General features: G+C 62.0%; 55 protein-coding genes and 2 pseudogenes (2 of these 57 cut by a window edge). 21 read left to right on the top strand and 36 right to left on the bottom strand.

The window, feature by feature from the left end:
- A protein-coding gene (locus tag ACFSOZ_RS01545) for a DUF4910 domain-containing protein (RefSeq protein WP_379092725.1) crosses the window boundary here: on the top strand, nucleotides 1–1112 show its 3' portion. Its footprint begins 208 nt before the window's first position; only the last 1112 of its 1320 coding nucleotides appear in the window; its start codon lies beyond the left edge, outside the window; it ends in the stop codon at nucleotides 1110–1112.
- Here the strand turns inward: ACFSOZ_RS01545 and rfbC are convergent.
- Nucleotides 1107–1658, bottom strand: coding sequence for a dTDP-4-dehydrorhamnose 3,5-epimerase (gene rfbC / locus ACFSOZ_RS01540; protein ID WP_379092722.1), 552 nt, complete (start codon nucleotides 1656–1658; stop codon nucleotides 1107–1109). The two genes, ACFSOZ_RS01545 and rfbC, sit on opposite strands and share 6 nt — an antisense overlap.
- A gap of 343 nt (nucleotides 1659–2001) precedes the next feature.
- Between rfbC and ACFSOZ_RS01535 the strand changes: the two genes are divergently transcribed.
- The 4 genes from ACFSOZ_RS01535 (at nucleotide 2002) to ACFSOZ_RS01520 (ending at nucleotide 5219) form a co-directional block, all read left to right on the top strand.
- The gene (locus ACFSOZ_RS01535; protein ID WP_379092719.1) at nucleotides 2002–3297 is read left to right on the top strand and encodes a methyltransferase domain-containing protein; all 1296 of its coding nucleotides are present in this window, start codon (nucleotides 2002–2004) and stop codon (nucleotides 3295–3297) included.
- On the top strand, nucleotides 3294–4109 hold the full coding sequence (locus tag ACFSOZ_RS01530) for a sugar phosphate nucleotidyltransferase (RefSeq protein ID WP_379092716.1): 816 nt from the start codon (nucleotides 3294–3296) through the stop codon (nucleotides 4107–4109). The genes ACFSOZ_RS01535 and ACFSOZ_RS01530 overlap by 4 nt, the downstream gene beginning before the upstream one ends.
- Nucleotides 4106–4759, top strand: coding sequence for a PIG-L deacetylase family protein (locus ACFSOZ_RS01525; RefSeq protein ID WP_379092713.1), 654 nt, complete (start codon nucleotides 4106–4108; stop codon nucleotides 4757–4759). The genes ACFSOZ_RS01530 and ACFSOZ_RS01525 overlap by 4 nt, the downstream gene beginning before the upstream one ends.
- Before the next feature lie 181 nt (nucleotides 4760–4940).
- Entirely contained in the window at nucleotides 4941–5219 is a 279-nt protein-coding gene (locus ACFSOZ_RS01520) for a hypothetical protein (RefSeq protein WP_379092710.1), read from the top strand.
- A 215-nt stretch (nucleotides 5220–5434) separates the two neighbouring features.
- Here the strand turns inward: ACFSOZ_RS01520 and ACFSOZ_RS01515 are convergent, their stop codons facing one another.
- From ACFSOZ_RS01515 to ACFSOZ_RS01500, 4 genes are all read right to left on the bottom strand, one after another.
- Nucleotides 5435–6856, bottom strand: coding sequence for a glutamate-1-semialdehyde 2,1-aminomutase (locus ACFSOZ_RS01515; protein WP_379092708.1), 1422 nt, complete (start codon nucleotides 6854–6856; stop codon nucleotides 5435–5437).
- Nucleotides 6857–7242: 386 nt separating this feature from the next.
- Nucleotides 7243–8001 (bottom strand): LuxR C-terminal-related transcriptional regulator, encoded by a 759-nt coding sequence (locus tag ACFSOZ_RS01510; protein ID WP_379093814.1) that lies wholly within the window; start codon nucleotides 7999–8001, stop codon nucleotides 7243–7245.
- 404 nt (nucleotides 8002–8405) lie between these two features.
- Nucleotides 8406–9110 carry a Crp/Fnr family transcriptional regulator gene (locus tag ACFSOZ_RS01505; protein WP_379092705.1) on the bottom strand — a complete coding sequence of 235 codons (705 nt, stop codon included), beginning with the start codon at nucleotides 9108–9110 and terminating at the stop codon, nucleotides 8406–8408.
- Between the two features lie 480 nt (nucleotides 9111–9590).
- Nucleotides 9591–9815, bottom strand: a complete 225-nt coding sequence (locus ACFSOZ_RS01500; protein ID WP_379092702.1) for a hypothetical protein — start codon at nucleotides 9813–9815, stop codon at nucleotides 9591–9593.
- A gap of 439 nt (nucleotides 9816–10254) precedes the next feature.
- On the opposite strand from ACFSOZ_RS01500, the gene ACFSOZ_RS01495 reads away from it, so the two are divergent.
- Nucleotides 10255–11682 carry a hypothetical protein gene (locus ACFSOZ_RS01495; protein ID WP_379092699.1) on the top strand — a complete coding sequence of 476 codons (1428 nt, stop codon included), beginning with the start codon at nucleotides 10255–10257 and terminating at the stop codon, nucleotides 11680–11682.
- A 398-nt stretch (nucleotides 11683–12080) separates the two neighbouring features.
- Here ACFSOZ_RS01495 and ccoS read toward each other — a convergent pair whose 3' ends face one another.
- From ccoS to ACFSOZ_RS01430, 13 genes are all read right to left on the bottom strand, one after another.
- The gene (gene ccoS / locus ACFSOZ_RS01490) at nucleotides 12081–12227 is read right to left on the bottom strand and encodes a cbb3-type cytochrome oxidase assembly protein CcoS (protein WP_379092696.1); all 147 of its coding nucleotides are present in this window, start codon (nucleotides 12225–12227) and stop codon (nucleotides 12081–12083) included.
- Entirely contained in the window at nucleotides 12224–14518 is a 2295-nt protein-coding gene (locus tag ACFSOZ_RS01485) for a cation-translocating P-type ATPase (RefSeq protein WP_379092693.1), read from the bottom strand. The genes ccoS and ACFSOZ_RS01485 overlap by 4 nt, the downstream gene beginning before the upstream one ends.
- Before the next feature lie 5 nt (nucleotides 14519–14523).
- The gene (locus tag ACFSOZ_RS01480) at nucleotides 14524–15330 is read right to left on the bottom strand and encodes a DUF2189 domain-containing protein (protein WP_379092690.1); all 807 of its coding nucleotides are present in this window, start codon (nucleotides 15328–15330) and stop codon (nucleotides 14524–14526) included.
- 46 nt (nucleotides 15331–15376) lie between these two features.
- Nucleotides 15377–15589, bottom strand: a complete 213-nt coding sequence (locus tag ACFSOZ_RS01475; RefSeq protein WP_379092686.1) for a hypothetical protein — start codon at nucleotides 15587–15589, stop codon at nucleotides 15377–15379.
- Nucleotides 15586–16467, bottom strand: a complete 882-nt coding sequence (gene ccoP, locus ACFSOZ_RS01470; RefSeq protein ID WP_379092683.1) for a cytochrome-c oxidase, cbb3-type subunit III — start codon at nucleotides 16465–16467, stop codon at nucleotides 15586–15588. The genes ACFSOZ_RS01475 and ccoP overlap by 4 nt, the downstream gene beginning before the upstream one ends.
- Nucleotides 16458–16628 carry a cbb3-type cytochrome c oxidase subunit 3 gene (locus ACFSOZ_RS01465; protein WP_379092680.1) on the bottom strand — a complete coding sequence of 57 codons (171 nt, stop codon included), beginning with the start codon at nucleotides 16626–16628 and terminating at the stop codon, nucleotides 16458–16460. Before ACFSOZ_RS01465 ends, ccoP begins: the two co-directional genes overlap by 10 nt.
- The gene (gene ccoO / locus ACFSOZ_RS01460; protein ID WP_379092676.1) at nucleotides 16625–17365 is read right to left on the bottom strand and encodes a cytochrome-c oxidase, cbb3-type subunit II; all 741 of its coding nucleotides are present in this window, start codon (nucleotides 17363–17365) and stop codon (nucleotides 16625–16627) included. The genes ACFSOZ_RS01465 and ccoO overlap by 4 nt, the downstream gene beginning before the upstream one ends.
- A gap of 5 nt (nucleotides 17366–17370) precedes the next feature.
- On the bottom strand, nucleotides 17371–19026 hold the full coding sequence (gene ccoN, locus ACFSOZ_RS01455; protein WP_379092672.1) for a cytochrome-c oxidase, cbb3-type subunit I: 1656 nt from the start codon (nucleotides 19024–19026) through the stop codon (nucleotides 17371–17373).
- Between the two features lie 164 nt (nucleotides 19027–19190).
- Nucleotides 19191–19655: a group III truncated hemoglobin gene (locus ACFSOZ_RS01450; RefSeq protein WP_379092669.1), complete on the bottom strand. Its 465-nt coding sequence runs from the start codon at nucleotides 19653–19655 to the stop codon at nucleotides 19191–19193.
- Nucleotides 19656–19717: 62 nt separating this feature from the next.
- Nucleotides 19718–20581: an SUMF1/EgtB/PvdO family nonheme iron enzyme gene (locus ACFSOZ_RS01445; protein WP_379092666.1), complete on the bottom strand. Its 864-nt coding sequence runs from the start codon at nucleotides 20579–20581 to the stop codon at nucleotides 19718–19720.
- 79 nt (nucleotides 20582–20660) lie between these two features.
- A complete protein-coding gene (gene nirK, locus ACFSOZ_RS01440) occupies nucleotides 20661–21764 on the bottom strand; it encodes a copper-containing nitrite reductase (RefSeq protein WP_379092663.1) in 1104 nt (367 codons plus the stop codon).
- A 242-nt stretch (nucleotides 21765–22006) separates the two neighbouring features.
- Nucleotides 22007–22429 (bottom strand): pseudoazurin, encoded by a 423-nt coding sequence (locus ACFSOZ_RS01435; protein WP_379092661.1) that lies wholly within the window; start codon nucleotides 22427–22429, stop codon nucleotides 22007–22009.
- A 246-nt stretch (nucleotides 22430–22675) separates the two neighbouring features.
- Nucleotides 22676–23500 (bottom strand): IS5 family transposase, encoded by an 825-nt coding sequence (locus ACFSOZ_RS01430; RefSeq protein ID WP_379092658.1) that lies wholly within the window; start codon nucleotides 23498–23500, stop codon nucleotides 22676–22678.
- Between the two features lie 148 nt (nucleotides 23501–23648).
- On the opposite strand from ACFSOZ_RS01430, the gene ACFSOZ_RS01425 reads away from it, so the two are divergent.
- The 4 genes from ACFSOZ_RS01425 (at nucleotide 23649) to ACFSOZ_RS01410 (ending at nucleotide 27043) form a co-directional block, all read left to right on the top strand.
- Nucleotides 23649–25169: a PAS domain S-box protein gene (locus ACFSOZ_RS01425; RefSeq protein WP_379092655.1), complete on the top strand. Its 1521-nt coding sequence runs from the start codon at nucleotides 23649–23651 to the stop codon at nucleotides 25167–25169.
- The gene (gene fixJ / locus ACFSOZ_RS01420) at nucleotides 25156–25776 is read left to right on the top strand and encodes a response regulator FixJ (protein ID WP_379092652.1); all 621 of its coding nucleotides are present in this window, start codon (nucleotides 25156–25158) and stop codon (nucleotides 25774–25776) included. The genes ACFSOZ_RS01425 and fixJ overlap by 14 nt, the downstream gene beginning before the upstream one ends.
- Nucleotides 25777–25896: 120 nt before the next feature.
- Complete coding sequence (locus tag ACFSOZ_RS01415; RefSeq protein ID WP_379092649.1) at nucleotides 25897–26256, top strand: response regulator transcription factor; 360 nt, start codon at nucleotides 25897–25899, stop codon at nucleotides 26254–26256.
- A 139-nt stretch (nucleotides 26257–26395) separates the two neighbouring features.
- Nucleotides 26396–27043, top strand: a complete 648-nt coding sequence (locus ACFSOZ_RS01410; protein WP_379092646.1) for a helix-turn-helix domain-containing protein — start codon at nucleotides 26396–26398, stop codon at nucleotides 27041–27043.
- Nucleotides 27044–27094: 51 nt separating this feature from the next.
- Here the strand turns inward: ACFSOZ_RS01410 and ACFSOZ_RS01405 are convergent, their stop codons facing one another.
- The 6 genes and pseudogenes from ACFSOZ_RS01405 to ACFSOZ_RS01380 form a co-directional block, all read right to left on the bottom strand.
- Nucleotides 27095–28345, bottom strand: a complete 1251-nt coding sequence (locus tag ACFSOZ_RS01405) for an MgtC/SapB family protein (protein WP_379092642.1) — start codon at nucleotides 28343–28345, stop codon at nucleotides 27095–27097.
- A gap of 14 nt (nucleotides 28346–28359) precedes the next feature.
- Nucleotides 28360–28692: a YbbN family protein gene (locus ACFSOZ_RS01400; protein ID WP_379092639.1), complete on the bottom strand. Its 333-nt coding sequence runs from the start codon at nucleotides 28690–28692 to the stop codon at nucleotides 28360–28362.
- 129 nt (nucleotides 28693–28821) lie between these two features.
- Nucleotides 28822–29268, bottom strand: coding sequence for a pyridoxamine 5'-phosphate oxidase family protein (locus ACFSOZ_RS01395; RefSeq protein WP_379092636.1), 447 nt, complete (start codon nucleotides 29266–29268; stop codon nucleotides 28822–28824).
- A gap of 92 nt (nucleotides 29269–29360) precedes the next feature.
- Nucleotides 29361–29615, bottom strand: a complete 255-nt coding sequence (locus tag ACFSOZ_RS01390) for a biotin/lipoyl-containing protein (protein ID WP_379092634.1) — start codon at nucleotides 29613–29615, stop codon at nucleotides 29361–29363.
- 239 nt (nucleotides 29616–29854) lie between these two features.
- Entirely contained in the window at nucleotides 29855–30286 is a 432-nt protein-coding gene (locus tag ACFSOZ_RS01385) for a potassium channel family protein (RefSeq protein ID WP_379092631.1), read from the bottom strand.
- Nucleotides 30287–30546: 260 nt separating this feature from the next.
- Nucleotides 30547–31457, bottom strand: a pseudogene (locus ACFSOZ_RS01380) (zinc-dependent alcohol dehydrogenase).
- 413 nt (nucleotides 31458–31870) lie between these two features.
- Between ACFSOZ_RS01380 and ACFSOZ_RS01375 the strand changes: the two are divergent.
- Nucleotides 31871–32911: a LacI family DNA-binding transcriptional regulator gene (locus ACFSOZ_RS01375; protein ID WP_379092628.1), complete on the top strand. Its 1041-nt coding sequence runs from the start codon at nucleotides 31871–31873 to the stop codon at nucleotides 32909–32911.
- A gap of 36 nt (nucleotides 32912–32947) precedes the next feature.
- Nucleotides 32948–33367 carry a GlcG/HbpS family heme-binding protein gene (locus ACFSOZ_RS01370; RefSeq protein ID WP_379093811.1) on the top strand — a complete coding sequence of 140 codons (420 nt, stop codon included), beginning with the start codon at nucleotides 32948–32950 and terminating at the stop codon, nucleotides 33365–33367.
- Here ACFSOZ_RS01370 and ACFSOZ_RS01365 read toward each other — a convergent pair.
- Both ACFSOZ_RS01365 and ACFSOZ_RS01360 read right to left on the bottom strand, forming a co-directional pair.
- A complete protein-coding gene (locus ACFSOZ_RS01365) occupies nucleotides 33364–34356 on the bottom strand; it encodes an L-idonate 5-dehydrogenase (protein ID WP_379092625.1) in 993 nt (330 codons plus the stop codon). The two genes, ACFSOZ_RS01370 and ACFSOZ_RS01365, sit on opposite strands and share 4 nt — an antisense overlap.
- A 15-nt stretch (nucleotides 34357–34371) precedes the next feature.
- Complete coding sequence (locus tag ACFSOZ_RS01360) at nucleotides 34372–35292, bottom strand: 2-hydroxyacid dehydrogenase (protein ID WP_379093808.1); 921 nt, start codon at nucleotides 35290–35292, stop codon at nucleotides 34372–34374.
- Nucleotides 35293–35464: 172 nt separating this feature from the next.
- Between ACFSOZ_RS01360 and ACFSOZ_RS01355 the strand changes: the two genes are divergently transcribed.
- The 8 genes from ACFSOZ_RS01355 to ACFSOZ_RS01320 all read left to right on the top strand — a co-directional run bounded on the left by ACFSOZ_RS01355 (nucleotide 35465) and on the right by ACFSOZ_RS01320 (nucleotide 42842).
- Nucleotides 35465–36202, top strand: coding sequence for an SDR family oxidoreductase (locus ACFSOZ_RS01355; protein ID WP_379093805.1), 738 nt, complete (start codon nucleotides 35465–35467; stop codon nucleotides 36200–36202).
- Nucleotides 36171–36746, top strand: coding sequence for a gluconokinase (locus ACFSOZ_RS01350; RefSeq protein ID WP_379092622.1), 576 nt, complete (start codon nucleotides 36171–36173; stop codon nucleotides 36744–36746). The genes ACFSOZ_RS01355 and ACFSOZ_RS01350 overlap by 32 nt, the downstream gene beginning before the upstream one ends.
- A 1-nt stretch (nucleotide 36747) precedes the next feature.
- Nucleotides 36748–37632, top strand: coding sequence for an NAD(P)-dependent oxidoreductase (locus tag ACFSOZ_RS01345; protein WP_379092619.1), 885 nt, complete (start codon nucleotides 36748–36750; stop codon nucleotides 37630–37632).
- Between the two features lie 80 nt (nucleotides 37633–37712).
- Nucleotides 37713–39209: a sugar ABC transporter ATP-binding protein gene (locus ACFSOZ_RS01340; protein WP_379092616.1), complete on the top strand. Its 1497-nt coding sequence runs from the start codon at nucleotides 37713–37715 to the stop codon at nucleotides 39207–39209.
- Nucleotides 39210–39227: 18 nt separating this feature from the next.
- Entirely contained in the window at nucleotides 39228–40283 is a 1056-nt protein-coding gene (locus ACFSOZ_RS01335) for an ABC transporter permease (RefSeq protein ID WP_379092613.1), read from the top strand.
- Nucleotides 40284–40311: 28 nt separating this feature from the next.
- The gene (locus ACFSOZ_RS01330) at nucleotides 40312–41247 is read left to right on the top strand and encodes an SMP-30/gluconolactonase/LRE family protein (protein WP_379092610.1); all 936 of its coding nucleotides are present in this window, start codon (nucleotides 40312–40314) and stop codon (nucleotides 41245–41247) included.
- A gap of 67 nt (nucleotides 41248–41314) precedes the next feature.
- Entirely contained in the window at nucleotides 41315–42430 is a 1116-nt protein-coding gene (locus tag ACFSOZ_RS01325) for an ABC transporter substrate-binding protein (RefSeq protein ID WP_379092607.1), read from the top strand.
- Between the two features lie 79 nt (nucleotides 42431–42509).
- Entirely contained in the window at nucleotides 42510–42842 is a 333-nt protein-coding gene (locus ACFSOZ_RS01320; RefSeq protein ID WP_379092604.1) for a hypothetical protein, read from the top strand.
- A gap of 104 nt (nucleotides 42843–42946) precedes the next feature.
- Here ACFSOZ_RS01320 and ACFSOZ_RS01315 read toward each other — a convergent pair whose 3' ends face one another.
- Together ACFSOZ_RS01315 and oiaX are read right to left on the bottom strand one after the other, a co-directional pair.
- Nucleotides 42947–44281, bottom strand: a complete 1335-nt coding sequence (locus tag ACFSOZ_RS01315) for a four-carbon acid sugar kinase family protein (protein ID WP_379092601.1) — start codon at nucleotides 44279–44281, stop codon at nucleotides 42947–42949.
- A gap of 4 nt (nucleotides 44282–44285) precedes the next feature.
- Nucleotides 44286–45536: a 3-oxo-isoapionate-4-phosphate decarboxylase OiaX gene (gene oiaX / locus ACFSOZ_RS01310; protein ID WP_379092598.1), complete on the bottom strand. Its 1251-nt coding sequence runs from the start codon at nucleotides 45534–45536 to the stop codon at nucleotides 44286–44288.
- 185 nt (nucleotides 45537–45721) lie between these two features.
- Here oiaX and ACFSOZ_RS01305 point away from each other — a divergent pair, with 185 nt between their 5' ends.
- A complete protein-coding gene (locus ACFSOZ_RS01305; RefSeq protein WP_023808899.1) occupies nucleotides 45722–46435 on the top strand; it encodes a transcriptional regulator NanR in 714 nt (237 codons plus the stop codon).
- Between the two features lie 4 nt (nucleotides 46436–46439).
- Here ACFSOZ_RS01305 and apnL read toward each other — a convergent pair.
- The 8 genes and pseudogenes from apnL to ACFSOZ_RS01265 form a co-directional block, all read right to left on the bottom strand.
- A pseudogene (gene apnL, locus ACFSOZ_RS01300) lies at nucleotides 46440–48277 on the bottom strand (D-apionate lactonase).
- Nucleotides 48274–49308, bottom strand: coding sequence for a Gfo/Idh/MocA family protein (locus tag ACFSOZ_RS01295; protein ID WP_379092595.1), 1035 nt, complete (start codon nucleotides 49306–49308; stop codon nucleotides 48274–48276). Before ACFSOZ_RS01295 ends, apnL begins: the two are co-directional and overlap by 4 nt.
- A gap of 2 nt (nucleotides 49309–49310) precedes the next feature.
- A complete protein-coding gene (locus ACFSOZ_RS01290; RefSeq protein ID WP_379092592.1) occupies nucleotides 49311–50375 on the bottom strand; it encodes an ABC transporter permease in 1065 nt (354 codons plus the stop codon).
- Nucleotides 50368–51924, bottom strand: a complete 1557-nt coding sequence (locus ACFSOZ_RS01285; protein WP_379092589.1) for a sugar ABC transporter ATP-binding protein — start codon at nucleotides 51922–51924, stop codon at nucleotides 50368–50370. Before ACFSOZ_RS01285 ends, ACFSOZ_RS01290 begins: the two co-directional genes overlap by 8 nt.
- Entirely contained in the window at nucleotides 51921–52565 is a 645-nt protein-coding gene (locus ACFSOZ_RS01280; protein ID WP_379092586.1) for a DUF2291 family protein, read from the bottom strand. The genes ACFSOZ_RS01285 and ACFSOZ_RS01280 overlap by 4 nt, the downstream gene beginning before the upstream one ends.
- A 96-nt stretch (nucleotides 52566–52661) precedes the next feature.
- Nucleotides 52662–53603 (bottom strand): D-ribose ABC transporter substrate-binding protein, encoded by a 942-nt coding sequence (locus ACFSOZ_RS01275; RefSeq protein ID WP_379092582.1) that lies wholly within the window; start codon nucleotides 53601–53603, stop codon nucleotides 52662–52664.
- Nucleotides 53604–53939: 336 nt separating this feature from the next.
- Complete coding sequence (locus ACFSOZ_RS01270) at nucleotides 53940–54767, bottom strand: phosphogluconate dehydrogenase C-terminal domain-containing protein (RefSeq protein WP_379092578.1); 828 nt, start codon at nucleotides 54765–54767, stop codon at nucleotides 53940–53942.
- A 111-nt stretch (nucleotides 54768–54878) separates the two neighbouring features.
- A protein-coding gene (locus tag ACFSOZ_RS01265; protein ID WP_379092575.1) for an ABC transporter permease crosses the window boundary here: on the bottom strand, nucleotides 54879–55517 show its 3' portion. It continues 387 nt past the right edge of the window; 639 of the gene's 1026 nt are visible here — the last part of the coding sequence; the start codon falls outside the window, past its right edge; its stop codon occupies nucleotides 54879–54881.

Below are 55517 nucleotides of genomic sequence, written 5' to 3'. Positions count from 1 at the left end.
TTCCAAAGGAATGGAACATCCGCTCGGCCAGCATCACAGGCCCGGACGGGCAAACGGTCGTGGATTTTGCCGACTCCAACCTGCACGTCGTCAACTACAGCGTACCCTTCAAGGGGATCCTGCCGCTCAACGAGTTGAAGGCGCATATCCATACCTTGCCTGAACAGCCGCATGTGATCCCCTACCGCACCAGCTACTATGCCCCGACATGGGGCTTTTGCGTAGCCTACGACCGTGTGGCCAAAATGCCCGACGGTCTCTATCGCGTGGAGATCGATGCCGAACTCAAGGACGGCAGCCTCACTTACGGCGAATACCTGCACTGCGGGCAGACCGAGCGGGAATTCCTTCTTTCGGCGCACATCTGCCATCCGTCATTGGCCAACGACAACTGTTCCGGCCTGGCCCTGCTGGCAACCCTTGCGCAAAGCCTGAAGGCAAGAAAAACACGATACAGCTACCGCTTCCTGTTCGCTCCGGGCACGATCGGTTCGATCGCGTGGCTGTCTCGCAACGAGGACCGGACACATCTCATCGACCACGGTCTGGTGCTGTCATGCGTGGGGGACGCGGGAAGCCCTGCATACAAGCGCAGCCGCCGTGGCGACGCCTTCATCGATCGCGCCATGGCTCACGTGCTGGGGCGTGAAGCCGGGGCAAAGTTGATGGATTTCTCCCCTTATGGCTATGACGAGAGGCAGTATTGTTCGCCGGGCTTCAATCTTCCGGTCGGCATGTTCCAGCGGAGCGTCCACGGCACCTTCCCCGAATACCACACGTCGGCTGACAATCTCGACTTCATCAAGCCGGAGCACCTGGAGGATTCCTTCCGCATCCTGACCGACGTGATCGACATCGTCGAAGAGGATTGGACGCCGTTGAACCTCTCTCCCAGGGGCGAACCACAACTCGGCAGGCGCGGCCTCTACGCCGCCCTGGGCGGGCAGGCGTCTTCGGGTGCAACCTCGATGTCCCTGCTTTGGGTGCTCAATCTGGCCGACGGCCAGCATTCGCTGCTCTCGATGGCGGAACGCTCGGGTCTGCCATTCAGGGAATTGGCCGCTGCCGCGAGATTGCTGTCGGATCACGGTCTGCTGGCCGCGGCTTCATAAGGCTGCAGCGGCCGTTCGCTGCTTGAGCAACGGCCACGTCCTGTCCCTTTCCGACATCGCCGTCGGCATCAAGGGCCAGGCTATCGAAAAGGCAGGGTCGTTGTAGCGGACACCCGTCGACGCATGGGGCGTATAGAACTGCGATATGAGATACGCGACCTCGGCATCGTCCGTAAGGGTCTGGAGCCCGTGGGCGAACCCGGCGGGTATGTAGACCTGCCTCATGTTCGAGGGCGTCAGCTCGAAGCCCAGCCAGCGGTGGCGTGTCGGCGAGTTCGGGCGCAGATCCACGACGACATCGAAAATCGCGCCGCGGACACAGGATACGAGCTTCACCTCGGCGTAGGGGTCGTCCTGGAAGTGCAACCCCCGGAGTGTTCCCTTTTTGACCGAATGTGCGCGGCTGTGCTGGACAAAGCGTGTCGCCAGCCCGCAATCGGCCATCTCTTTTTCACAGAATAGGCGGGTGAAGGAACCGCGATCGTCAACCACCGGCGCCGGCTCTATCAGCCAGACGCCCTTCAGCTCCGTTTCGGTAAACTGCATGTCTCCCTAAATCCCCAGTAGCCGGGCCCAGTAGTCGGGCAAGGATCGGCAGTGCGATTGTCGGCACCGCGTGCTCGGGCTGGAAGAGCTACCTAAGCCTTAGGTGGCTTCTCCGATCGCGGTATGCCGGGCCGACCGCATTACCCCGTTCGGGGGCTTTGCGGAGTCATTGCCCCCGCCGTTTCCCTATAAGGATTAAGGCACACAACGGATTGGCAAATCGAACTCGGGGCGCGCCCCGTCCTAACCTGCGTTGCACTCCATACGGAGGCGTGGCGGGCACAGGTTCATCGTCGGGCCACTGCGTCTCCGTTTTTCAATCCAGCGCGACAGGAGTAAGGAATTGAATATTCAGGCCGTCGAAATCGCTCGCGACCAAAACACGGCACGCCGGAATGTCAGCTGCAGGCTGTGCGGATCTCGCCTGCGTCACACCCTGGTCGACCTAGGCATGTCGCCTCCTTGCGAGAGCTTCCTGCAGGCAGACCAGCTTGACCAGATGGAACTCTATTATCCGCTCAATGTCCTGGTCTGCCACAGCTGCTACCTGGTGCAGCTCAAGGAGTATGTGAGCCCCGAGACCATCTTCAGCGAATACGCCTACTTCTCTTCCTTCTCGACAAGTTGGGTGGCCCACGCGAAAGCTTATTGCGGGGCGATCACGCAGCGACTTGGGCTTGGCGCCCACAGCTTCGCGGTGGAACTCGCAAGCAATGACGGTTACCTGCTGCAGCACTTCCTGCCGCTCGGCGTTCCCGTGCTTGGCGTCGAGCCGGCGGCCAACGTTGCGCGCGCTGCGGTCGAGAAGGGCGTGCCCACCCGGGTCGACTTCTTCGGGGTGCGGCTGGCACTTCAGATGGTGGCCGAAGGACTCCGCGCCGATCTAATCATTGGCAACAACGTCCTGGCGCAGGTGCCCGACCTCAACGACTTCGTCGCGGGAATAAAAATCCTGCTCAAACCAGAGGGCGTAGTCACTCTCGAGTTCCCGCACGTCGAGCGGCTGATGACGGAGAACCAGTTCGACACCATCTACCACGAGCATTTTTCATATTTCTCACTGCTGACGATCGACCTGATGGCGGCCCGCCACGGGCTGCGGTTGATCGACGTCGAGGAGCTGCCCACCCATGGCGGCTCGCTGCGTGTCTATCTTGCCAACGAAGGCAGCAGCTGGGCCACGGATGACAGTATCGTCGAACTCCTAGACCGCGAAAAGAGGCATGGGCTTGCGGAAGTGACGACCTACACCTCTTTCGGCTACAAAGCGCGGCGCGCGAAGCGCGACCTCCTCGCGTTCCTGATTGCGGCCAAAGACGAGGGCAAGACGATTTGCGGTTACGGCGCGCCTGGCAAGGGCAACACGCTGCTCAACTACTGCGCCATCGGCACCGACTTCCTCGACTTCACGGTGGACCGCAATCCTTACAAGCACGGCCGCTACACGCCGGGCATGCACATCCCGATCAAGCCCATCGACGCGATCGACCAGGCCAAGCCAGACTACATCCTGATCCTTCCGTGGAACCTGAAGGACGAGATCATTCAGCAGATGCATCATGTCGCCGCCTGGGGCGCGAAATTCGTGGTGCCAATTCCTTTCGTGACAGTGCTCGATCCATCGGAGTTACGGAGATGAAAGTCGTCCTTTTCTGCGGCGGCCGCGGGACCCGGATCCGCGACTATTCCGAAAGCATACCGAAGCCGATGATTCCGCTCGGCCACCAGCCGATTCTGCGCCACGTCATGCAGTGGTATAGCGATTACGGGCATGACGAATTCGTGCTGTGCCTGGGCTACAAGGCCAACGTCATCAAGGATTTTTTCCTGAACACCCGGCCACAGACCTTTTCCGATTGCGTGGTTACGCACGGAGGCCAGGACGTGAAGCTGCTCGGTGACACGGTCAAGGACTGGAGCATCACCCTGCTCGATACGGGCATCTGGCGCAACATCGGAGAACGCCTCTGGGCTGCGAAGGATCACGTCAAGAACGAGAAGATGTTTCTGGCCAACTACTCCGATGGCCTGACCAATGTCGACCTCGACGATGTGATCGCGAAGTTCGAGGCCAGCGGCAAAATCGCCTGCTTCCTCGCCGTGCGCGCGCCGTTGACATACCACTTGGCCGACATCGCTGAAGACGGTCGCGTGCGCGAGTTCCGTACGACGGAGACGTCCGAGATCTGGATCAACGGCGGGTACTTCGTGTTCCGTCCCGAAATCTTCGACTACATGCGTGACGGCGAGGAACTCGTTCTCGAACCGTTCAAGCGATTGATCGATGACAACATGCTGATGGCGTACAAGCACGACGGGTTCTGGCGTTCGATGGACACTCTGCGTGATTGGCAATCGCTCGAAGACATGGTCGAAAAGGGTGACATGCCCTGGAATAGGAGGGTCACCGCAGAGAAAATCAGGCGCAGCATGGTAATGGCTGCATCATGAGGGGACTTGGCCTCGCACGTCGCGGCGAGGAACTCTCGATTCTCTGCCTTGGCGCCCATTCCGACGACATTGAGATCGGGGCGGGAGGCACGATACTCGGCCTGATCGCGTCGGGGGTCAAACTGGACGTCCACTGGTGCGTGCTGAGCGCAGCTGGCCAGCGGTCGGCAGAAGCCAGGGCTTCGGCCGAGGCCTTCCTCGAAGGCGCGCGCTCGTCCACGGTCGACGTTGCGGATTTCGAAGACAGCTACTTCCCCACCCATAGCCGATCGATAAAGCAGTGGCTGATCGATGTAAGATCGCGGGTTCATCCCGACGTGGTGTTAACCCACGCCAGGTTCGATGCCCATCAGGACCACCGGGAGGTCAACCAACTGACCTGGAACGTCTTCCGCGATCACCTAGTGCTCGAATACGAGATTCCGAAATGGGACGGCGATCTTTGCCAACCCAATGCCTACGTGCCGCTTACGGCCAAGGTGCTGGAACGCAAGATCGAACTCCTCCAAGACCACTTCGGGACGCAACGCTCCAAGGACTGGTTCGACCGGGAGACATTCGCCGGGCTTGCGCGGTTGCGCGGGATGGAATGCCGGGCGCCCGAGCATTTTGCCGAGGCCTTCACGCTTCGAAAGGCCAAAATTCTGTAGCGGTTTGCCCGTATTTTCTCGCCAGGAAACGAACGGTGGATGACCGAATGAAACGGGTGAAAGGGAGTTGCACTGACCGGGCGATCTGTTACTAAATTCGCTGCCGCTGGGTGAAAAACACCGGCTTTTCCTGTCTGCCTTTTCTGTCATCCATTTTGAAGTTGAAGGGATTTTTATCAAAATGGGCAATGCAAACATTGCGCCTGAATTCTCTTTCAGTGAAGCTCGGATCGGAACGGTCGAGGGCGGAGAATCCGGGGTTCTGGTGTGGAAATCCGACCAATTGGTCGCCGTCCTTACCCGGATCGACGAGGAAGCCTACTCCACGAAAGGCAAATGGTTCCTAGAGACAGGCTTCGGGCTGCTGAGCGGGCAGCACAAGAACTTCGATACGATCGAGGAAGCCGTTAGATGGGTGGGCATTTACACCTTCCCCGAGCCTGTTCCCACTGCAGATTGATCAGCGGCTTCCGCGGCAGCAAGGCGCCTGTGCAAGCCAGCGATGGCTTTCGGCCCGTGCCTTGTACCTCCCTCGCCTGAAGGGCTTTGACAGCCGTGCTGTTTCAGCAACCGAAGTGAGATCCTGTCCCATGGCCCCATGCGAAGATAATGCAGGGTTGCCGTATACGGTCCTTCTTTGATGCAAGAGAACGAGAAAGCAACGCCTTCGTGGCGTCAAGATGTTGCCGCGAGCCGGGTTTCAGATTGCCCCATGGTCGCATTATTCGCGGCTTGAGGGTTCTCTGGAGTCGTCATTTCAGCTCGGCCATCGCTATTGTTAAAACGGCGGAAGACAACCTGCGTGGGGCGGCCTACCAAGAAACGGCTCGTTCCCGATTCCAGGGCCTGCGCATACACCGCCAGTGCACCGTCGACGGCCTCTATCGTCTTCATGACGGCCGCGTCGTCGTGGGTGTAACTGACGACGAGAGACGGCATGAGCACTCCACGCCTGATCGTCTCTTGGAGGAACAGCGAGCGGTATGCCTGCGACGGCTTGCCGTTGGGATCGAGCGTGGCATATGCCAGACAGCAGGGACGGCCGACAACCTTGAAGTGCCCATCCACCCCATGCCGTCGAGCAGCCTCTGCGATCCCCTTCCTCAGTTTCGTCCCCTGACGGTGCAGGTGCTCGATCACGGACTCGTTCTGGTAAGTCCGCATGGTCGCGATCGCTGCCGCAAGCGCATGGGTCTCCGCGCCGTGCGTGGTCGACAGCAGAAACACCCTTGGGCGGTCCGTATGCTCGAGGCCGCCGAGCCGCATGTATTCGCGTTTTCCCGCCAGGGCCGAGACCGAAAACCCATTACCAAGCGCCTTGCCGAATGTCGACAAGTCCGGTTCTATGCCATAGAGCTTCTGCGCCCCGGCCGCATGCCATCTGAACCCGGTGATCATCTCGTCGAGAATGAGCAGTGCGCCCTTTTCCCTGCAGAGACGCTGGACCTCATGCAGGAATCCGTCCACCGGATCGTCGCCGCGGGAAGGCTCGAGGATCAGGGCGGCCAGCTTGCCGGGGTGCCTGTCGAACAAATCCTTTACGCTGGCAATGTCGTTGTACCGGAAAGTGACGGTGAGCTTTCGGACCGCCTCCGGAATTCCGGCATTCATCGGTGTGGTCCCGATGAACCAATCGTCTGTCGAAAAGAAGGGATGGTCGGCGCAGCAGGCAACGAGATCGCGACCCGTGTAAGCGCGGGCAAGGCGAACGGCTCCCGAAGTCGCATCCGATCCGTCCTTGCAGAACTTCACCATCTGCGCGCCGATGAGCTCCAGGAACGTCTCGGCGCAGTCGACCTCGATCCTGGCGGGCCGCGTGAAATTGGATCCACCTTGGAGGGCCGTCTCCACCGCTCTGACCACGGTCGGGTAGGCGTGCCCCAGCCCGACGGAACGGTTGCCCATGCCGAATTCGATGTACTCGTTCCCATCGACGTCCCAGACATGGCATCCCAGCCCACGCTCGATGAAGCCCGGCGCGAGGACGGGATACTGGTCTTCGCCTTTTGCGTAGGTGTGGCTACCGCCCGGGATCAATTCACGGCCGCGTTCCTGCAGGCGGACGGATTTGCGAAAACGAAGGCTTTGCTCAGACATGCCGACCACTCCATTCCGGCAGCAAGTCTACATGCTCGGTTCAGGATTTCGCGTTCTCCATAAGGTCATCGGTTAGCACTTATGGTGGATACATAGGCGGGCACTGACTTTGATATCGAGCAAATGGAACAGCTTTTCAGGTGCTACAGAAATAGATCATCGCTACGGGTCCAGGCGTTGCGGAGCACTCCGTAAATATCCACCTGCGGCACACTGTCAGGAGTTCGGGGCAACGAATCGCGTCGCAGGGCGGCCGTGTGTCTCGGGCGGCCCCGATGCCATTCGCGGCAACGGAAATCAATCGACCTTCATTGAATGAATGTGTAGTGCGGTACAAATACGACCCGCTAGGTTTCACCCAAGGCGGGTCGTTTATTGTTTTGCGATCACTCTTCGGCCAGAGCTCCTTCTGCGAAGAGATCATTGACCTTGTAGGCCACTTCCGTGCGGTTGCTCGCCTTCAACTTCTTCATGATGTTTCGGATGTGGACCTTCACGGTGCTTTCGCGCAGGTTCAGTTCGTAGGCGATGATCTTGTTCGCCTTGCCGCGCCGTAGTGCTTGGGCGACCTCTGCCTGCCTGAGCGTGAACATGCCCGTCAATGGCTGCGTGTCGCGGCTACCTGAACCTATAAGGTGCCGCATGGAAAGAACACTGCTCGCCGGGACGAAGATGCCTCCCGCTGCCGCAAGGTTGATCGCCTCGACACAGACGTCGATCCCGACCGAGGTCGGAATGTAGCCGCGTGCGCCGCATTCGAGAGCCGTCAGTATCTGTCCAAGGTCTTCGGTGTCGGCCAGGATGACCACGGGGACTGACTTGAACTCGGACGAAATATGCCTGATCTCGTCGGCGATGCCGTGATCGGTGACCTTCCGGCCGCCAAGGTTGAAGAGTATGGCTGCAAGTGGAGGGGCCGCCCCCTTTTTCATGCGCCATTCTTCGATCGAACCCATGGCGACGACCGCCATGCCCAGTTCGTGATCCTCGAGGGCCGATGCCAGACACTCGCGGTCTAGCGCCCTTCCGTCGAGGATGAGGAGGCATTGTCTGCCTGCTTGTCCGTGGACATTTTCCGTTCCGCCGGATGGAACTCCTGACGGATTTGTCGAAGTGTAATTCTGCAGTTCTACTGAGGAACCCATACCAATACCCACCCTTTCCCACACACGCCGCCCTACGGCGGCAAATACAGCCCCCTGAAGTCCCTGGAGTTTTGAAGTTTGATACCCAGCCCATTTGAAAGCTTGCGATCTGGATGCCCAAATCGAAGCCTTCAGCAGTTCTTCGCTTCTGCCACTTAGAACAGCGTGGCCAGTCTATGGTCTATTTATAAGCGGTCTCTAACTTAAGTTAATTTTTGGTAAATTTTTGAGCCTGCCAAGAGACCGAAGCCAAGCCGGACCCTAAGCGCTGCGATCCGCCTGAAGACACAGGGACGGGGACCGCTTGGCCATCCTGCAGCGCAGCCGCGATATCAGTGGCCTGCGCTTTTTTGCAGCACGTTCCCGCCGTGCGATAGACGGTGCTGTCGCGAGAGGAATAACCCTTACTTGAGATACTCACCGTCGAATCCGGCTGTGTTGACCAGCTTCTTGCGGTTGATCACCTCTACATGGCCAGCCCTGAAAGAGACGAGATCGGCCTTACGAAGTTCCCTCAACGTCCGGTTGACGTGAACGGTGGTCAATCCAAGGATGTCGGCCAGTTCGTGCTGGGTAAGGGGACACTCATATCTTCCATGGGTCGACAGACCAGCCTTGGAGAGCCTCTCATCCAGTTCGAGCAGGAAATGGGCGGTGCGGCACATCGCGTTCCGCCGCCCGACATTCACAAGATGTTCGGCAAGGATGGCGTTCAGGCGGGCCAGGGAGCAGGCGATCTTGTTTCCGAGACGGCCTTCCGACAAGACGGCCTCGACCAGTTCCTTCCTGGAAGTTTCATAAACAGCCAGTTCGGTTATCGAAGCCAGCGACGCGAAACGGGGTCCGTCCACTGAACGGAAACCGACAATGTCCCCCCCGAGAGGAGTGTCGATGATCTGCCGCTCTCCGCTCGGTAACCCGCGGTAGAGGAGGGCCCAACCCGACTTTACGATGAATATCCTGTCGTCGTCGTCATCCTGGCGACATATGACTGAGTGGGGTTTGTAGACTCTTGCGGCAACACCGAGAAAATCGTTGTTGCCCCAATCAGCCTTCGACAATACCCCGCCCACGGGCTGCGAGCGTATGAACTGCAACAGCGTCTGCATGAAACTCCGCAAGATTGCGTCATTTCCCTGCAACCTATAATGGTTTCCCCCGAAAGGCCAGTTGTAGCCCGTCATTTACTTTTGTCGGATCAGACAAGCCAATCACCCGGTTGCGGTTAGTTCGGCCGGTCCTCATCCGATAGGCGGAAGTGCCATCCGCCTGCATCCCCTGATAACGCTACATCTTACCCCCAAAAGCTTCGTTGACGGCATATGTTACCAAGGCTGAACATTGGAGTGCCGGCGTCTGCTCAAGGCTTACGCGGCCTGTCCGTGGAGAACGCGTAGACAGGGCAGGGGAGTCACTGCCCGCCCCGGTGACTCCCCTGCCGCCCTGCGGCGAATACGCCGTCAGGCCAATTCCAGGACAAGTTGGTTTGGCACGGCAAGCAGGATCGGCCTTGCAGCGCGTGGCTGACGTCGACAGCAACTATGAAGCCGTCACCGCAAGCCTTCGCGGACGCCCGTGAAGGCCTGGTCTCAGGCGTTTCCCTGGGGATCAGCCTCGCTCAGCCACTGCACGTCCAGAACCGTTCCGTCAGTCTGGATCACGACTTCGAAGGCGTCGATCAGCCTTTTGGCAGCTTTGCTGGCAATGTGGGACTCGGGGTACTTGGCCTTCACTGCGCGCGCACGCTCGTAAACTTCCTTGAGCTGCCTGAACTGCTTTGGCCCGAACGCGCGATATACAACCTGAGTGGTCATACCGCTTCTCCTCCTCACGGACAAACTCTAAACAACCCGCCCGTTGCCCAGCGCTCCCACCTTCCCATGTTTACCACAGAGTTTGGCAATTGAAAGCAAAACATGTCTGCAATTCTGCGCAGTATAGGGTTGCCATATCCTTGATCTAGACGTTCTTTGGTAGGTGTTGCGGATCAAGGGTTAGCCGTTTGCAGGAGGCGTAGCCAGATTGCGAAAAGGCCGCCGTCGCATGCCGCCGTGCATTTTACAACGCCACAGCCGTAACCGGGACATGCAGCCATTCAGCCTTAAAGCGTACCCGTGTCCTGCGGATACGGTGTCAGGCTACGTCCTTTGGCTCTCTTGCCCGGGATATCCATCTGCCGAAAGATGAGCGGTCGGACAGCTTCCTGCGTCCGCACAGTCCGGGGCCAAACCAAGCGGGAGGGCTCGATCGACAATGCAGGTCTCGTTGGTGGGGCTGTTGGTGTGCGCGGCCATTTTGGTCGTTGCCCGCTATTCCAGGGGAATGCTGATCATTGGCCTGATCGCTTCCCAGGCGTTCGGTGCGACGGCCATCGTCACGCTGACCTTTTTAGGTGGGTCGTCTCCGCTGATCTACACCATGTTTGCGGCCCTGCTCGTCATGGCCGCCACGGTCAGGCGTCGCATCTGGTTCGACCTTGGAAGTGTGTTCGGGAGCATCCGCCCGATCTGGGTTCTCACAAGCCTCATGGCTTATGCAGTCATCGGGGCATGGCTGTTTCCAAGATTCTTCGCAGGACAGACCACCGTCTTCGTGCAGTCGAAAACCCGAGGCGCCGTCGTAGAAGCGTCCTTGGCCCCGGTTTCGGCCAACATTTCACAGACGGGCTACTTCATCCTTGGCGGGCTCACCGCCATCGCGCTTTGTGTGCTGCTGCTACATTCTCAAAGGATCGACCAAGTCCGCCGCGGCTTCTTCTTGTGGTGCGGTCTGCATACGGGCATGGGGCTGGTCGACTTTATCGGCAAGAATGCAGGAGTGGGAGACTTGCTGGCCCCGATCAGAACCGCCAATTACGCGATCATAACGGGATCGTTCGAGGCAGGATTCGTACGGATCACGGGACCTTTTTCGGAGGCCTCTTCGTTCGCCGCCGTTTCCCTCGCCTGCCTGGCATTCTGCTACACGTACTGGAGAAAGACCAAGTCACGCCTTGCCCAGTGGCTGGCGGGCATCTTGCTCTTCCTGACCATTCTGTCGACTTCATCGACCGCTTACGTCGGTCTTACTCTCCTGTGCCTTCCGGTCGCCTTCTCGATGTTGGGTTCAGTCCTCAGGGGGCGGGTTGAGCGCGAGGACATTCAGGTAACCGCTCTGATGGCGATAGGCTTGGTCGCCATTATGGGCATCAGCCTCTACCACGCCGGAGCCTTGGAGCCTTTCGTCAGGCTGATCAACAGCACCATCATCAACAAAGCGGATTCTGCCTCGGGCCATGAGCGCACCTATTGGAACCTCAAGAGCCTGCAGTCCTTCCTGGACACCAGCGGCCTTGGCGTCGGTTTCGGCAGTTCGAGGGCGTCGAGCTGGCCGATCGCGGTCCTTTCCCAACTTGGCTTGTTCGGATCGCTGATGATGGCGATCCTGCTCGGTGTCCTGGTCAGCGGAATAGGACGGATGCGGGAATGGGTGGACCCAGAAACGGATGCGGTCGTGACGAGCGTCAGGAACGCTGCTCTCGCTGCTATTATCGCCAGCTCTGTGTCAGGCGGCAGCGCCGATCCAGGCATCCTCTTCTTCATAGCACTTGCCGTCGTTTCCGCCACGAGGGTCCGTGCTCAGCGTACCATGGCAGCGTTTGGGCGAACCACCTGGCATCAGACAACGGCAGAGGCAATATGAAGGTCTCGCCGTGGCGGAAGAAGGTCGAAATGCTGTTCGCCATCGTCCCAAGGCACGTTTTGTCGCGCCGGCGGGCCTGCACTGCCGCGCGAAAGTGGCAGCACGATAGCCGAAGGTTGTGGCTTCAGCCTCCCTCATCATGCCGCCACTGGTCGCTTGAAAACAATGGCTACCCACTCCCCCTCGCCAGGAACGGAACTCCCCTCCAACTGGGTTTTCGCATTCTCGGCCAGGGATTGTACGGTCGGCGCTTCAGGCCCGCCGCGCTCTAGCCAGGTTTCGCCTTCAGGCGACCGACGTCGTGATAGGCTACAACAACGCGACGGCTATCATCGAATTACCAGTTCCAAAACCAGAACATTGTCTTGCCGAGGCTACAACAGTCGGAACGCTCTGGCTCACTCGGGATCGTCGTCCAAAAGGATTCTCTGCGCCGCTCCGTCGAGGTCGTCATACTGTCCCGACCGCAAGGTCCACATGAAGGCCGCAAGTCCGGCGAGCCCCATCAAGACTGCGACCGGCACCAGAACAATCAGGTAACTCATGATCCCGCACCTATCGGCTGCAGGTCCGGATGAACGGATGCGGCTTGCCTGGCGGGCAGGTTTCCAGAGGGGGCATGACCCAAACGCAGGGCGTTGGCCACCACCAACAAGGACGAGAGCGACATTGCGACTGCCGCCACGGGCGGAGTGATATACCCGCACACGGCAAAAGGCACCGCAATGGCGTTGTAGCCGACTGCCAGGGCGAAATTCTGCCGGATCAGTTTTCCCGCATGGCGTGAAATCTCATAGGCGTCGGCGACGCTCGCAAGGCTTTCCTTCAGGAACACGAAGTCGGCAGCATTGCGGCCGACATCGGCCGCCGTCGCGGGGGCCATGGAGACATGCGCGGCCGCGAGGGCCGGCGCGTCGTTGAGTCCGTCTCCCACCATCAGCACCTTGGAGTGGGCAGCGGTGAGAGCCGCGATCCGCTCAACCTTGTCGGATGGAAGCATTTCCGCCGTGAAACCATCGATGCCGAGGTTCGAAGCCAGGCCTGCCACCGCAGATCTGCGGTCACCAGACAGGATCCCGACACCGAGGCCCTGCTGGCGCAATCGCTCGATCGTCGAACGCGCGCCGCCTCGCATGATGTCTTCAAACACAAGCCGCGCCAGCTGCTGCCCGTCCTGGACCAGCAGCGACACCGAAAGCCAACCGTCCGCGCCATCCGGCATTTTGCGGCCGAGCGCCCACTCCGGCCGGCCCAGGCGGAAGATGGAGGTCCCCATCCTGGCTTCGAGGCCGCGGCCGGGGTATTCGACGAGGTTGTTCATCGGGGCCTCTCCAACCGAGCCCGCCGATGCGGCAGCGAGAATTGCGACGGACATCGGATGCCTCGAACCCGATGCTATCTTGGCCGCAAGTGCGAGCGCACCGGGGTCAACGCTGGCGCTGTTGACGAGATGGGGCCGGCCGAGCGTCAGCGTGCCGGTCTTGTCGAACAGCACAGTGTCGACTTCGGCGAGGCGCTCGAGAGCAGAGCCATCCCTTACCATCACGCCTCTTTCGAAAAGGCGCCGGGCAGCGACGACCTGCACGATCGGAACCGCAAGGCCGAGCGCGCACGGGCACGTTATGATCAGCACGGCGATGGCGATCGAAACCGATGCGTGCCAATCCCTGGTGATGGAGAGCCACCCGAGAAAAGAGAGCAGCGCGATGGTGTGCACGACAGGCGAATAGAGCGCCGAGGCACGATCGGCCAGTCTGCGATAGCGCGCCCTGCCGCCCTCGGCGGCTTCCATCATTCGGATCATTTCCGCCAGAAATGAGTCCTTTGCCTCGGCGGCGGCTCTTATCGTCAGCGGTCCCGTCAGATTGAGAAGCCCGGCCTGGACCAGGGTTCCCGCAATGGCGGGCCTGGGTGCCGATTCTCCGGTGACGACCGAACAATCGAGTTCCGAAGCACCTTCCATGACGATCCCGTCGACAGGGACCCTGTCGCCGGCGGCAATGAGGACGGAGGTTCCCGGCCTGATCTCGGCAATCGGGACATAGCGCCGGCCGTCGGCATCCACCACGATCGCTCCCCTGGGTGCGAGGCTCGCAAGCCCTGCCACGGCCGAGCGCGCCTTTTCCCGCATCACATGGTCGAGGGTGCGGCCGATGAGCAGGAAGAACAAGAGCGATGTCGCTGCGTCGAAATAGGCATGCGGCCCGCCGTGAATCGTATCGTAGAGGCTGAGCCCGAACGCCATCAACACGCCGATGGAAATCGGCACATCCATGTTTGTCCGGCCTTTTCGCAAGGCAGCCCATGCCGAGGAAAAGAATATCCGCCCCGAATAGACAATCGCGGGCAAGGCGAGCGCCGCGGAAATCCAGTGGAACGCCTGGCGGGTTCCGCCTTCGGCGCCGGACCAGACCGAAACCGACAGCAGCATGATGTTCATGGCGCAGAAGCCCGCGACCGCGAGCGCCTTGATGAGCCGGGAATATTCGGGACTGCGCGGGTCGGTGTCCGTGGTGAAAAAATGTGACTCGTAACCCGCAGCTCTTAGAGCGCCGATGAGATCGGGCGCCTTGTCTGCGCCCGGACGCCATTTCACGACGGTCCGTTTCATGGAAAGGTTGGCTCGGGCATATTCGACGCCAGACAAGGCCGACAAAGCGCGTTCGACCGTGGCCATGCAGGATGCGCAATGAATTTCGGGGACCGACAGGTCGGTTTGAAAAAGGCCACCGCCAAGATCGCGACTGACAAGCAAAAGCTCTTCGCGTGGACCGGCAACCCCACCCGCCGGGCTGATCTCCAGGGCGGCTTCGGCTCCGGGTGCGCAGCAGCTCATGACCGCTACTCCTTCAGCCCCGGCTCAACCGATATCGTCCTGTAGGCGTGCCATGTGGCATGCCCGAGCAGGGGAAAGGTGACAATCAATCCGACCAGCCCGGTTCCAAGACCAAGAAGGGTCAGCAGCAGTACGATTGCACCCCAGGTGATCATCACCGGACGATTGTTCCAGACGAGCGAAATGCTGGTGCCCATCGCGGTAAACGCGTCCGTGCGCTGGTCGAGGAGCATGGGAACCGAAAAGGCGCTGATGGCGAAGGAGGATGCGGCGAACACTCCGCCAACTACCGTGCCGACGGCCAACATCGCCCAGCCGATGGTGGTGGTGAAAAGCATCGGGGCAAGGTGATCGAGACCGGGGAAGGGCCGCCAGCCGAAGAACAGGGCGTAGATGATGACCGCGGCACGCATCCACAGCAGCGCCAGGCCGAGCATGATGAAGCCAACGAAGAGAATCTGGCCGCCGGAGGCCGGCCGCACGAAGATCATCCTGGCCAGAGAGATGGCTCTGCCCTGTTCCAGCGAGCGGCTTTTTTCATAGAGGCCGACCGCTATGAGCGGGCCGACCACCATGAAGGCGGCGGTAGCGGGAAACAGGATATAGTCGAGCCGAAACAGGAAAAGGCCGCCAACGATCAGCGCGGATACGGCAAAGACCGCCAGCCCGTAGGCGAGACTGGGGGCCGGTGTCGACATCAGGTCGTGCCAGCCGGCGCGCAGCCAGCCGAACGCGGCGTTGGCCGGGAGACCGCGGTTGCGCGATCCGACTCGCACCAATTCCTGGTCAGTGGCTAGATGGAGATCACTCATTCCCATGATCCTTCCTGTCGTTTCGTCGTGCCGTGCCTCTCGAGCGTCAGCAAGACGAACTGGCCGCAGCGTAGCTGTTGTTCGCGGGGTCGCCGGGGTCCTTCAAATGCGGCACGCAGTCGGCTTGCGACGCGAAGGACACGTACACCAGATGGAAGTTGGCGGCGGCGACCAGCGCCAGTCCCGCCGTGACCAGGATGAGCGCGACAGTTCGCGAGCGTGATCGCGGCCTCGACGGCAGGGCGGGATGGAGGCTCACTGGGGCACCCTCCGGAGGGAAAGCACATAGAGAGCGAGTATCTTGCGCTGGGTCGCGGTGAGGCGCTGTTCCCAATGAGGCATGGTGCCTTGCCGGCCGCCATAGACTGTCGTGGTGACGGACTGGAGGTCGCCGCCATAGATCCAGTTGCTGTCGGTCAGGTCAGGCGCACCGAGGTCGTGCTTGCCTTTGGCATCGTCACCATGACAGGCGATGCAGTTCTGTTTGAACACGTCCTGTCCGGCGGCAATGGTTTGCGGATCGGCATCGGGGCCGTCGGCAGTGCCGCCGAGGGATCGCACATAGGCGACGACGTCAGCCAGTTGCTTGCTCTCGATCACCCCATCGCGACCAAAGGCCAACATCTGCGCGGTCCGCGTATCGGGATGGGTCGAGTTGATGCCGACCCGCAGAGTTTCAGCAATCGTTTCCGGATCACCGCCCCAAAGCCAGATGCCGGCGGTGAGATTGGGAAATCCGGGACCGCCCGTGGCTTTGGTCCCATGGCAAGCCGCGCAATTGTCGCCAAACAGGGTGTGGCCGGTTTCTTCGACCGTCTTCATCATCGACGGATCGGCCTGAATGGCCGCAAAATCCATTTGATCGATCTTTTGGGTCCAGGCCGCACGCTCTAGCGTCGCGTCCTTTACCAGGCGGTCGACGGTGGTTTTCTGGTCAATTCCAAGCAGACCCTTGGTGTAGGTCTTGCCCAATGGCCAGGCGGGCATGAGGACCCAGTAGCACACGGCAAAAAGGATAGTGGTGGCCAGGAAGAAGAATACAATACGCGGAACCGGCGTGTAGAGCTCCTTGATGCCATTCCACTCATGACCGGTCGTGGCTTGTCCCGTGACGGGATCGCGCTCGCCTATTTCCATGGCTTGTCGTCTCCGTCGAGAATGCTGTCTTTCGCCCTTTCGAACCGCTTCTTGTTCGACGGCCAGAACGTGTAGACGAGGACGCCCACGGCCATCGCGATCAGGTAGAAAAGGCCCCAGCTTTTGGAGAAGGCGACGACGGCTTCATGTTCCCAGCTCATTGCGCGACCTCCGGCTGCACGGCAGCCTCCGCCTGGGCGGCGCCGGTCAGGTGGCCAAGGATCTGCAGATAGGCGACCAGCGCATCCATTTCGGTAACGGTCGCTGGATTGCCGTCAAAGGCCCTGACCTGCGTTGCTTGCCCGTAGCGCTCGACAACGCCGGCGGCGAAATCGCCGTCCGGCGCGGTTTGGCCGAGCGCATCCTGGGTCGCATTGGCGATCATGTCGTCGGTGTAGGGAACGCCGACGTCCCTGAGAGCGGTGAGATGCTCGCCGAGGTCGTCGATGCGCAGCGGGTTATCGCGCAGCCAGCCAAATTTGGGCATGATCGATTCCGGAACCACGGTTCGCGGGTTGATCAGGTGGGCAACTTGCCAAGCGTCGGAATATTTGCCGCCGATGCGGGCCAGATCCGGTCCCGTGCGCTTTGATCCCCACAACATCGGATGATCGTATTTCGATTCAACGGCGAGCGAATAAGGGCCGTAGCGTTCGACTTCGTCGCGCAGTGTCCGGATCATTTGAGAATGGCAGGCGTAGCAACCCTCGCGCATGTAGATGTCGCGCCCAGCCTGCTCCAGCGGGGTGTAGACCCGCATGTCCGGCGCGTTCTCGACCGTGTCGTCGATGGTGAACAGCGGGGCGATTTCCACGAAGCCGCCGATGCTGGAGACCAAGACGATGGCAAGCACGAAGCCGATGGCGCTGCGTTCGATTTTGCGGTGGAATTCTGGCATGATCCTCACTCCGCCGGCTGGGCCGCGACAGGCGCCAGATGGCGCTGTGGCGCGTCGTCGCCCGGTTGCAGCGCGGCTTGAGAATGGCCGCGGATCGTCATCAGGATGTTGTAGGAGCCGGTGATGGCACCGAGCAGGAACAGCAGCCCGCCGAAGGCGCGCGCGATGTAATAGGGATGCATCGCCACCATGGATTCAATGAAGGAATAGGTGAGCGTTCCGTTCTCGTTGTATGTCCGCCACATCAAGCCTTGCAGGATGCCGGAATTCCACATGGCAAAGACGTAGATGACCGTTCCCGAGATCGCCAACCAGAAATGCACCTCGACCAGCCTGGCCGAATACATCCGTTCACGCTTCCACAATGCCGGGACCAAAGTGTAGATCGAGCCGAAGGTGATCAACGCCACCCAACCCAGGGCGCCGGCATGGACGTGGCCTACGGTCCAGTCCGTGTAGTGGGAAAGCGCGTTGACCGGACGGATCGCCATGAACGACCCTTCAAAAGTGGTCAGGCCGTAGAAGACGGCCGCCGCCATCATGAAACGCAGCGTGGCGTCGTCGCGCACCTTGTGCCAGGCGCCGTTCAGGGTCGCGAGCGCATTCCCTGCCGAGGCCCACGATGGCACCAGGAGAACCAGAGAAAACGTCATCCCCAGGGTTTGGACCCATTGGGGCAGGGCGGTGTAATGCAGGTGGTGTGACCCCGCCCACATATACATGAAGGTGATGCCCCAGAAGCTGATGATCGACAGCCGGTAGGAATAGATCGGCCGGCCAGCCCGCTTGGGCAGGTAGTAATACATCATTCCCAGAAAACCGGAGGTGAGGAAGAACGCGACGGCGTTGTGGCCGTACCACCACTGCGTCATGGCGTCCTGGACGCCGGAGAATGCCGAATAGCTCTTGGCGTGGCCGAGCGACACCGGCATGGCGAGATTGTTGACGATATGGAGGATCGCCACGACCAGGATGAAGGCCATGTAGTACCAGTTGGCGACGTAGATATGCGGCTCCTTGCGGCGAGCCAGCGTGCGAATGTAGATCGCGAAATAAACCACCCAGACGATGACCAGCCAGATATCGGCGTACCATTCCGGTTCCGCGTATTCCTTCGACTGCGTGACGCCCATGAAATAGCCGGTCGCGGCCAGGACGCAGAACAAATTGTAGCCGAGCAGGACGAACCACGGGCTGAACTGGTCGGGCAGCCGGGCGCGCGAGGTCCGCTGCAGCACATGGAAAGACGTGGCGATCAGCGCATTGCCGCCGAAGCCGAAGATCACGCCGCTCGTATGAACCGGCCGCAAGCGGCCAAAACTTGCCCAGGCCGCGTCGAAGGTCAGATCGGGCCATGCCAGCAGGCTCGCGACCCAGACGCCGAAGAACATGCCGACCATCGCCCAGATCATGGTCAGGATGACGCCCACCTTGCTCGGGTCGTCATAGTAGTGGTCCAGACGTTCAGCAGAGGGTTCGGGGGCATTGAGCGCCGAAAGCATGACGAAGATCATCGCAACGCTTGCTGCAAGCACGATAAAGCCATGCACGCCGATCGGATCGCCGCGACCAGCTGCCGCCATGGCCAGTCCGACCATAGCCATCAGGATCAGCACGACGATTGAAAGTTGGCGTTCGCCAGATGTCAGTTGAGCAAGCATGTGCGTCCACCGTCAGATGCCCGTCAGGGCGAAATCGTCCCTCGGGTTTCGCACGGCTGTGCGGCGGTTGATTTGATCTGGCGCAAAGACGAAGCTGATTGCACCCAAACAGATTGTCGTTTTCGAACATCCGCCTGGCGGGAGTTCGCCAGGCAAGGTCCGGCTCAGCCGCCCTCGGCTGTCGCAATGTCGGTTGCCGATGAATTGGGAACCGGAAGGCGAAAGAACATCGCCAGCTTCAGGCTTTTCGCAATGCGTTCGGCACGATCGACAAAGACCGCAGCCGTTTCCGGGGCAAAGAGCGCCGCAGCCGTCTCGCCAAATATGGCTAGCCAGATGTCGAAATCGGCCTCGGTCACATCCTTGAGTTTCAGATGCGCGGGCACCGGACGTCCATGATAGTCGCCGGTCTTGAGAATGACGGAACACCAGAAGTCGGTCATTTTCTCAAGGTGCGGCTCCCAGTCGCCGGTGATTTCACGCGCGAAGATCGGCCCGAGCCGTTCGTTTTTCCGTAGTCTGGAGTAGAACTCGCGGACCAGCACGCCAATGCTCGCCCGGTCAACGCCCGGATCGGCCAACGGCCGCTCGGCGGGCGGTCGCGCCTGATCGATGGCAGATGAGTTCATGTTGATCCTTTCGGCGCTTATGCTCTCTTCCGATCCTCGCCTCGAAACGCGGCATCCACGCGTCAAGCGAACCCAAGACGCTGCAGGGCGGCTCGCACGACGTTGAGACGTTCGCGGACAAGGCGGAAACCCAGATTGTCTGGCGGCGTGCCGACCGCGCAGCCGCCACTTTTCCCGTCCCGGATGAAGTTGGACATGTATGTGCGGTGGAAGCCCTCCACGACATGCACCCCGCAATTGTCGATCGAACTAACAATGCCGGTGCCGTCGGCGGCTATCGTTGCGTGGATGTAGCAGGTCGATGTCCATTCCCAGACATTGCCCGCGACGTCCGCCAACCCTTTTGAATTGATGCCAAACGCCCCTTGAACCCTTGGCTCGGGATCGGATTTCCGTCCAAGCGAAGCCTCGGTGCGATACTGGGCGAGCCAGCGCAGCGCCGGATTGTTGGGGTCGCCGGCGCCGCCTTCGATGTCGCCGCGGAACCGTTCGCTGGCGGCGTAGGCCCATTCCGCATCTGTCGGCAGCCGCCATGTCGCACCGGTCTGGCTCGAGAGCCAGGCCGCATAGGCTTCGGCGTCCATATGGCTTACGCCGGTGACCGGAAAATTACCGCTATCCAGGGTGTCAGCCGCCTTGCAATTGCCGGCCGTCACGCACCGTCCGTATTCGGCTGCACTCACCTGGTATTTCATGATTTTCAGCGGAACACTGACCGTTGCCAGGATCCGCGGCGCCGCGACCGGTTGGCCGTCCCCGAGGAATTCACCTGGCTGAGGATGGTCGAACGATCCGGGCGCGAGGGTCACAAATTCGGGGCCTGCCACCAGCGAACCGGCCAACCGATCAAACGCACTGGTCGCACTCACGACGATCAGCGCGGCAATCGCGATACTTCCGAGAGCTACGATGGGGTTGAAAGACATGGCATTTCGTCCGGGCGCGCACGCGACCTTGCGCAGAGTGCGCGAGGTCGCGTCGATCTTCAGGATCGGATACTCGTCACTACGACGTGATGGCCCTTGGGGCTTCGACCTGCTTCATCAGGTCGTCATCCCAGGTTCCGTCGACCGTAAAATGTGCGGTCGCGCCGAGTTCCACGGCCTCGATCAGATTATGGTTCACGTAGGCGTAGATGCCCGGCTGCAGGAACGTATAGAGGGCCGAGCCGGCGGAGCCGCCGCGAATGAACCAGGTTTCCAGGTCCTTTGCCGGAGGGTTGGCGAACTTGCCCTGTTCCCAGACATAGTCGCCGTGGCCACCGATCAGATGCGGCCGCGTATCGCGATTGGCTTGCGAATGGACGATCAGTACAGTCTCGCCGACCTTCGCCTTCATCGCGTTCTCGCGGGTCAGCGATCCTGCCTTGCCATTGAACACGACGTGGGTCGGAATCAACCCGCGCATGACCTTCATGGTGTCATCGAAATTGTCGCCGGCCGTGTCGTATTTCTTGAATTTCCCCTGCTCGTCGCGAGGGATGTAAAAGTCGTTTTCGCCGATATAGTAGATGTGGTCGTAACGGACGGGTTTGCCCTTGTCGTCCCTGAGGCCGTCACGCGGCAGCACCATCACCGCACCGCTCATGCCCGATACGACGTGCCACGGGATCATCGGTCCGCCGGGCGCGCAGTGGTAGACGAACGTCCCCGTTCGCGTTGCCTTGAAGCGCAGTGTTACCTGCTCGCCGGGGTTGATCAGTGTCAGTTCGCCGCCGCCGAGCGCACCGGTGGCAGCGTGGAAGTCGATGTTGTGCGCTAGCGTATTGGTGTCGGGATTGATGAGCGTCAGCTCAAGATAGTCGCCCTCGTGGACAACCATCAGCGGGCCGGGGATAGAGCCGTTGTAAGTCATCGCATTGAGCTGCGTCCCGTCCGCGTCGATGACAACGGGCTTTTCCTCGACAGTCATCGTGAACTCGACGACTTTCGGGCCGCCTTGGGCTACCTGGTCGTGAGCGTGGACGAACGGTGGCGCGACCAGGCTTACTTTTTCGCGCGGCAGTCCGGCCACTTCCTTCGCGTTGGCCACAGCCGGCATTGCGCCGACCGTTGCCACCGCGGTGGCGGCAAGGACAGATCCCAACAGAGCCTCACGTCGCGTAAGCATTTCAATCTCCTTGTGCGTCAACCACTTGATGACCCAAGAATAGCCTGCTTGTGGGGATCGTCTTTGCGCTGGCGCAAACAGTATTTATTTCCGGGCGACTTTCGAGTTCGTGTTCCGGAGCGCTCCAAATGAAATAGGCCGGACTGGACCTCCCCCGTGGTCCGTCCGGCCGTTTCCCTCCGGCGATCGCTAACCGGAGGGTATCTATGATGAAGGTGTCAGTTGGAGGCGGCCTTGGTCGCCTAGCCGAACAGCCCGGCGAACACCGTTTTGGCCTTGCCGGTCTGTTTGACGGCTTCCGCCGCGTCGAGGTTCACGGGCTTGCCGACGACAATCAGTGCCACCATGCCCATGCCGTAATGCGGGGCGCACTTCACGCCATAGACGCCTTCCTGGGTCATGGTCACGGTTATCCCTTCGTTTGGCTTTCCCTTGAAAGCTTCAGCGCCGTCCGGCAGCATCCCCTTGACGGTTTCGGCATTGTGGGACTTGTCGGTGGGCACGAACTTGATGGTGTCTCCGGGTGCCGCTTTTACGTAGGCGGGCTGGAAGACCATCGAACCCTTCTCGCCCTTGTTGAGCATCTGCACGACGTGTTCTTCAGCGTTTGCTGCGCCGGCCAGAGTAAATAACGCGATGGCCGCGGCGATCAGGGGCAGTTTCATGGAATAGTCCTTTCCTAGGTTCAGCACGGCATCAACCGTTGCGGCTTTCTACTCCACGGGATGGCGTTGCGATTTGCGCTGGCGCAAACCGGCGTACGAAATATCTGGATATGACGTCGCGATCTGGCGCTCCTCTGAGGAGCTCTGGCTTGCCTGCCTCGCGCAGCGAGCGCTCTTTCTCATTCTGTTCGGCAACGAACGGAAAAAAATGCGCTAAGTGTCTGAATCGGAATGACCGCCGTGTTTTCAGGCCCTTGCGAGCCGTCGGGTAAGCATGCGGATGTTTGCGATGAGGACCCAGGCCTGTGCGGATTCGATGGACCGCTCGAAGTCCTTTGCCAGCCTACGGCACCTACCCAGCCATGCGAAGGTCCGCTCAACGACCCATCGGCGTGGCAGAATCTCGAAGCCCTTGGCGCTGTCCGATCGCTTGATGATCTCCATCGTGAACTTGCCGATCTTTTGCAGGGCGCCCCGCAGTTTCGGCCCTGCATAGCCACCATCGGCGAAGACATGGCGCAGCCACGGCCAGCGCTTGAGGATGGATTTCAGGACGGCCGGGGCGCCGTCGCGGTCCTGAATGTCGGCGGCGTGAACGACGACGCCGACCAGCAGGCCCAGCGTGTCGACGACGATGTGCCGCTTGCGGCCCATGATCTTCTTGCCGGCGTCGAAGCCACGAACGCCGCCGCTTTCGGTGGTTTTCACGCTCTGACTGTCGATGACGCCGGCGGACGGGCTTGCCTCCCGGCCTTCGCGTTCGCGCGCCGCCATGACGAGTTCATTGTTGATGGCGCGCAGCAATCCTTCGTCCCGCCAGCGCCAGAAGTACTTCTGCACCGTCGAGAACGGTGGGAAGTCCTTCGGCAGAAGCCGCCATGCTCCGCCCGACGACGCCATGTAAAGCAGCGCGTTCACAACCTCGCGCAGGTCCGTCTTGCGGGGCCGGCCGATCCGGTTCGGCGCCGGCATCAGCGGCTCGATCAGCGCCCACTCCGCGTTCGTCAGGTCGCTTGCGTAGCGCGGGCAGCGCCGTTCATAGTGAGGGCGAGTGGTTTCGGTCCAGGGCATCATGATCTCCGTCGAATCTCAGCAATCCGACAGAATCACAACCCGCTGAAATCACTCACTTCTTTTTGGAGCAGACACTAAGTGACAGCCGTTCAGTTACGTTGGCTGAGCTTGGCGGCATCCTTTCAGTTCAGCGGTAACAAATTTCATGCCAGCGCGGGACATTACCGGTATCAAAGGACGCTTCCTGCAGGCGGTGCTGTCTCGCCGTTTCGAAGGGCGCAAGGGCTATCTGCTGGCCATCTTGATGGTGGCGGTCGCTGTCCTGCTCCGATTTCTGCTGCAGGGAGTTCTCGAAGACCGGGCGACATTTACCCTCTTCACCCCAGCTATCCTCGTCGCGTCGATCGCTGGCGGCATCTGGCCTGGGTTGTTGTCCGTAGCGCTTTCCTTGGGTGGAGCGTTCTGGCTGGACAATCTTCAGTCAGATCGTGCCCAAAATCCGGTTGAACTCATTGTCTTCGCCCTTGTCGGCCTGGCGATCGCCTGGATGGGCGAAATGCTGCACCGCGCCAGCAAGGTAATTGATCGGGCCGAAAGCGCGCTCGACACGAGGGAGGCCCATCTTCGCTCCATTCTTGATACGGTGATCGACGCGACCGTCGTCATCGAAAAGGATGGCACGATCGTTTCGTTCAATGCTGCCGCGGTGCGGCAGTTCGGCTACGCCGAAGCAGAGGTCGTCGGAGAGAATGTGCGCCTGCTGATGCCGGAGCCTTATCGCCACGAGCATGATGGCTATATGCACAGGTACCTGACCACCGGGGAGAAACGGATTATCGGAATCGATCGCGTTGTTGCCGGACGACGCAAGGATGGTTCGACGTTTCCGATGAAATTGGCGGTCGGCGAGATGAAGTCGGGCGGCAAGACCTTTTTTACCGGCTTCATCCGAGACCTTACGGAGCGTGAGGAGTCTGCGGCACGTCTGCATGAGATCCAGGGCGAACTGGCGAGGTTAGCCCGCCTCAACGAGCTTGGCGAAATGGCCTCGACACTCGCTCACGAGTTGAACCAGCCGCTGTCCGCGATTGCGAACTATGTTCAAGGCTGCGCCCGCCTGCTGCGCGACATGGATGACGCCGTGGCGGCAAAGATGAGGGCTGCATTGGAAGAAACCGCAAGGCAGTCGCTGCGTGCGGGACAGATCATCCGTCATCTTCGCGAATTCGTCACCAAAGGCGCCACCGAGAAAGCGCCGGAGAACATTCGCAGCCTGGTGGAGGAGGCAGGGGCCCTGGCGCTGGTGGGATCGCGAGAGCGCGGCGTGCGGACAGTGTTCGAGTTCGCGCCGGGACCGGCAACCGTGATGGTCGACCGCATACAGATCCAGCAGGTGCTGACCAATTTGATGCGAAATGCCATGGAAGCCATGCGCGACAGCGCGCGCCGCGAGCTGGTTGTGCGCACGCATGCCGCGGAGGGCGGCGAAATCGCTGTCGTGGTCGAAGATACCGGTCCAGGTATTTCCGAGGAGATTTCCGCCCAGCTTTTCAAGCCCTTCGTGACGACAAAGCCCGGAGGCATGGGGGTTGGACTGTCTATCTCCAAGCGGATCGTCGAGGCTCACGGTGGAATGCTGACGGTGAGCCAGAACGCCGCCGGTGGCGCAACATTCAGGTTCACGCTCCCCACATTCAAGGAAGAGGACGCGCATGGAGACGGGTGACTACATCGTTCACATCGTCGATGACGAGGAACCGGTCAGGAAGTCGTTGGCTTTTCTGCTCACGATGTCCGGATTCGCGGTCAAGATGCACGACAGCGCAACCGACTTTCTGGCTGCGGCATCGGGCATAAGAAACGGCGTTCTGGTGACCGACCTGCGCATGCCTGACATGACCGGGGTGGAGCTTTTGCGAAATCTCGTGAAAGCAAATGCGTCGCTGCCGGCCGTTGTCATCACCGGTCACGCCGATGTCCCCATGGCGGTTGAGGCGATGAAGGCCGGCGCCACGGATTTCATCGAAAAGCCGTTCGAGGACGTTGTCCTTATTGAAGCGATCGAGCGTGCGGCCGAACAACTTGTCGACAAACCGTCAGAACTCGACGATGTCGCTTCGATCGAGACAAGGCTCGGGCGATTGAGCGACCGCGAACGCCAGGTTCTCTCTGGTGTGGTGGCTGGATTGCCGAACAAGTCGATCGCCTATGATCTCAACATCAGTCCACGCACCGTCGAGGTGCACCGCGCCAGCGTGATGGCCAAGATGCAGGCAAAAAGCCTGCCGCAGCTTGTCCGGATGGCATTGGCCGCCGGTTTCGGTCCAGCCTGATTCCCCCTCGGCCCGATTTCACAAGGATTGATCTGGCGCAAGGCGTGAAGCGCCAGATTGCCGCTTGTTGTGAAATGACTGGCGGGATGACCTCGCTGGCAAATCCGGAAGCCGTGATCCTTGCCCGCCGCCAAAACCATCCTAGTCGTGGCACCCGACCCCGGGCTCAGGCGCTCGCTCGAGTTCGCGCTCGAGGTCGAAGGCTTCCCGGTCGAATCGCATGCGTTGCTTTCGACAGTCGAGGCTTCGCCCGCGGCAAATGCCGCTGCCTGCGTCATCGTCGATGAAAGCGCAATCCGGCTCAGTCCTGCCGGACGCCAGCCGCTCGCCCGTTTCGCCGGGCGGGTGATTCTGCTTGTGGAAGGTATTGATCCATCCGCTGGCACCGAAGGGTTCGCGGTCGTCACCAAACCGGTCGAGGGGAATGACCTGATAGACATGGTGCAGGCGTTTTCAGCCCGCCATCTCCTCGCGGACTAGTGTTTGAGCATGATCTTTTCCGAAAACCGGATTCCACTTTTCGGGATCATGCTCTAAGTAAAACCCCTTAGGACATAACCGAATTTCGCAGGCCGGCATTCTGCGCGATTGCTGTTTCACCGAAATCTGGGAAACAGCCATGAACGCGATCGTCAACATTCGGACGCCCTTCGAGATCCTGAACGGCGTGGCCCAGCAGCCAGACGTGTCGAAAGATGGCCGGCCGGTGCCGCTCTCGTTCTTCCATGCAGGCTCGGAGATCTACGCGCAAGGCGAAAAGGTCGCTTCCCACTACCAGATCGAGTTCGGCGCGGTCCGCATTTACCGGCTCCTCGCCGACGGACGCAGGCAGATTACGGCGTTCCATCTGGCCGGAGAGACATTTGGATTTGAAGCCGATCTTGCCCACCATTTCTTTGCCGAGGCCATCGTTACGACAGGGCTGCGGACATTCCGGCCGGTGGCTGGCCTGGACAGATCGCGCGAACTGCTGCCGCTTGCTCTTCGCTGCATGGTGAGGGCCCAGGAACATTTGCTGGTGGTCGGCCGGCAGACAGCGATCGAACGCATCGCCGCCTTCCTGATCGACATGGCTGATCGCCAGGGAGAACTCGCTCAGATCGAGCTGCCGATGTCCCGCCAGGATATCGGCGACTACCTCGGCCTCACCATCGAGACTGTATCGCGAGTGCTATCGAGATTGCGCGACAAGGGTGTGCTCAAGTTTCACGGACTTCGTACCCTGGAAATCCGCAAGCCTGAAACGCTCCGCTCCCTGTGCGAGTAATAGCGCGGCCGTAGGCGCGGGCCTCCATTCGCATCAAGGAAGACTCTTCTTTCAGAGGCGCGGTAGCAGCAAGGCGCAGGTACCCGCGGTCGCGGCGATCAGGGTTGTGCCGGCCAGAGGCAACCAGAACCTGGCCGGACCGGCAAATACTGCGAGTGACAGGCGGCCGATCGCGTTTGCTGCCAGCGCCGCGAGCACCGCCTGACCCACGGTCTCGACGGGCACCGCATGCTTGACCAGGCGCAGCGCGCCAAGCACCGAGACATCGACATCGAATGCGCCGGCGAGCATCGAACTGGCCAGCAAGCCGCGGCCGCCGAATTGCGCAGCCAGCCCAGCACTCGCGGTGGCCACGACGGCAAACAGCAGGGCGAAGAGCAGCAGCGGGCCCAGCTCGAACGGATTGCGCGCGATCGCGCCGGCTTCGCGATCCCCGCTATCCCGAGCTAGCAGCAACGCTCCGAAAGCGGCGAAGGAGAGCGCCGCGGCAATTGCCGGAATGCCGATCGAAGCGAAGACGCTTGGCTCGATGATCAGAACCACCGCGCAAACGCGTACCACCGAAACCATCGCAGCCAGTGATGCCGCGCCTGCGAGTGGCAGTGGATTGCTTGCCGAGGCGGCGTTGCGAGCCAGTGCAACGGTTACGGCGGTGGAGGAGACGATTGCACCAGCAAGCGAACTGACGAGCAAACCGCGCGCGTTTCCCAGGACACGAACGGCGATATAGCCGGCGAAGGATATGGAGGCCATCAGCACCGTTAGGAACCAGACCTCCCACGGATTGAAACCGCCCCATGGATCCATCGTCCGGTTTGGCAGCAGGGGCAGTACGATCGCGGTCATCACTGCCAGGATCAACGCCGAACGAAGCTCAATCCAGGTCAGTCGCTTCAGGAGGCCGTGCAGGATCTCGCGACTGGCAAGGACCGCCGCGAGTGCTGCCCCTCCGGCAGCCGCGGCCTGGTAATCACCGGCGACCGAGAGCGCACCGAGCGCGAACACGCCAAGGCCCGCTATCACGCTCGTAACGCTGAAATCCTCGTCATGGACCGCTTCGCGCGCCTTGTACCACGCGAAGATTGCCGCAAAGGCGACAAATCCACCGACCAGCACGGATACTGCGCTGAGCGCGTTGGCCAGTGCCGCGAGAACGCCGCCGAGCAGGCCGGATATACCGAATGTCCGAATGCCGGCCGTTCGGCTGCGATCAGGTGCATCCCGCTCTTGCCAGCCACGCTCCAAACCGACGAGCAGGCCTATTGCGAGGGCCAGTCCGAGCCGGGCGATGAGTGGGTCCATTGGCGCGGCGACTTTCAGTCGGCGACCGTCGGCAGGCGGACGCGAACCCACCTGGCGATCAGGCCTGCCGTCATTGCGCCTGATGTGCGCGCGACTTCGCGCCGGCCGAAGAGGATCATGGCAGGGATGCTGCGAATGCCAAGCCAGACATCGACGACAACGGGCAGGCTGCTGCGCGCGGTCTGATGATCGAACGTCGCGACATCGACGTCGCTCCACATTTCGCCTCCATGGCATTGCGAGCCGGCGGCAGGCGGTTGACTCCACCGCATTTGTTGCAAACCACCAGATTCTGCTGCGCCATGATGCTGTCCACCCCGCTCATCGACATCATCATTCATGCGCATCCGAGATGTCCATCACCAAGTGCGCGCAACGCGTTGAGGATAGCCGCTGCGTCGCTGCGGGCACCTCCAGTTTGCCAAACCCGTCGTTTGCCAACATTCCCCGCGATGCATAGAGCGGTCGAAAGCGGCCTACTCACTTGCTTCCCGGCCGGACACCTGCTCGACGAGGATCCGGAAGAATAGGTGCGGCGTGCTATCTGACACCGGAGGCGTCACCGGCTTGAGGGCGCCGGGCTCCCACCAGTCGGCATGCTTGCTCAGCAACGTCCAGGCATGGTCGCGCTCGAGCTTGTGGCCTATCCGGTCAGGCAGTTCCTCATAGCGGCCATCGACAACCACGCTTTTCCAGCCCCGTCCTTCGCCGCGTTCGTCGACCTGGACAGACACACGTGGGTTGGCGCGCATCCAGTCGATCTTCTTGCCCGGCATGGAAAACGCGTAGAGATGACTGTCGGCGTACGCATAGTGCACCGGAACCACATACGGCTGTCCGTCCTTGGCGCATGCCAGGCGGGCCACTCGATTGGCCGTTAGTATTTTGGTGCATTCCAGGACGGAGAGTGTGCGGATCAGCATCGTGCAATCTTCTCTGTTCTGCGTCGATTCTTTGCCGTTTTAAGGCTTAGGGAACGCTGTTCAGGTAGGGGCGCTATCCCGGTCGAGCGTCGTCAGCCAGGCCGCAGCGTGCCATCCAATGTTGCGAGCACCGAACCGGGTTCGATGACGGCGTTGACTGCCGCGACAATCGTTGCGCGCCCGTTTGCTGGCGCGATGATCTCGTGCAGTGCGTCTTCAATTCGAACTTCGGCTATCCGCTCGCCAACCTTGATCGTGGCACCGCTGGAGATGAACCATCGTTCTACAATGCCCTCCGGCAACATGCTGGATGCCCATAGTGCTTCATCGACCTTGATGTTCTGCATCGTGGCTCTCCTTTGAAGTGGGAATCATAGTCCACTCACCAAGGCAATCTTTGATCACGATCAAGGAGTCGCTTCGCGTTCGCTGGCGGCGACGTGTATGCCTGTCAGGGTGTAGATGTCGAACGGGATTCGGAGCCGAGCTCCCCGCCCTTGACGAACCGGCATCAGGCTCGATCCGAAAACCGAGCTTGCATCTCGCGGTCGGCGAGATCAGGCATTCGGATGGGTGTCAACCTCAATCAGAAATGCTCTCCAGCCTTGAACGGGCCGATTCGGGTTCCCGCAGCGATCAGGTAGGCGGTCGACCAGCCAATGAGCAGGAATCCGTTCACGCCCTCCAGTGCCGCCAGCACGCGCCATGCGTGATCGGGTACGACGTCGCCATAGCCGACCGTTGAAAAGGTAATCGTCGAAAAGTACAGGGCGGTCTCGAAGTCGCCGAAGATATCAAGCAGCCGGTACACCCCGGCCCAGAGCCATATCTCGGTGGTCATGACGGCGAAGAGGCCCATCACCACGCTGATCATTGCGACCGTGCGGCTGTGACGCCCGTGCATGCGAAACCGTGCCACAAGGTATCCCATCGCATGGGTAACGGCGATCAGGCCAAACGTGTGGATGAGGACCGTCAGGCTGATGACGATGGTGCCGATGAGCAGGTTGAGGATCATGCGCGCACCCTAGCGACTCAGGAGAGCCCTGGTCCTTGTGCGAGATCAATCCTGGTGCCGGCGACCTACCGTGGCGGGCTTGAAGGACCTGCTCGATCGGCACTTTTCCCTGGCCAACGAGGATCCGGACGAGATCGTCCGCGCCGGTGGTGTGGCGCGGACGTTTAGAACAAATACGCGCATGATCCCGGAGTATCCATTCCACTCACCGAGGGGCTCGTCAGGCAAAGGTGGCCGAGAGGCGCGGCCACCGGATTGACCTAGGCATATGCGGCTTCGGTCTTCCTCAAGCTGGTCTCTATCGGCGCGGTGAGGTCCAGAACCACGCGGCCGTCGATCTTGCCCGCCTTGAGCCGCGCGAGGACCGCGTTGATGTCGCTCAACGGCGCCTTGGTGATCTCGGCCCGCACCTTGCCCTCGGCCGCGAAGGCAATGGCCTCGTCAAGATCGCGTCGTGTACCGACGATAGATCCGCGCAAGGTAATGCGCTTCAGCACGACATCGAAGATCGGAGTCGGGAATTCTCCCGCCGGAAGACCGACAAGGGCGACCGTACCCTTGCGGCGCACCATGTGTATCGCCTGGGAGAAGGCCGGTGGCGAGACGGCCGTCACCAGAATGCCGTGGGCGCCGCCGCCGGTCGCCTTGAGGACGTCGGCCACTGCGTCCGGTGAGCGGGCATTGATGGCCACGTCCGCTCCGATCGTACGCGCCAAAGCGAGCTTCTCCGGTGTGACGTCGAGCGCCACGACGTTGAAGCCCATCGCCTTGGCATACTGGATCGCCAAACATATTCGGCGAAGCCGCCATCGCAGCTATAGCCGGTATCGTGCTGATGCTCACACAGCGTCTCCCAACCGGTCTCGCAGTATTCGCAGCTCAGGCAGGCGTCGTGCAGCCAGGCTACGCCGACCGGATCGCCCTCCTTGAAACCGGTCACGCCCGGCCCGAGTGCGGCAACGACGCCCGCCACTTCATGGCCAGGGATGAAGGGTGGTACAGGCTTCACTGGCCAGTCGCCGGAGGCGGCATGCAGGTCCGTATGGCAAACACCGCAGGCGATGACCTTGACGAGCAACTCACCTGGCCCCGGCAGGGGCACTGGCACATCCTCGATCGTAAGCGGCTTGCCGAATGCCCGTACGACGGCAGCCTTCATCGTCTTGACCATGATCCAACTCCTTTGTCGATGAACGCAGACTAAGCATTGGGTCAATAGGTGCTTTGACCGAGATCAATGAGCGTATCGGGGCAGGCGTAAAGCTCAGGTCTCCCATGGCTTTGGATGTTCCCGGTCCTACCGGAGGTTGGTTCGATCACGGCCGAGGTTAGGCTTCTTCAGCGCACCCTGCCTCGTGGCTGCTTCAAATCTGGTTACATCGGTTCTTGTCGAACAGAGACCGCGTAAACAAGTTTTTCCCACACGAGCGGACACGGGACTTCTCGTCTTGGCTATTGTCACGCCTGCGTGGTATCGATAACATATCTATTCTGATTCCGATGGGTGTTTCATAAGCGATGCCGGACGCCAGATTTGATGTTTGCCATGAGCAGACCGACACGGACAGCCGGTAAAGGGGCGTGATGGCGAAGGCAGCCTCATCGAGACCGGGCGAGAGCCACGCGCCGACGATGGTCGACGTGGCGCTGCGGGCGGGTGTGTCGACCATGACAGTCTCGCGAGCCTTGAAGGAAGGCAGCCGGGTGTCGAAGGCCACTCGGGAAAGGATCATGGTCGCGGTCAACGACCTCGGCTACGTGCTCGACCAGTCGGCAGGCAGCCTGTCCTCGCGCAAGACTGGATTTGTTGCTGCGATGGTTCCATCGCTCAACAATTCCAACTTCGCCGACACGGCGCGCGGTATTACGGATGAACTGGAGAGCACGGGGCTCCAGCTTCTGCTCGGCTACACCGACTACACGGTCGAGAAGGAGGAAAAGCTGATCGAAGCGATGCTCCGTCGACGGCCTGAAGGCATCATTCTGACCGGCGGCGCCCATACGGAGCGCGCCCGCCGGCTTCTTGAAAACGCGGGCATCCCGGTAGTCGAGACCTGGGAGTTGCCGGCGAAACCCATCGACCAGGTGGTCGGATTCTCCAACGAAGAGGCGATGGGGCTTCTCGTCAAGACGCTGGCCAGGAAAGGCTACCGAAAATTCGGATACATCGGTGGCACGACCTCGCGCGACACGCGTGGCAGCCAGCGGCGCGAAGGCTTCGTCCGAGCCATCGAGGAACTCGGCCTGCCGACCGGCCGGCTCGTCTCCTTCGGCGTGCCGCCGATCTCCATCGAACAAGGTGGCCAGGCGGTTATCAGCATGCTGGAACGTTGGCCGGACACCGAGGCCGTGCTCTGCGTTTCCGATCTCTCGGCCTTTGGCGCGCTGATGGAATGCAAGCGTCGTGGACTGCGGGTCCCGCAGGACATCGCCATTGCCGGCTTTGGCGACTATGAGGTTGCCGCCTTCTGCCACCCCGGCATCACCACCGTGAACGTGGACTGCTTTGGCATCGGGCGACAGGCTGCCCGCAGGCTTATCCAGATCATCCGCGGCGGCGAGAAGAAGCACGAACAGGAAATCATCTTGACCGGTTATCGCGTCGTCGAGCGCGAAAGCACCTGAGCTCCTGCAGAAAATTTCAAGTGAAGGGCAGGTCCTATTGTGATGTTTCGAGAGACCATCAGCCTCACGCATGACGGCGCGTTGAAAGCCGTGGCTGCCGGAGCCGCACGCGCCGTCACGATGGGTGTGCCGCAATGTCTTGTGGTCGTCGATGCAAGCGGCGAGACCCTCGCCAGCCTGCGCATGGACGGCGCACGGTTCCTGAGCCTGCGCACGGCGCAGGCAAAGGCGCGCACGGCGGCGTCGATCAACGCAGCCACCGGCGGCATGGCGTTCGAAGCGGCACTCTCCGCCGGGATAGCCTCACAGGGCGCCGTGACCAATTTGCCTGGCGGCCTGCCGATCCGCTTCGGTGGCCGCCTGGCGGGCGGCATCGGTGTCGGTTCGGGAACCGGTGAGCAGGATTTCGACGTGGCACGCGCCGCTTTGACGGCGATCGGCGCCGACGTGGTCTAAGCATGTGCCCCCGACGCAACCGCCTCGTCGAGGGGATAGATGCCAGTCAGCAGCGGTTTGACATCCACCCGGCGCTGGTTGATCAGATCGACGGCGAGCGCGAACTCCTCGTGGAAACGGAAAGTACCGCGCATCTCGATCTCCTTGGCGACGATGAGGTTCTGCGGGATCGACAGATCGCCGCCGAGACCGAGCTGCATGAGCACGCCGCGCGGCTTCAGCACATCGAGCCCCGCACGCACGGCGCGCTCGTTGCCGGAGGCCTCGAACATCACATCGAAACTGCCCTTGTCGACATTGTAGGCGGCGAGCTTTTCGCCATTGGTCGCGACATTGATCGTACGGTCGGCGCCGATCTCCTCAGCCTTTGTCAGCACGCCGTCCATGACATCGGTGGCGACGATTTCGCGCGCGCCGTGGGCTCGCGCGGCCAGGATGCAAAGCGCGCCGATCGGCCCGCAGCCGGTGACCAGAACGCGTTTTCCGAGCAGCGAGCCGGCGCGGTTCATCGCATGCAGCGTAACCGCGAGGGGCTCCGCAAAAGCGGCCTCGTTGATGGAAACATGGTCGGCGATTTTGTGACATTGCCACGCCTCTGCGATCAGGCGCTGGCGGAACGCCCCTTGTATATGCGGCATCGGCATGGCGCTGCCGTAGAAGCGCATGTTGAGACACTGGTTCTGCATGCCTTGCAGGCAATAGCGGCAGGCATTGCAGGGCCGGCTGGGCGAGATCGCGACGCGGTCGCCGATGGCGAGAGCGGAAACGCCGCCACCCATGGCTTTGACTGTACCGGCAACCTCGTGGCCAAGGATCATCGGTTCGCGAAGGCGGATCGCGCCGAAGCCGCCATGGTTATAGTAATGCAGGTCCGAACCGCAGATGCCGCCGGCTTCGACGGCGATCTCGACCTGCCCGTCGCCAAGAACACCCGGATCTGTCTCTTCGATCCGAAGGTCCTTGGCCGCGTGAATGACGATCGACTTCATGAAGGTGATCCTTTCTCAGGCGACCGGTGTCAGCAAGGCCTGCCCGCCGAAATGGGCGGCGAGATTGTCGCGAACCAACTGACCCATGGCCTTGCGGGTTTCCACGGTGCCGCTGCCATGATGCGGCTGCAGCACTACGTTGGAAAGCTTCGCGAAGCGCTCGTCAATCCTCGGCTCGTTCCAGAACACGTCGAGCCCGGCGCCCTTGATCGCACCGGATTCCAGTGCAGCGAGCAGCGCGGTCTCGTCGACGGTACTGCCACGCGAGATGTTGATCAGGATGCCGTCCGGCCCGAGCGCTGCCAGAACCTCTGTGTTGACGATGTTCTTCGTCCCTTCGCCGCCGGCCAGCGTCACGATCAGGAACTCGCTCCCACGTGCCAGATCGACCAGATCGCCCACGAAGTCGTAAGGCAGGTCGTCGTGTTTGCGGGTGCCGAAATAGGCGATCTCGCAGTCGAAGGCAGCCGCACGCCGGGCCACCGCCTTGCCGATGCGGCCCATGCCGACAATGCCGAGCCTTTTTCCGTAGACGCGCGTGACCAATGGCATGTTGGCCTTGCGCCAGTTTCCGGCGCGCACATAGGCGTCGGCCTGCGGAATCTCGCGCGCCACGGCGAGCAGCAGGCCGATGCCGATATCGGCCACATCCTCGGTCAGCACGTCCGGCGTGTTGGTGACGCGGATACCATTCGCTCTCGCGTAGGCAAGGTCGATGGCGTCGGTGCCCATGCCGTAGCAGGAAACGATTTCGAGCTTCGGCAGCTTCGCCATCAGGGCGGCGCTGGCGCCTAGCTCGCCGCGTGTCGCGATGGCCCGGATGGCCCCGGAATGACGGGCGACTAGCGCGTCCTTGTCCTCGGCCTGCCACAGCTTGTGGACGCGATACTTGCCCTCGAGGTCCGCCATGTCCCAATCTGGATAGGGGCCGGTCATCAATATGTCGGTCACTGCGTCGTCTCCTCAGGGAGTTCATTTTCCCTATTGACTATGTTATCGATAACATTCATGTCAATAGGTGCTGGCGATGGCGCGATGGAAATCGCATCCTCTTCAGGGACATCCTCGGGAGAAGCACGTGGACAGTTCGTTATTCGATTTGACTGGAATGCGGGCGCTGGTCACCGGTTCAGGGCAGGGGATCGGCCTGGCATTGGCGGAGGGGCTGGCGCAGCACGGTGCTGAAATCGTGCTCAACGGCCGCAGCGCCGAAAAAATCACGGCGGCGGTCGATGCGCTGGTGGCCAAGGGACACAAGGCTCACCGTGCCGTCTTCGACGTCACCGATCATGCTGCGGTCGCCAGGGGTGTGGCCGAGGTCGAGGCCACGGTTGGCGTCATTGATATCCTGATAAACAATGCCGGGATGCAGTTCCGCACTCCGCTCGAGGATTTTCCCGCCGACAAATGGGACGAGCTGTTGCGCACCAACATCTCCAGCGTGTTCTTCGTCGGACAAGCGGTGGCGCGGCACATGATCCCGCGGCGGCGCGGCAAGATCATCAACATCGCTTCGGTGCAGAGCGAACTCGCCCGTCCCAACATCGCCCCCTACACGGCCACCAAAGGCGCGGTGCGCAATCTGACGCGCGGCATGTGCGCCGACTGGGCCAAGCACGGCCTGCAGGTCAACGCCATTGCGCCGGGCTATTTCAAGACGCCGCTCAACCAGGCGCTGGTCGACAATCCCGAATTCTCGGCCTGGCTGACCAACCGCACGCCGGCCGGGCGCTGGGGCGATGTCGGCGAACTGATCGGCGCGGCGGTCTTCCTGGCCGGACCGGCCTCATCCTTTGTCAACGGACACACGCTTTATGTCGATGGCGGCATCACAACCTGCCTTTGAGTCCCGGCTCATCGTCGTGATGGGCGTCAGCGGCTGCGGCAAGACCAGAATCGGTATCGAGATCGCCGCGCGGCTTGGCCTTGCCTTCGTCGAAGGCGACACGCTGCACCCGCGCGCCAATGTCGAGAAAATGTCGGCCGGCATCCCGCTCACCGACGATGATCGCTGGCCGTGGCTGGATCTGGTGGGTGCAGCCTTGCGCCAGGCAGATGAGGAGGGCCGTGGGCTTGTCGTAAGCTGCTCTGCACTGAAGGAATCCTATCGTGATCGGCTTCGCCATGCGGTGGGCGGGTCGGTGGTTTTCATATTCCTGGAGGGATCGCGCGCGCTGCTGCAAGCCAGGCTCGCCGAGCGCAGCGGCCATTTCTTTCCGCCGGCGCTGCTCGACAGCCAATTCGCTGCGCTGGAAAATCCGGATGGTGAGAGCCTGGTGGTCACCGTGGATATCAACGCTCCGGTCGACAGCATTGTCGGCGCGGCTTTGAAGGGGCTGGGCGCCCTCAGTGTCGCGCCTGCTGCCGGGACAAAGAAAGAGGCATGCTGACATGACAGAAGCAGCAAAAATCGCCGTTGTCGGCGCCGGCATCATGGGATCGGCGATCGCCACCCGCCTGATCGAGGCAAAGCTGGCGGTCACCGTGTTCGATCTGGACAAGGCCAAGGTCGCCGCCCTAACCGCGAAGGGCGCTGTCGCCGCCGCGTCGATTGCCGAGGCGACGCGCGCCAGCGACTTCGTCATCCTCAGCCTCAATCATGCCGACATCGTGCGTGCCGTCGTGTTTGGCGATAGCGGTGTGGCGGCGGCGGCGTCGCCCGAAAAACTGCTGATCGACATGTCGTCGATCGACCCGGCCGATACCGCGCAGATGGCGAAGAAACTGGCGGCCGAGACCGGCATGAAATGGCTCGACTGCCCGCTTTCGGGCGGCGTTCCCGGTGCGCTGGCCGGCCGGCTGACCGTCATGGCGGGCGGCGAGGTGGCTGACTTCGAACACGCGCGTACGGTGATGCGGCATCTCTGCGCCAACTACACGCTGATGGGGCCGAGCGGGGCAGGGCAGACCACCAAGCTGATCAACCAGCTTTTCTGCGCAGTACTGTTCCAGGCTGTTGCCGAAGCCGTGAAGCTCGCCGAAGCCGGCGGCGTCGATCCGAAGGCAATCCCGGCGGCACTCAAGGGCGGACGTGCCGATTCCAGCATCATGCAGGAGTTCATGGCGAAGTTTGCCGCTCGCGATTTTTCACCGACTGGCCGCATCGACAACATGCTGAAGGATCTGGATTCGCTGCAGTCCTTTGCCCTGAAGACAAAGACGCCGATGCCGATGACCGGACAGGTCGTGGAGGTTCACCGCCTGCTTTGCGCGGCTGGTCTGGGGCCTAGGGATTCGGCTGAGATGATGCGCCTGCTCGACGGTAAGATCGGCTGATCGGCGGGTTCTGATTTTGTTGCTTGACGCCCAGAAATGTTATCGATAACATAATTTTGGCGATCTTGGGAGGAACGCTCTTGTCTGAGGAAAAACTGATCGAGTTCAAGTCGATTACGAAGGAGTTCGGCGGCACCCGCGCGCTCTCCGACGTGACCCTCGATCTGCACAAGGGCGAGATCCTGGCACTGCTCGGCGAGAATGGCGCCGGCAAGTCGACGCTGATCAAGACGCTTGCCGGCATCTACCGGCCGGACGGCGGCAGCATCCTGTTTCGCGGCGAGCCCTATCACCATCGCCCGCCGCAGCCGAACCAGCGCCAGCCCGTCGCTTTCATTCACCAGGATCTCGGCCTGATCGAATGGATGACGGTTGGCGAGAATGTCGGCCTCGCCCAGGGGTTTTCGCTGCGCTCGGGTCTCATCGACTGGCGATCGACCGAGGCGAGGGCGCATGAGGCGCTGAAGCTGGTCGGCTGTGATTTTGACCCGACGACGCGTGTCCAGGATCTGACGCGCACCGAAAAATCGCTGGTCGCCATCGCCCGCGCTCTGGCCACCGAGGCCGATGTGCTGGTGCTCGACGAGCCGACCGCCAGCCTTCCTGCCGATGAGGTCGAGCGCCTGTTCGACGCCATCCGCCCGCTCAAGCAGCGCGGCGTCGGCATGATCTATGTCTCGCATCGGCTCGACGAGATATTCCGCATCGCCGACCGCGTCGCCGTGCTGCGCGACGGCAAGCTGGTCGGCCAGAAGAAGGTCGCCCATACCAAGCCGGACGAGCTGGTTGAGATGATCGTCGGCCGTCCTGTCAGCCAGGTCTTCACCAAAGCCGAGACTCGGGCCGGCGAGACGGTTTGCGCTGTCCGTGACCTGGTCTGCGCCGGCGCCGGGCCGGTGTCGTTCGACGTGCGCAAGGGCGAACTGCTCGGGCTGGTCGGCCTGCGCGGCGCCGGACAGGAACTGGTCGGCCGGGCGCTGTTCGGCTGTCAGACATTTTCAGGCTTGGTGACGATCAATGGCGTTACGCCTGACCTGTCGAGCCCGATCGCGGCGATGTCGTCCGGTGTAGGGCTGATCGCCCGCGACCGGACCGAAGAGTCGATCGCGGCCTCCTTGTCGATCCGGGAGAACAGCTTCCTCAATCCCGGCGCCGGCAAGCGCGGCCTGTTCTCCTTCCTGGCGCCACACAAGGAGGCTGCCCTTGCGCAAGTGATCGGCGGCTCGGTCGGGCTGCGCCCCAACGATCCGAACCTGCCGATCGAGGCGTTGTCCGGCGGCAATCAGCAAAAAGTGGTTGTCGGGCGCTGGCTCCATACCGGCCGCACATTGCTGATCGCCGAAGATCCGACCGCCGGCGTCGATGTCGGCGCCAAGGCTGAGATCTACCGGCTGATCGGCCGCGCCCTCGAAGCCGGTCTCGCCGTCGTCGTCGTGTCGACCGATTTCGAGGAGATCGCCCATATCTGTCATCGCGCCTTGGTGTTCTCGCGAGGCCGCATCGTTCGCGAACTCACTGGCAACGACCTGACTACATCCGCCGTGATCACCGCGGCATCGGCTTCCGAAGCCGCCTGACTTTTCCGGAGCAAAGCCATGCAATCGATCGAATCCAGCGCACTCGAACCGACCCGCGGCGAAATGGCGGGCTTGCCGCTAGGGCAGAAGATCATCCGGCTGCTGCCGGTCTACGGCCTGGTGATTCTCACCGTATTGCTGATCCTGTTGTTTTCGATCCTGCTGCCGAACACGTTTCCGACCCTGCTCAACCTGCGCTCGATCATCTCCGACAAGGCGATCATCGCGCTGTTGTCGCTGGCGGCGATGATCCCGATGGCGTCGGGTCGCATCGACCTCACCGTCGGTTACGGCATCGTGCTGTGGCACATCCTGGCCATCAGCCTGCAGACCATGTTCGGCATTCCGTGGCCGCTGGCGGTGATGATCGTGCTGCTTCTAGGCGCGGCAACCGGCTTCCTCAACGGCCTGCTGGTCGAAGTCGCCCGCATCGACTCTTTCATCGCCACTCTCGGCACCGGCACCGTGCTCTATGCGCTGGCGCTTTGGCACACTGGTGGCCGGCAGGTGGTCGGCGTGCTGCCTAACGGCTTCTACGCGCTGAACGGCACGATGGTGTTCGGGCTGCCGATCACCGGCCTCTACGTGCTGGCGATCGCCGTCGCCCTGTGGATCATCCTCGAATATCTGCCGATCGGCCGCTACGTCTATGCCATCGGCGCCAACCCGAAGGCCGCGGCGCTGAACGGCATTCCGGTGCGCCGCTTCGTTATCGGCGCCTTCGTCTCCTCGGGTTTCCTGACGGCGCTCACAGGTGTGCTGCTGGCCTCCAAGCTGCGCATCGGCCAAGCCAGTGTCGGGCTGGAATATCTTCTGCCGGCTCTCGTCGGCGCCTTTCTCGGCTCGACCACGATCAAGCCCGGACGGGTCAATGTCTGGGGCACGATGACAGGCGTCATCATCCTGGCGGTCGGCATTTCCGGCATTCAGCAGTTCGGCGGCTCGTTCTTCGTCGAGCCTCTGTTCAACGGCGTGACGCTGCTCGTTGCCATCGGCATTGCCGGCTACGCCCAGCGCAAGCGCGGCGCGGCCCACAGGGCCAAGACCAAGACGGTTACGCAATCCTCGAAGTGACCGGCCGAAACACCCCGGGGATCATGACATGAGCGACTACGAAATTCTTGACGACCGGTTTCGAAAGCTGACGATCGGGCATGCCAAGCTCGAACGGCTGTGGACCGGCAGCCGTTGGGCGGAAGGACCGGTGTACGTCCCGGCCGCAAGGCATTTGCTGTGGTCGGACATCCCCAACGATCGGCTGCTGCGCTACGACGAAGGCGACGGTTCCGTCAGCGTCTTCGAGACCCATTGCAACAACCAGAATGGCCACACGCTCGACCGCGAAGGCCGCGTCGTTGCCTGCGAGCATGGCGGGCGCCGTGTCTCCCGGCTCGAGTATGACGGGCGCTGGCAGGCGCTTGTCGAAACCGTTGCGGGCAAGCGGTTCAATTCACCCAATGATGTGGTGGTCAAATCCGACGGCACGATCTGGTTCACCGACCCGGTCTACGGCATCGAAAGCCACTACGAGGGCAAGATCGCCAGAGCGGAGATCGGCGGCTCCCATGTCTACCGGTTCGACGAGGTTTCGGGCGCGGTGAGCGCCGTCATCACCGATATGGTGCAGCCGAACGGCCTGGCTTTCTCGCCCGACGAGGCGATCCTCTATGTCTCGGACAGCGGCGCCAGCCATGTGCCCGGCCTGCCGCGCGCGATCAGGGCCTATGACCTTGCCGCCGACGGCCGGTCGGCGCGTGCACGCGGCATCTTTGCCGAATGCGGGGCAGGCCTGTTCGATGGCTTCCGCGTCGATCGCGACGGCAACATCTGGGCCTCCAGCGCCGACTCGGTGCGCGTCCACGCTCCGGACGGAACCCTGATCGGCCGGATCTTGGTTCCCGAGCTCGTTTCCAATGTCTGTTTCGGCGGTCCCAAGCGCAACCGCCTCTACATCACCGCGCAGACATCCCTCTACGCCATCTACGTCAACGCACATCCGGCCGGCGTTGGTCCTGTGGCGGGCGATATCAGCCAATGACGTGACGCCAACGAAGGCCGAGTTCGAAAAGACCATGCAATTTCTTGAACCCAAGGGAGGTACCAACATGCAACGCAGAACATTCCTGAAATCATCCGTCGCCTTGATGGCGATGGCCATCGCTGCACCGGCTCTGTTCGCCGGCCAGGCACGGGCGGACGCGATGGCCGACGCCATGGCGGTCGTCCAGAAATATGCGCAGAAGGTCACCGCCTGGGATGGCCCGACCACCGGTCCCAAGGCGCAGCAAGGCAAGACGATCGTCGTGCTCGCCGGCGACCTCAAGAACGGCGGCATTCTGGGCGTCACCAACGGCGTCGAGGAAGCGGCCAAGGCGATCGGCTGGGAAGTCAAGGTGATCGACGGCGCCGGCTCGATCGGCGGCCGCACCGCTGCCTTCGGCCAAGCCATGGCGCTGAAGCCGAATGGCATCGTCATCAACGGCTTTGACGCGATCGAGCAAGCGCCGGCGCTGGAACAGGCGAAGGCCGCGGGTATCCCTTTGGTCTCCTGGCATGCCGGACCGGTGATCGGTCCCGACGAGAAGAGCGGCGTGTTCGCCAACGTGTCGACCGACGCCATGCAAGTCTCCACGGCCGCGGCCGACTGGGCCTATGCCGATGCCAAGGGCAAGCCCGGCGTCGTCATCTTCACCGATTCGACCTACGCCATTGCCATCGCCAAGGCCGACAAGATGAAGGCGGAGATCGAGCGGCTGGGCGGCAAGGTGCTCGAATATGTCGACACGCCGATTGCCGAGACCTCGCAGCGCATGCCGCAGCTCACCACTTCGCTCTTGCAGAAATACGGCGATGCGTGGACGCATTCGCTGGCGATCAACGACCTCTATTTCGACTTCATGGGACCCTCGCTTGCCGCCGCCGGCAAGGCCGGCACCGACGCGCCGATCAATGTCGCCGCTGGCGACGGTTCGGAATCGGCCTATCAGCGCATTCGCGCTGGCCAGTTCCAGAAGGTGACGGTCGCCGAACCGCTCAACTTGCAGGGCTGGCAATTGGTCGACGAGCTGAACCGCGCCATCGCCGGTGAAAAATGGTCGGGCTATTTGTCGCCGCTGCATGTGGTGACGGCCGACAATGTCGAGTTCGACGGTGGGCCGAAGAACACGTTCGACCCCGACAACGGCTACCGCGACGCATACAAGAAGATCTGGGGCAAGTAGACATCCACCGGAGCGGGCGCATCACGCGATGCGCCCGCTGTGCCGGCCCCTCACACGCAGAACATCAGGACCCATCGCCATGATCATCCGCTATGCCCTCTTCGAAGGTGAAATTCACGCTGGACGCGAGAGCGAGTTCCGGCGCTTCGTCAGGGAGCGGCTGGTGCCGCTGTGGACGCAGTTTCCTGGAGCCGAGGAGGTGCGAGTCCTCGACGGCACGGCGCGGGACGAGGGCGCACCAGTCTATGCCATGGCGCTCGCCATCCGCTATCCGGACATGGACAGCTGCAACCGGGCACTTCAATCCGAGGTGAGATTTCAGAGCCGCGACGTCACCGGCGAACTGCTCGAAATGTTCACCGGCCGCGTGCATCACCACGTTTTCGAGGCCAACGAATACACACCTGCCTGAACGCGGCTTCAAAACAGCCGGCGGGCAGCGATCAGAGAAGTCCTTTCCCAGCCTCAACGCTTACCGTGATGGTCCGGCACACGAAAAAGCCAATAAAATCATGGTCAACCGCGGAGGCCATCGCGGATGGCGCAAAAATAGCGGTCGGTTCCGACCTGTCCGCCCTTCAGGGCAACCTCCAGCCCATCGACCGTCGCGACGCGCGAATGGGCGACGCATAGCGGTGAGCCGGGCGACGCCGGCAGCGGCATCCGCACTGTGAGCGCGTCGATGCCCATCTGGCCGAGTGCGTGGCTCGAGGTGTCGCCGCCAGCGATGACCACGCGCCGCAGTTCCTGTTCGATCGTCAGCGCGCGAAGCAGTTCGCCGAGGCCGCGGCCAAGCTTGTGGCGGGCGCCTTCCTGCCGGTCGATTTCGGCTCCCCTGTCGGCGGCGGGGCCAAGCGCGGTGTAGAGAATGACGCTGCGCCCGGCTTGCAGGCTGGCGCGGCCGCTTGCCGCCGCACGCGCGATCGCCTGCTCCGAAGCCTCCGAAACCAGGTCGACAGGATCGACCTCGATGCCGTCGAAACCGTCGGTCAGGGCTTGGCGGATCTGTCGTTCGGTGGTCGGAGAGCAACTGCCCGACACGACGGCGATCCGGTCGGCGGCGCCCGGCGGCGTGAAGCCTGGTCCAGCGCTGACGATGTCATTCGACGCCCATTCGGCCAGCAACGCATACTCGACCCCGGACGAGCCGACGACGAACGAACCGCCTGGCTTGCGGACGCGCCAGATCTCCTTGCCGGCCAGAGCCTGCGTTTCCATATTGTCGACATCAACAAGCACGATGGCCGCGCCATTCTCCACGAGGCGATCGAATGCTTGCGACCGTGACTCGGACTGCAGCGTCGCAAGGTCGACCAGCCCGGAGGTCAGCGCCGTCTGCCGCGACAGATGGATCAGCAGGTCGGATTCATCCATCGGCGTCGTCGGGTGGCGGCTCATCACTGGATGGCGGTCGATGCGGAAATATTGGTCGCGATAGGCCGCGAACAGATGGCCGAAGGCGGTATAGCGCTTGAGCTGCGGTGCGCCGACCAGCAGCGGCACGCTGTCCTGCCCGAAAACCGAGCGGCCGATCTCGATCGCCCGGCCTATGCTGCCTATCGTCGGGCTGGAATCGAAGGTCGAACAGACCTTGTAGTGGCAGACTGCGGCATTCAGCGCCTTCAGCCAGGCGAAGGCGTCGCGCAAATGCGTGTCCATCCACTGGGGCGTCTCGCTGCGGCTGGTGCCGGCCAGACCGATCGCCTGGCAATGCGCAAATCGCGAAAGCAAGGCCTCGTCCGGCTGGCGCATGAACAGCACGGTCGGCACGCCGCCAAGTTCGAGCGCCTCCATGACATCGGTCGAGCCGGTGAGGTCATCGCCATAGTAGCTGAGAAGCAGGTTCTGCATGACTTCAAGCCGCCTTGCCGTCACCGAATTTTTCGATCGATCGTGCCAGCTCGGGATGGTTCAGGGCAAAGTCGACCAGCGGAATGCCGTCGACGGCCGCTTGCCAGGCTTGCTGCACGGCGCGCACGCCGGCGCCCGGCCCGTCCGGATGGCTGACGATGCCGCCGCCGCAGAGATAGAGAAGATCGACCGTCCGCCCGGTTCGCTGGTAGGTTTCGGGCGCCTGCCCGCCCCACTGGCCGGAGCCGGCGACCGGCAGGGCGCTATCATCAGGCGAAAAGATCGGCGTGGTCACCGCCTTGAAGGACTCGACGAAGGATGCATCCGGCTCCCAATATTTCGAAGCGATGCCGTTGATCTGGAACTGGTCGACACCGAGCAGCCGCCAGAATTGCTGCCAGACCTTGAAATCCATGCCAAGGCCGGGATGGCGGGTGAGGATGTCCCAGCCATTGCGATGGGCGTGCAGCACCAGGCTGGAGCGTTTTCTCAGGAACGCCATGCCGCCGAAGCCGATCGAATTGATGTTGACCACCGCGCAATTGCCGCCGGCCTTCGCCACCAGATCGTGGTTGCGCATCATCTCGTCCGGGTCGGCGTGCGAGATGCCGAAGGCATACATCACTTTCTTGCCGGTCTTCTGCTCGTGGTCGAGGATGAGCGGCATGATCGCCTTCACCCGTTCCGCCAGGGGCGAATAGGCCGGGCTCATCAGCTTCTCGTCGTCCTTGATGAAGTCGACGCCGGCGGCGATCAGCTCGCCCACCATCGCCGCCGTCTCGTGCGGTCTCAGCCCAAGCGCCGGCTTGACGATGGTGCCGATGATCGGCCGGTCCCCAACCCCGGTCAGCCTGCGGCTGCCGGCGACGCCGAACTGTGGTCCCGGATGCGCGCCGCGATATTCTTCCGGCAGCTTCATGTCGACGACGCGGATGCCCGACAGGCCTTTGATCGAATAGGTACCGCCGATGGCGATGGTCATCAGCGCTGCAAGGTCTATGCCGATGGCATCGAAAGGAAACGCGATGTCGACGTCGGCGCGCTTGAACGGTCCATCGCCGGCTTCCGGAATGGAGGGCCGCTCGGCGTCGGGCAGGGGCCGTATCGCCAGCACGTGCGCCGCCACCCTGGCCTTCAGCTCCTCGGTCTCGCCGGGCAGTGCGACGAAGGTGCCGGTCGACTGGTCGCTGGCGATCTTGGACGCCAGTGCCTCGATGCTTTCAGACGTTTCGATGCGGTAGGTGAGGGTGATCATGGTTCGCTGTCTCAAGCCCAGGCGTTCGAAAAAGGTTCACCGATGCTCGAAATCTGGTATAATGAGTACATAAGTATTGCAAGACATATCCGGCTGGAAGTTTTGGGCGGGTCGACCGACGGCAATTTCCGGGAATTCTAGCGGCAGTGTTAGATAGGGCCGGGTCAAGGGAGTGATTCGCGACGATGAACCGTTCGGAACCGATTGTCCGGCGCAAGCTTTCCGACGAGGTCTTCTTGCGGCTGAAGCGGCTGATCACCAGCGGCGAATTGATGCCGGGCGACGACATGCCCTCGGAGCGCGAGTTGATGGAGCGTTTCGAGGTCGGCCGGCCGGCGATCCGCGAGGCGATGCAGGCACTGAGCAATATGGGGCTTGTGGCGATCTCGCATGGCGAGCGCGCCAAGGTGCTGCAGCTGACCGCCAAGTCGATCATCAAACAGGTCGACGGCGCGGCCAAGATCATCCTGTCGTCATCGAAGGACACGCTGGAGCATCTCAAGACCGCGCGCATCTTCTTCGAACGCGGCATGGTGAGGGAAGCCGCCGAAAAGGCTACCGCCGAGGATGTGCAGCGGCTCAGGGCCACTGTTGCTGAACAGCGCGGCTTTCGCGGCGACTCCGAAGCCTTCATCTCGGCCGACATGAAGTTCCACACCCAGATCGCGGCAATCTCCGGCAACCCGATCTATGTCGCCGTCAGCGAGGCGATGCTCGGCTGGCTGAAGGAATATCACACCGAAATGCTGATCTGGACCGGCAAGGAAAAGTTCACGCTGACCGAGCACGAGGAGATCATCGGCCGCATCGAGAAGAAGGATGCGGACGGCGCCGAGAAGGCGATGATCAAGCATCTCGAGCGCTCGCGCGCCCTCTATGTGATGAATTCCGAAAAGTGACGGTTCAGCCGATCCGAACGATCGCGTAAGGCGTCATCATAAACTGGTCTCGGCAAAGCGCTGAAAAGTCGACCGGTACGTCGTTCGCTGTCAGGTTCGCCAGCCACACCACGGTGTTGCCCGAGGCGGAGCGGCCGGCCAGTGCCAGCACCTTGGTCTCATCGCTCGTCCTTGCCGCCACATGTGCGAGCCCGGCCATTTCGCAAAGCCCCTTGATGGCCTGGAAGATCGGCCGGGGAGTTCCTTCTGCGACGGCTTCTCCAGATGACGCCACCACGCCGAACGGCCCTGTGAAGCCGGAGAGGGTGAGCATCTCCAACCCGGTCGGTGCGACGCGTGCCGCATAGCCGATCGTCCATGCGGCGCCGAACAGGCCGGCGTGGCGCGGATCCCGATCGGCCATGGCGATACGCTGTCCGCTTGGATTGGGCTTGGTCGCGCCGCCATAGGGATTCTGGCGCATGGGGATCGTCGACGGGCCGTGCGGTAGGGCTTTGCCCCGAAGATCGCCCGCGTCGATTGGGTGATGAAGGGCAGCGCCTCCAGCGATTGCATGATGCTGAGATCGTCGGCGGCATGCACGATCGGGCAGGTGCAATGGGTGATGAAGTCGAGCCGGTCGGCGGGAACGCGTTTGCGGTTGAGCTCGGTGAAATAGCTGAACATGCCGCCACCGAGGCGGATGTCGGGGAAGGCGCGGCGGGCGGCGGCATAGACCTCTTCCAGCGGCGGGCATTCCGGCCATGTACTGCCCGGCGGCGTCGACTGCCGGTCGACCGAAGGCGAGACGGCAATAGCCGAAAGTCTCAGCCCTGCCTGGTGCACCATGCCGGCGACGGCTGAAAGTTCGGTGTCGAGATCGCCCACGCCGGCAACGACGCATTCAAGTGTCGTCTGGGCCGGGTTGGCTGCCGCGAGCCGGGCAAAGGAGCGCAAGGTGTCGAGACCATGGCCGCGCGTTGGGTCGTGATGGAGGACCAGCTGTTGCGGGCCAAGCGCCGACAGCGTCGAGAGCCATGCCAGCGCTGCCTCGACCTCATCTGGGTAGATGATGACGCCGATATCCGGCAGCTTCAGTCCGGCTTCGCCGAGTTCGATGCGGATCGGCTCGGCGGTTGCAGCAGCAGCCGGCATGTTGCCGCTGCCGGTGATGCGCAGGCTGATCGTCTGGCGATTGGGCTGACCGGCCGGCAGCATATAGGGCCACGGCAAAGCGAGCGGCCGCACATAGGTCTTGTAGGATGCGTCGGACCAGTTGCGCTGGTCTTCCATTTCGAACACGTCGCCTTCCATCCGGCATTCGGCACTGACGCCGGGCCGCACCTCATGGGTGATCGCGCGCAGATCCTTGAACGGCTGCCAGGGGTCGATCAGCAGCGGAAGCTTTGTCGCCAACACGCTGCCATCGGTGTGTTCGACCGTCACCGGGCCGCCGGCGAGGCTGGCGATCGGATGCAGGATGCAGAAGCCGCAGCGGTTGGTTTCGAAATCGCTCCCGGGCAACGCGCTGACGTCGAAGACCAGACGGCCATCGGCGGAACCTTCGATGGTGGCGCGGAAGTCGAGCCGGCTTGCGTCCGGCCCGGTGCAGCTCGCCGAATAGCGGATCGAGAAAGTGTCCGCTCCCTGGTCAATGACAAGGTCGGTCAGTTCCGGCTCGTAAGTGCCCCAGTCGCGATCGCGCACGATGTAGGCGATCGCACGCAGCACTTCGGTGCCGCCATGGCGGATGGTGCGCAGATTGCCGTTGACGAAGTCGGCGCTGAGCAGGCCGGCACTCAGCCTGACCGGCTCGACCTCGACGGTACGCGTACCATAGACGCGGAGGGCGTCGGCGGTCATTTCAGCAAGGCGTCGAGCTGCACCGGCTCGCGGCTTGCGGCACCTGCATAGGCGGCCTCCACCAGTGCGAAGGTCTTGAGGTTGTCGGCGCCCGAGGTGACGGGCTCGGTTCCCTTCGTCAGGCAATCGACCCAGTGCTGCTGGATGGCGACGACGCTTTCCTGGATGTTGTGCCAGGGACGCGATGCCCAGGCGAGCAGCGGTGGCGAGACGTCGCTGACCGTTGTGCCGCTCTTGCCGGTGACGGTAAGCTGGTATCCCTGTGCCAGCCGGATCGTGCCATTGCTGCCGTCGATCTCGATCAGCGTTTCGGGAAACGGCTCCACGGCGAGCTTGCTTGCATAGCTGCAGTCGACCACCGATGTGGCGCCACTGGCATGGTCCATCAGCATGGTCGCCACGTCCTCGCCGGCGATCGCTTGGTTGATGCGAGCCGTCCTCGCGGTGATCGTCGACACGTCGCCAAGCAGGAAGCGGGCGATGTCGAGGATGTGGATGCCGAGATCCTCGATGATGAAGCGCTTTCCGGTCGCCAGATAGGGCTGCCCGGAAAACACGTCATAGGCTGAGCGGAAGGAGATCCGGCCGAAGAAGGGTGTGCCGATCTCACCCCTGTCGATCACCGCGCGCACTGCCTGGATCGGCGACTGCCAGCGAAAATTCTCATGCACCATCAGCGGCACGCCGGCGTCGGTACAAGCCTTCACCATCGCCTTGGCGTCGGCCAGCGTCGGTGCGAACGGCTTTTGGCAGATCGCCGGAACGCGGTGCCGCGCCGCCATCTCGACAAGCGGGCGATGGCTGGGTGCTGTGGTGGCGATATCGACGAAGTCCAGCGTTTCACCTTCGAACAAAGCGGCCGCATCGGCATAGCGTTTCGCAATGCCGAACTCGTCGCCGACGATCTGGAGCCGTTCCGGGTCGCGGTCGCAGATGGCGATGATCGAGGCGCCGGCTGTGTCGCGCCAGCCATGCATCTGGTTGACGGCAAAGAAGCCGCAGCCGATCAGCGCTCCACGCAGCTCCGCCATGCTCAGCCCGCCTTTGCCATCTGCATCAACGTCACGCGGCTCTGCAGCCGGCGCTGCGCCTGGTCGACGACGACGGCGACGATGATGACCAGGCCTTTGATCACCATCTGCCAGAATGAACTCACACCCATCATCACCAACCCGTCCGAAAGAATGCCGATGACGAAGGCGCCGACGATGGTACCGCCGATCGTACCACGGCCGCCCGACATCGAGGTGCCACCGAGCACCGCGGCTGCGATGGCGTTCAGCTCAAAACTTTCGCCTGTTGCCGGATGCGAGGCCATCAGCTCGGACGAGATGATCAGGCCGACGATTGCCGCGCAGAAACCGGAGAACATGTAGACGAACATCTTCACCATGTTGACACGGACGCCCGAAATTCGCGACGCCCGTTCATTGCCGCCGACGGCAAAGATGTGGCGGCCGAGCGGCGTGTATTTGGCGAGATAGGCCGCCGCCAGCGCAACGACAATCAGGATCCAGATCGCGACCGGCAGGCCGAGCAAGCGGCCGGCGCCGAGGAAGCCGAACCCGGTGGTGCCGAGTTCCGGCTTGCCGACGAGGTTGGGGAAGGTGCGGCCATCCGACGACAGCAGCGCCAGGCCGCGCGCGACATAGAGCACGCCGAGCGTGGCGATGAACGGCGCGACGTTCAGCCTGGTGATCAGCAATCCGTTGACGGCGCCGATCAGGATGCCGACCGCCAGCGTGATCAGCGTGATCTCGAAGACGTTGAAATAGATGGTGTAGCCGATCTGCAGGTCGATGCCGTTGAGCACGAGATAGCCGGCCACCATGCCGCACAGGCCGACGATCGAGCCGACCGACAGGTCGATGCCGCCGGTGATGATGACGAAGGTCATGCCCATGGCGAGGAAGGCGTTGAGCGCCACATGCTTCGACATGAGGATCAGGTTGGCGGTCGACAGGAAGTTCGGCGCCGCGATCGAGAAGAAGACGAGCACGGCGATCAGCGCGATGAAGGTTCTGAGCTTCATCAGCGTCAACAGCACGGAGCCGCTGGAAGCGGAGGGGACAGCCGCCTTGGCCGGGATGTCAGTCATGGGCGTTTGTCTCCGTATGCGGGGCCGGTCCGTGGCCAAGCGCCGAGGCAGCGACGAGTGCCGCTTCCGTCGCCTCGGCGCGATCGAACATGCCGGTCAGTTTTCCGTTGCTCATCACCGCGATCCGGTCGGACAGCGCCATCACCTCGTCGAGATCGGAGGTGGCGAAAAGAATCCCCAATCCGTCGCGGGACAGTTTGCGCATGGTGCGGAAGACGTCGGCCTTGGCGCCGACATCGATGCCGCGGCTGGGCTCGTCCATCAGCAGCACCTTCGGCCCGGTGAGCAGCGCCTTGCCGATCACCACCTTTTGCTGGTTGCCGCCAGACAGGGATGAGACTTCCTGGGCCGGGTCGGCGACCTTGATCGCCAGCTCGCGCACCATTTGCGTCACCGCCTGCTTCTCCTCGGTGCCACGGATGTGGAACAGGCGCACGAAGCGCGACAGGCTGGCCAGCGTCAGATTGCTGGCGACCGAAAGGATCGAGACCAGCCCCTCGCGCTGGCGGTCTTCGGGGATCAGCGCCAGGCCGCGCCGGATGCGCCGCGTCGTGTCGCGCTCCTTGACCTGTTTGCCGGCGATGAAGATCGTTCCGGTGGCTTGGCCATGGCGACCCATGATGCAATCGAACAACTCGCTGCGCCCGGCCCCCATAAGGCCGTAGATGCCCAAGATCTCGCCGGAGCGCAGCGACAGCGAGACATGGTCGACGGCCAGCCCGCCGGTGGCGCGCGGCAGGCAGATGTCCTCGGCGCGGAATATCTCTTCGCCGGGAAGATGGCCGTCGGCCTTGGCGAAGTCCTTGGCGTCGGAGCCGATCATCTGCCGCACGATCCACTGCGTGTCGACGTTTTTCATTTCCTCCTGGCCGGTGATGCGGCCGTCGCGAAGCACGGTGATGTAGTCGCCGATGCGGATCAACTCCTCGAGCCGGTGCGAGATGTAGACGATCGCCACGCCGCGTGCCTTGAGGTCGGCGATCACCTTGAACAGGATCTCGACCTCCGCCGCGCTCAGCGCCGACGTCGGCTCGTCCATGATCAGGATGCGTGCGTCGAGCGAAACCGCCTTGGCGATCTCGACCAGCTGCTGCTGGCCGATGCGCAGGTCTTCGACCAGCATGTCCGGGCGGATACCGGCTTCCAGCCGTTCGAGGAATTGCGCCGCGCGGCGCTCCTGTTCCTTGCGGTCGATCTTGCCGAGACGGTTGGTAATTTCGCGGGTCGCGAAAATGTTCTCGGCGACGCTCATGTTGCCGAACAGGTTCAGCTCCTGGAACACCATGCCGATGCCGCGGTTCACCGCATCCGCGGATGACGAGAAGGAAACCTCTTCACCCTCCAGCAGGATGCGGCCGGCGGTCGGCTGCTCGACACCGGCGATGATCTTCATCAGCGTCGATTTGCCGGCGCCGTTTTCGCCGACCAGGACGTTGACCGCGCCCTTACGCACCTCGAAATTGGCGCGCTTGACCGCGACGGTGCCGGAATAGACCTTGGAGACATCCTCAAGCTTCAGGATGACATCGCGCTCCGCGGCCGCGCTCATGGCTTCGGCCCGATCTCTGCCTCCGCCGGCGTCACCAGCGGCAGGTCCTGGCCGCTGCCCAGCGTATAGGCGCCGAGCACCTTGGCGCTGCGGCCTTCCAGTGCTTCGCGCAGCAGCTTGGACAGCATCGTCTTGTCGGTGTAGCTGTTGAACGCCTTGCCGAACTGGGCGAAGTCGATCTGGTTGGTGAAGTCGTTGAACTGGATGAAGTCCAGGCTGTCGCGCAGCGCGGTACTGCGCACCGCCGGTCCGATCTGCACCCGCGCATCGGCCTTGCCGTCGCCGTCGACATCGACGTCGATCGTCGCCGCGCGCGACTGCGTATTGGCCGCGACGATCTTGCCTTCCAGGCGAACCGCGAAGGTCCAGGGCGAATTCGCCTGCTTGTTCGGATTGCCATATTTGGCGCCTGCAGCCGCGGGATCGGTTTTCGCCAGGGCGTGAACCTCGGCAAACGGTCCGGCCTTCTGCTGGAGATAGGGCACGACCTTCGCCGCCCATATCTCCTCGACCATCTTGTCCGGATTGAAGGCGGGAGCATTGCCGCCGTCTGCCGATTTCGTCGGCAGAATCTTGCAGGCGGTCAGGCTGATGCCGATCATCGCGGCGAGGATCGGCCAGTTCGGCTTGTTGTTCAGCATGGCGGCCTGTTGTTCAGCATGGTGGTCGGCCCACAGAAAATGGCGGCGAGGGGCGAACCCCGGGGTTCGCCCCTCGCTATTCCATCTCACGCGGGCTCAGTTCGTCAGCGCGAAGGTCTCCAGCTTGGCGGCGTTGTCGCCATTGACCAGAACGCAGTCCATCAGCTGCTTTTCCTTGGCCGGCGACTTCTTGTTCTTGATGTAGTCGTTGGCCTGCTCGACCGCCATTTGCGCCTGCGCAAAGGCCGGCTGCAGGACGGTCGCCTTGATGCCGCCGGAGCTGATGGAGTCGCGCACGTCGTTCGATCCGTCGAAGCCGACGACGATGACGTCCTTGCGGTTCGCGGCGGCAAGCGCCGCATAGGCGCCCATTGCCATCGTGTCGTTGCCGGAGATCACCCCCTTGATGTCGGGGTTGGCCTGCAGGATCGATTCCATCTTGGAATAGGCTTCCGTCTGGCTCCAGTTCGCCGACTGCTGGGCAACCATCTTCAGGTCCGGATAGTCGTCGATGACGTCGTGATAACCCTTGGAGCGAATGCCGGCATTGGTGTCGGATTCCTTGCCGACCAGCTCGACGAAATTGCCCTTCTCGCCCATCAGCTTGACGAATTCCTGCGCGCCGAGCTGGGCCCCCTGGTAGTTGTTGGAGACGATCTGCGCGACGGCAACGCCGGTCGCGTTGATCTCGCGATCGATCAGGAACGACGGAACGCCTGCGTCCTTGGCCTTCTGCACGGCGGCGACGGTGGCGTCGGCGCCGGCATTGTCGAGGATGATCGCCTTGGCGCCGCGGCCGATCGCGGTGTCGATCAGCTCCGACTGCTTGTTGGCGTCATCGTCATGGACGAGCACCAGGGCCTCGTAGCCGAGCTCCTTGGCCTTGGCTTCGGCGCCGACGGCTTCCGCCTTGAAGAACGGATTGTCGTGCGAGGGCGTGATGATGGCGATGAGATCCGCCGCATAGGCGGGCGCTGCGGTGCCGAGCGCCAGCATGCCGGCGAAAGCCGCGAGCGTCATTCTGCGTGTGAGTTTCATGAAGTCCTCCCATTTGAAAATTGCCTTAATCGACCAAGGCCTCTGTCTGCATCCGAATTCGTCAGGCAACGCGGGCCGCGGACCGTTTCGGGCTAAAAGCCGTTTGCCGGCTTGCCCTCGACGGATCGTTGCTCCCCCAGTCGTCCTCCACTCGTCCAGGCTTCGAACTCCCTGCGAAACCTTATCGATCCGAGCCATGAACAGCTAATCCAACTGGTATGATGAGTCAACCACAAATTCAGATGATATGTACCTGATTAGCGGCAAAAACTGAGCGCAGGCAATGGTGCGCCGACGCATCGAACCGCTCCGGGCCAGCGCCTGTGTTGGCCTCTTTCAGGTGATGCGCTGAATGCTGGCGGCGATCTCTTCCGGCTCGAACACGCGTTTCCAGTCGTCACGCATCAGCACCGGCTTGCCGAATTCGATGGCCTTGTTGCAGGCGTCCGAGAAAACGCCCTTGGTCTCGCCGAAGATGACGGCGCCGAGCACGTTCATATGACCGAGCAGGAAGTCGAGCGCCGCCTGCTTGTCGACGCCGCGTGCCACGACCTCATCGACGGCTTCCTTCATGACCACCAACAGCGAGGCGCACACCGTCTCCGAAAGGCCGGGCTCCAGCAGCGCCATCTGTTCGACGGTGACGCGGTGCGAACGCATCACCGGCGCCCAGATGATTTTCGCGATCGCCTCGCCCTTGGCGTAATCCTCCTCCGGTCCCTGCATCAGGGCGCTGACCATATGCTGCTTGGCCTTGACGCCGCCGAAATAGTCCTTCTTGGCCGCCATGTCGGTCTCGTCGTTGAAGATCGGCGGATGGCAGGGATGGGTGACGAAATAGGTCAGGTCCGGCCGCTTCGGCAGATGACCGGCGAATGGGGCGGCGGCGTCGAGCACCACCACCATCGTGCCTGGGGCGAGCTTGCTCTCGATGCTGGTCGCCACCTTGCCGATATGCGTGTCCGGAACGGCCAGGATCACCACATCGGCGCCCTTGAGCGCCTCGTCGGCGCTGACCGTATCGAAGCCCAGTCCGGTCTTCAGTCGTTCGCGGCCGGCATCACTGACCTCGACATGACGTATCGTGTAGGGCGATCCGCGAAAATTGGTCGATAGGCGGTAACCCATTTTTCCGCCGGCACCGAACAGCGCAATCGTTGTCATCTGGTCACTACTCCTGATTTCGACCGACGGCATCGTCCGTCGTCAACTTATCAACTGGTATAATCACGCTACCAGATTTTGGCAATCCGATAATGGTGAATGCCGTGCACGTCATGACTGCTGTCGGCCCGTCGGGGCGGTGGCAGCGTCGTCGGTGCCGGCGGGATCGGCAGCCGATCGCCGCACCATCGCCTGCCGTCCGGCAAGGGCGAGCACGAAGATGACGACGATGCCTTGCACGATGTCCTGGACACCCGGTGGCAAGCCGATGATCTGCATGGTGGTGACGATCAGGATGAGCAGGATGCTCGCGAAAAGGGTGCCGAGCGCGGTCGCCGAGCCGCCGAAGATCAGCGTTCCGCCGAGCACCACCGCGGCAATCGACTGCAACAGATAGGGCTGGCCCATTTCGAGGAAGGCGCCGCCGATATAGGCGCCGAGCAGCAGCCCGTCGAGCGACGCCAGCACCGACGAGATGATGAACGCGGATGCGATCACCGGGCCGTTCCTGATGCCTGTGAGCCGCGCGGCAGTGCGGTTCTGGCCGACCGCCGACAAAAGCTGCCCGAACACCGTGTAGCGCAGCATGAAGGACGCCGCCGCCACTCCGAGGATGGCGATGATGGCCATGACAGGCACGCCGACAACGCGCCCGGATGCCAGGTATTTCAGCGCCGGGCTGACGGCGAAGCCCGCTATCGCCCGGTTCGACAGCAGCGTCGCGGTCGCCAGCACGTAGCCGGTCGCCAG

This window comes from Mesorhizobium newzealandense (genome assembly GCF_042682145.1).
Lineage (GTDB): Bacteria > Pseudomonadota > Alphaproteobacteria > Rhizobiales > Rhizobiaceae > Mesorhizobium > Mesorhizobium newzealandense.
This window is presented reverse-complemented; position numbering and strand designations above follow the sequence as displayed.

Excerpts from the sequence above, each read along its gene's own strand:
- ACFSOZ_RS01275 (WP_379092582.1), bottom strand. The coding sequence starts at position 53,603 with ATGAAACTCACACGCAGAATGACGCTCGCGGCTTTCGCCGGCATGCTG.
- ACFSOZ_RS01515 (WP_379092708.1), bottom strand. The coding sequence starts at position 6,856 with ATGTCTGAGCAAAGCCTTCGTTTTCGCAAATCCGTCCGCCTGCAGGAA.
- ACFSOZ_RS01435 (WP_379092661.1), bottom strand. The coding sequence starts at position 22,429 with ATGAAACTGCCCCTGATCGCCGCGGCCATCGCGTTATTTACTCTGGCC.
- fixJ (WP_379092652.1), top strand. The coding sequence starts at position 25,156 with ATGGAGACGGGTGACTACATCGTTCACATCGTCGATGACGAGGAACCG.
- nirK (WP_379092663.1), bottom strand. The coding sequence starts at position 21,764 with ATGCTTACGCGACGTGAGGCTCTGTTGGGATCTGTCCTTGCCGCCACC.
- ACFSOZ_RS01525 (WP_379092713.1), top strand. The coding sequence starts at position 4,106 with ATGAGGGGACTTGGCCTCGCACGTCGCGGCGAGGAACTCTCGATTCTC.
- ACFSOZ_RS01390 (WP_379092634.1), bottom strand. The coding sequence starts at position 29,615 with ATGCAGAACATCAAGGTCGATGAAGCACTATGGGCATCCAGCATGTTG.
- ACFSOZ_RS01395 (WP_379092636.1), bottom strand. The coding sequence starts at position 29,268 with ATGCTGATCCGCACACTCTCCGTCCTGGAATGCACCAAAATACTAACG.
- ccoP (WP_379092683.1), bottom strand. The coding sequence starts at position 16,467 with ATGGAAATAGGCGAGCGCGATCCCGTCACGGGACAAGCCACGACCGGT.
- ACFSOZ_RS01270 (WP_379092578.1), bottom strand. The coding sequence starts at position 54,767 with ATGACAACGATTGCGCTGTTCGGTGCCGGCGGAAAAATGGGTTACCGC.
- ACFSOZ_RS01290 (WP_379092592.1), bottom strand. The coding sequence starts at position 50,375 with ATGACTGACATCCCGGCCAAGGCGGCTGTCCCCTCCGCTTCCAGCGGC.
- ACFSOZ_RS01375 (WP_379092628.1), top strand. The coding sequence starts at position 31,871 with ATGGCGAAGGCAGCCTCATCGAGACCGGGCGAGAGCCACGCGCCGACG.
- ACFSOZ_RS01400 (WP_379092639.1), bottom strand. The coding sequence starts at position 28,692 with ATGCGCATGAATGATGATGTCGATGAGCGGGGTGGACAGCATCATGGC.
- ACFSOZ_RS01305 (WP_023808899.1), top strand. The coding sequence starts at position 45,722 with ATGAACCGTTCGGAACCGATTGTCCGGCGCAAGCTTTCCGACGAGGTC.
- ACFSOZ_RS01330 (WP_379092610.1), top strand. The coding sequence starts at position 40,312 with ATGAGCGACTACGAAATTCTTGACGACCGGTTTCGAAAGCTGACGATC.
- ACFSOZ_RS01285 (WP_379092589.1), bottom strand. The coding sequence starts at position 51,924 with ATGAGCGCGGCCGCGGAGCGCGATGTCATCCTGAAGCTTGAGGATGTC.
- ACFSOZ_RS01355 (WP_379093805.1), top strand. The coding sequence starts at position 35,465 with ATGCGGGCGCTGGTCACCGGTTCAGGGCAGGGGATCGGCCTGGCATTG.
- ACFSOZ_RS01295 (WP_379092595.1), bottom strand. The coding sequence starts at position 49,308 with ATGGCGGAGCTGCGTGGAGCGCTGATCGGCTGCGGCTTCTTTGCCGTC.
- ACFSOZ_RS01425 (WP_379092655.1), top strand. The coding sequence starts at position 23,649 with ATGCCAGCGCGGGACATTACCGGTATCAAAGGACGCTTCCTGCAGGCG.
- ACFSOZ_RS01445 (WP_379092666.1), bottom strand. The coding sequence starts at position 20,581 with ATGTCTTTCAACCCCATCGTAGCTCTCGGAAGTATCGCGATTGCCGCG.
- ACFSOZ_RS01430 (WP_379092658.1), bottom strand. The coding sequence starts at position 23,500 with ATGCCCTGGACCGAAACCACTCGCCCTCACTATGAACGGCGCTGCCCG.
- ACFSOZ_RS01450 (WP_379092669.1), bottom strand. The coding sequence starts at position 19,655 with ATGAACTCATCTGCCATCGATCAGGCGCGACCGCCCGCCGAGCGGCCG.
- ACFSOZ_RS01360 (WP_379093808.1), bottom strand. The coding sequence starts at position 35,292 with ATGACCGGCCCCTATCCAGATTGGGACATGGCGGACCTCGAGGGCAAG.
- ACFSOZ_RS01530 (WP_379092716.1), top strand. The coding sequence starts at position 3,294 with ATGAAAGTCGTCCTTTTCTGCGGCGGCCGCGGGACCCGGATCCGCGAC.
- ACFSOZ_RS01405 (WP_379092642.1), bottom strand. The coding sequence starts at position 28,345 with ATGGACCCACTCATCGCCCGGCTCGGACTGGCCCTCGCAATAGGCCTG.
- ACFSOZ_RS01280 (WP_379092586.1), bottom strand. The coding sequence starts at position 52,565 with ATGCTGAACAACAAGCCGAACTGGCCGATCCTCGCCGCGATGATCGGC.
- ACFSOZ_RS01385 (WP_379092631.1), bottom strand. The coding sequence starts at position 30,286 with ATGATCCTCAACCTGCTCATCGGCACCATCGTCATCAGCCTGACGGTC.
- ACFSOZ_RS01465 (WP_379092680.1), bottom strand. The coding sequence starts at position 16,628 with ATGAGCTGGGAACATGAAGCCGTCGTCGCCTTCTCCAAAAGCTGGGGC.
- ACFSOZ_RS01520 (WP_379092710.1), top strand. The coding sequence starts at position 4,941 with ATGGGCAATGCAAACATTGCGCCTGAATTCTCTTTCAGTGAAGCTCGG.
- ACFSOZ_RS01495 (WP_379092699.1), top strand. The coding sequence starts at position 10,255 with ATGCAGGTCTCGTTGGTGGGGCTGTTGGTGTGCGCGGCCATTTTGGTC.
- ACFSOZ_RS01315 (WP_379092601.1), bottom strand. The coding sequence starts at position 44,281 with ATGCAGAACCTGCTTCTCAGCTACTATGGCGATGACCTCACCGGCTCG.
- ccoS (WP_379092696.1), bottom strand. The coding sequence starts at position 12,227 with ATGAGTTACCTGATTGTTCTGGTGCCGGTCGCAGTCTTGATGGGGCTC.
- ACFSOZ_RS01510 (WP_379093814.1), bottom strand. The coding sequence starts at position 8,001 with ATGGGTTCCTCAGTAGAACTGCAGAATTACACTTCGACAAATCCGTCA.
- ACFSOZ_RS01410 (WP_379092646.1), top strand. The coding sequence starts at position 26,396 with ATGAACGCGATCGTCAACATTCGGACGCCCTTCGAGATCCTGAACGGC.
- ACFSOZ_RS01505 (WP_379092705.1), bottom strand. The coding sequence starts at position 9,110 with ATGCAGACGCTGTTGCAGTTCATACGCTCGCAGCCCGTGGGCGGGGTA.
- ACFSOZ_RS01365 (WP_379092625.1), bottom strand. The coding sequence starts at position 34,356 with ATGAAGTCGATCGTCATTCACGCGGCCAAGGACCTTCGGATCGAAGAG.
- ccoN (WP_379092672.1), bottom strand. The coding sequence starts at position 19,026 with ATGCTTGCTCAACTGACATCTGGCGAACGCCAACTTTCAATCGTCGTG.
- ACFSOZ_RS01345 (WP_379092619.1), top strand. The coding sequence starts at position 36,748 with ATGACAGAAGCAGCAAAAATCGCCGTTGTCGGCGCCGGCATCATGGGA.
- ACFSOZ_RS01500 (WP_379092702.1), bottom strand. The coding sequence starts at position 9,815 with ATGACCACTCAGGTTGTATATCGCGCGTTCGGGCCAAAGCAGTTCAGG.
- ACFSOZ_RS01485 (WP_379092693.1), bottom strand. The coding sequence starts at position 14,518 with ATGAGCTGCTGCGCACCCGGAGCCGAAGCCGCCCTGGAGATCAGCCCG.
- ACFSOZ_RS01325 (WP_379092607.1), top strand. The coding sequence starts at position 41,315 with ATGCAACGCAGAACATTCCTGAAATCATCCGTCGCCTTGATGGCGATG.
- ACFSOZ_RS01480 (WP_379092690.1), bottom strand. The coding sequence starts at position 15,330 with ATGAGTGATCTCCATCTAGCCACTGACCAGGAATTGGTGCGAGTCGGA.
- ACFSOZ_RS01350 (WP_379092622.1), top strand. The coding sequence starts at position 36,171 with ATGTCGATGGCGGCATCACAACCTGCCTTTGAGTCCCGGCTCATCGTC.
- rfbC (WP_379092722.1), bottom strand. The coding sequence starts at position 1,658 with ATGCAGTTTACCGAAACGGAGCTGAAGGGCGTCTGGCTGATAGAGCCG.
- oiaX (WP_379092598.1), bottom strand. The coding sequence starts at position 45,536 with ATGATCACCCTCACCTACCGCATCGAAACGTCTGAAAGCATCGAGGCA.
- ACFSOZ_RS01335 (WP_379092613.1), top strand. The coding sequence starts at position 39,228 with ATGCAATCGATCGAATCCAGCGCACTCGAACCGACCCGCGGCGAAATG.
- ccoO (WP_379092676.1), bottom strand. The coding sequence starts at position 17,365 with ATGCCAGAATTCCACCGCAAAATCGAACGCAGCGCCATCGGCTTCGTG.
- ACFSOZ_RS01320 (WP_379092604.1), top strand. The coding sequence starts at position 42,510 with ATGATCATCCGCTATGCCCTCTTCGAAGGTGAAATTCACGCTGGACGC.